Source organism: Pseudoalteromonas phenolica (assembly GCF_005886345.1).
Classification (GTDB): domain Bacteria; phylum Pseudomonadota; class Gammaproteobacteria; order Enterobacterales; family Alteromonadaceae; genus Pseudoalteromonas; species Pseudoalteromonas phenolica_A.
On the sequence record NZ_PNEC01000010.1, the window covers coordinates 1 to 57,671 of the forward strand.

A 57,671-nucleotide genomic window follows, 5' to 3' on the forward strand; every position below is an offset into this window, starting at 1 on the left:
GTCTAGTGGTTCTAAATCGAATATTGATAACGCAGTATGAAAGCCAATCAAACTCGCCCAAGGGAGCGTGCTTTCAGTCCTATTTCATCGTCAAAGAACTTGGAAAGGACTCGTCATTACGCTGCGTCCTTTTCCTCGAACTAGAACAGAAGGCAGCGCTCTGAATCATGCATCTTGAGGAAGTTTGGGTATATACTTTTATACATAAAGTAAAAATTACTGAAAACTGTTTGTTTTTCATCATTTCTTGCTATTTATTCATCATTTTGAAGTAAAAATAGGCAGTTGAAATATTTTCTAAAAAAAATGTTTGACCTCAATCAGTCAAATCACTATTATGCACCCCGTTGTCAACGAGGACTCTCGGAGATAACAAAATGGTATCGGCGATTAGCGCAGTTTGGTAGCGCACTTGGTTTGGGTCCAAGGGGTCGCAGGTTCAAATCCTGCATCGCCGACCACTTTTAAAATAAGAAAAGTAGCATTGTTGATGTTTACTTCGAGTTTGCGCCCTTAGCTCAGCTGGATAGAGCAACGCCCTTCTAAGGCGTCGGTCGAAGGTTCGAATCCTTCAGGGTGCGCCATTCTTATTTACTCCCCATGTAGTGGCGGCTGTAGCTCAGTTGGTAGAGCCCTGGATTGTGATTCCGGTTGTCGTGGGTTCGAGCCCCATCAGTCGCCCCATCTACATACTTTTTTATCGGCGATTAGCGCAGTTTGGTAGCGCACTTGGTTTGGGTCCAAGGGGTCGCAGGTTCAAATCCTGCATCGCCGACCACTCCTAAAAAATATACTGTCGGCGATTAGCGCAGTTTGGTAGCGCACTTGGTTTGGGTCCAAGGGGTCGCAGGTTCAAATCCTGCATCGCCGACCATCTTATTTTCTCTCTTTTTAGTCATCTTTTAATCAGTCAGCCTGTTATTCACCATTTATTTACCTTCATAGCTCGACTACAGCAATGAATCGGTTATAATGCCGCGTCTATTGTTTAACATAGCGCCCAGTAGGGCAGGCAACAAGATTGTCTAATAGAGTTAAATACACGTATTGCGTTTTTAACTAAGCTAATTAGTGCAACTTGTTTCTAAGGAAGGCGCATTGGCGCCAAAAATGAAGATTGAGGTAAATCATGCAAGTTTCTGTTGAGACGACTCAAGGCCTTGAGCGCCGTCTGACTATCACCGTTCCTGCAGAGAACGTTGAGACTGAAGTTAAAAAACGCTTACAACAACTGTCTAGAACTCAGCGTATCGATGGTTTCCGTCCAGGTAAGGTACCAGTAAAAGTAATCGCTAAGCGTTACGGTGCAGCTGTACGTCAAGAAGTTGCTGGCGATATCATGCAACGCAACTACATCGAAGCAATTGTTTCTGAAAAGCTAAACCCAGCTGGCGCACCTGCGTTCGCACCTAAGTCTTTAGAAGAAGGCAAAGAGCTAGTATTCGAAGCAACTTTTGAAGTTTACCCAGAAGTTGAACTAAAAGACCTTGAGAAAATCGCTGTTGAAAAGCCAGTTGTAGATGTAACTGACGAAGACTTAGCTAACATGCTAGAAACACTTCGTAAGCAACACGCTACTTGGACTGAAAGCGATGCAGCTGCTGGCGAAAACGACCGTGTAACTGTTGATTTCCTAGGTACTGTTGACGGTGAAGAGTTCGAAGGCGGTAAAGCTGAAGACTTCCCTCTAGAGCTAGGTCAAGGTCGCATGATCCCAGGTTTCGAAGACGGTATCGTTGGTAAAAAAGCAGGCGAAGAAGTTGTTGCTGATGTGACTTTCCCTGAAGAATACCACGCTGAAAACCTAAAAGGTAAGCCAGCTCAATTCACTATCACTGTGAAGAAAGTAGAAGTTCAAGAACTTCCTGAGCTAAACGACGAATTCGCAACTAAGTTTGGTGTTGCTGAAGGTGGCGTTGACGCACTGAAAGAAGAAGTTAAAAAGAACATGTCTCGTGAGCTAACTCAAGCAGTTAAAGCGAACGTAAAAGACCAAGCTATCAAAGGTCTTTTAGAGACTAACGAAGTTGAAGTGCCTAAGTCACTTATCGACCAAGAAATCGATGCGCTTCGTCAACAAGCGGCACAACGTTTTGGCGGCAACGCACAAAACATGCCTGAGCTACCAGCTGAGCTTTTCCACGAGCAAGCAGTAACTCGCGTTAAGACTGGTCTACTTCTTGGTGAAGTGATCAAGTCAAACGACATCAAAGTTGATGACGCTAAAGTTGAAGAGCTAATTGCATCAGTTGCTTCTGCATACGAAGATCCAAGTGAAGTAGTTGCATACTACAAATCAAACGATCAAATGATGCAGCAAATGCGTAACGTAGCTATGGAAGAGCAAGCTGTTGAAGCGATTCTTGCAAAAGCTGCAGTGACTGACGTTGAAAAAGCATTCGACGACATCATGAATCCACAGCAAGGTGCTTAATAAGTCATTGACTTAAAGCTTTGCTAACGATTTAATGGCTCGTGATACTCTTATTGAGGATCCGAGCCATTTTACTTTCTGTAGGTAAAATATCCGCAAAACGCAGCGCCAGAGATTTTGGCGGCTCCTAAGGAATGAATAACAATGAATGATGGTATGTTTGATCCACTTAATGCATTAGTCCCTATGGTTGTTGAGCAAACAGCGAAAGGTGAACGCTCTTTTGACATTTATTCACGTCTTTTAAAAGAACGTATTATTTTCTTAACTGGACAAGTTGAAGACCACATGGCAAACCTTATTGTGGCGCAACTATTATTCTTAGAATCTGAAAGTCCTGATAAAGATATTTATTTATACATCAACTCGCCAGGCGGTTCGGTAACGGCGGGTATGTCTATTTATGACACTATGAATTTCATCAAACCTGATGTAAGTACTGTATGTGTTGGCCAAGCTGCGAGCATGGGCGCATTCTTACTGTCAGGTGGTGCAAAAGGTAAACGTTATTGCTTACCTAACTCTCGCGTGATGATCCACCAACCTTTAGGTGGCTTCCAAGGTCAGGCATCTGATTTTGAAATTCATGCAAAAGAGATTTTATCGATCAAAGAAAAACTAAATCGTTTAATGGCTGATCACACGGGCCAAGAATACGAAAAAGTAGCACACGACACAGACCGTGATAACTTTATGACTGCAGAGCAGGCACTAGAGTATGGTCTAATCGATGCAGTTCACACTCGCAGAGATTTAAAATAAGTTATAATTCCAATCATCAATAATATTCAAAATTGATCACTTTTTTAAGATTATTGGTATAAATCAGGGCAAAGTTAATTTGCCCTATGTTAACTATGCTAATTTTTAGATTCTTTGATATAGTTAACAACATGATTATTGTTATCTAGAGCAGATAACGCAAAACGATGAGGTAGCTGAATGTCAGATACACCAACAGACGGCGACAAAAATACAAAGCTTTTATATTGCTCATTTTGTGGCAAAAGCCAACATGAAGTAAGAAAGCTGATTGCTGGACCTTCTGTTTATATTTGTGACGAATGCGTCGACCTGTGCAACGACATTATTAGGGAAGAAATCAAAGATATTGCACCAAAGCATGACTCTGGTGACAAACTACCTGTTCCTAAAGAGATCCGTAACCACCTAGACGACTATGTTATTGGTCAAGAGCACGCTAAAAAAGTGTTAGCTGTTGCTGTATATAACCATTACAAGCGTTTAAAGAATCAATCTGTAAAGTCTGAAGTTGAACTTGGCAAGAGTAATATTCTACTTATCGGTCCAACGGGTAGTGGTAAAACGCTATTAGCAGAAACGCTGGCGCGATTACTTGACGTTCCATTTACGATGGCTGACGCAACAACTTTAACTGAAGCGGGTTATGTTGGTGAGGATGTTGAAAATATCATCCAAAAGCTGCTGCAGAAATGTGATTACGATGTCGAAAAAGCACAGCGTGGCATTGTTTATATTGACGAAATAGACAAGATTTCTCGTAAATCTGATAATCCATCAATTACGCGTGATGTGTCAGGTGAAGGCGTTCAGCAAGCTTTACTTAAGCTGATTGAAGGTACCATTGCGTCAGTGCCACCACAAGGCGGCCGTAAGCACCCTCAACAAGAGTTCTTGCAGGTTGATACCTCTAAAATCTTGTTCATCTGTGGTGGTGCATTTGCTGGTCTTGATAAAGTCATTGAACAGCGTAGTCATAAAAATACAGGTATTGGCTTTGGTGCAGACGTTAAAACGTCAGATTCAGAACGTTCTTTAAGTGAAACATTTAAACATGTTGAGCCTGAAGATTTGGTGAAATACGGTTTAATCCCTGAATTTATTGGTCGTCTTCCAGTTGTAGCGACGCTGACAGAGCTTGATGAAGCAGCTCTTATTCAAATTTTAAGTGAGCCTAAAAACGCGCTGACTAAACAATTTGGCGCACTTTTCAAAATGGAAGGTGTTGAATTAGAGTTTAGAGAAGACGCGCTGAAAGCGATTGCACATAAAGCGATGGAACGTAAAACAGGTGCTCGAGGCCTGCGTTCTATTGTTGAAGGTGTACTACTAAACACTATGTATGATTTACCTTCAATAGAAGATGTCAGTAAAGTCGTCATTGATGAGACTGTCATTAAAGGCGAATCAGACCCAATTCTTCTTTATGAAAACGGCAGCCAAGACAAAGCTGTTTCAGAATAATTAAGATTCGGTATAAAAAAGGAGCCAATGGCTCCTTTTTTTATCAATCGGTTGAACTTTATGGGTTTAATCCCCATATTGCCATTATTAACGAATAACCAAAATGCGAAGAGAAAATAATGACACTTGAGAGAACTGATCGAGTCGAAATTCCTGTGTTGGCCCTACGCGACGTTGTTGTGTATCCGCATATGGTGATCCCGCTATTTGTTGGTCGTGAGAAATCGATCAGATGTCTTGAAGCGGCGATGGAAAAAGACAAGCAAATTTTTCTAGCCGCGCAGATGGATGCTGCGGTTGATGACCCTTCAACAGATGAAATTTATACAACAGGCACAATTGCGACTGTATTACAGTTACTAAAATTGCCTGATGGCACAGTAAAGGTGCTAGTAGAAGGTACGCAAAGAGCGCGTATCGAATCATTCATTGAAACCGATGAGTACTTTTCTGCGACTGCGCAATTTGTAGCTTCACAAGACATTGATGAGCAAGAGCAAGATATTTTCGTGCGCAGTGCAATTAGCCAATTTGAAGGCTATGTAAAGCTTAATAAGAAGATCCCACCAGAAGTTTTATCATCTGTGTCTGGAATCGATGAAGCAGCACGCCTAGCTGATACTATGGCTGCACATATGCCTATTAAGGTACCTGAAAAGCAGAAAGTATTAGAGCTTGAAAGCGTAACAGAGCGTTTAGAGTACTTAATGGCGCTTATGGAAGGTGAAATTGATCTACTACAAGTAGAGAAGAAGATCCGCTCTCGCGTTAAAAAGCAGATGGAAAAATCACAACGTGAGTACTACCTGAACGAACAAATGAAAGCGATTCAAAAAGAGTTAGGTGAGCTGGATGATGTACCTGATGAATTTGAAGCGTTGAAAAAGCGTATCAGCGAAGCGCAAATGCCAAAAGAGGCAGAAGAAAAAGCCACTGCTGAACTGAACAAGTTAAAAATGATGTCGCCAATGTCTGCAGAAGCAACGGTGGTGCGTTCGTACATTGATACCATGATCAATGTACCTTGGAAAAAACGTTCTAAGGTGAAAAAAGATTTAGCTGGCGCTGAAAAAATCTTAAATGCCGATCACTACGGCCTTGAAAAAGTAAAAGAACGTATTATTGAATACCTAGCGGTACAACAGCGTACCAATAAACTAAAAGGTCCAATTTTATGTTTAGTGGGGCCTCCTGGCGTAGGTAAAACCAGTTTAGGCCAATCAATTGCTCGTTCAACAGGTCGTAAGTATATTCGAATGGCACTGGGTGGCGTTCGTGATGAAGCTGAGATCCGCGGTCACCGTAGAACTTACATTGGTTCAATGCCAGGCAAGCTCATTCAAAGCATGAGTAAAGTTGGGGTGAAAAACCCATTATTCTTGCTTGATGAAATTGATAAGATGTCATCGGACATGCGTGGTGATCCAGCTTCTGCATTATTAGAAGTATTGGATCCAGAGCAAAATAGCACCTTTGCCGATCACTACTTAGAAGTGGATTACGACTTGTCAGATGTAATGTTCGTTGCGACGTCTAACAGCTTCAATATTCCAGGTCCTTTACTTGATCGTATGGAAGTGATCCGTCTATCTGGTTATACCGAAGATGAAAAGCTGAATATTTCTAAGCAGCACCTGATTCCAAAGCAGATCAAGCGTAATGGTTTGAAAGCTGGCGAGGTTGAAATCGAAGATAGCGCTATCATTGGCATCATCCGTTATTACACGCGTGAAGCGGGTGTTCGTAGCCTAGAGCGTGAGATCTCAAAGCTTTGCCGCAAAGCGGTTAAAGACATCTTATTAAACAAAGACAACAAGCAAATAGTTATCAATGGTGACAACTTAGAGTCTTATTTAGGTGTACATCGCCACGACTTTGGTAAAGCAGAAGACGGTGACAGAATTGGCCAAGTGACTGGCTTGGCATGGACTGAAGTCGGTGGTGACTTACTGACCATCGAATGTGCCTCAATGCCGGGTAAAGGCAAGTTGTCATTTACTGGCTCCCTAGGTGATGTGATGCAAGAGTCGATTCAGGCAGCTATGACGGTTGTTCGTAGTCGTACTGATAAACTGCGCATTAATGAAGACTTCTATGAGAAGCGTGATATTCACGTACACGTACCAGAAGGCGCGACGCCTAAAGATGGGCCAAGTGCAGGTATTGCGATGGTCACAGCTTTAGTTTCGAGCTTGACGGGTAATCCTGTACGTTCTGATGTGGCTATGACAGGTGAGATCACTTTACGTGGTGAAGTACTACCTATCGGTGGTTTAAAAGAAAAACTACTGGCTGCGCACCGTGGCGGTATTAAAACCGTTGTGATTCCAAAAGTGAATGAAAGAGACTTGAAGGAAATTCCTCAGAATGTGCTAGAAGGCTTAGAAATTCACCCTGTTTCTTGGATTGATGAGGTGTTATCACTGGCTTTAGCTGAACCAATCGAGTCATTTTCTGTTGAAACTCAGAAAAAAGTCGAAAATAGCTAAAAAAGTGCTGTAAAGGGCTTTTCAAATCACATCGGTGTGATAAGTTAGGCTCTGATTCAAGCCTAGGCCTTATATAGCTTAGGCTTACAAAGATTTTAAGAATTAGAAAGTACGTCACTTTCTAATAGTAATAACAAAAAGTGGTAGTTATCAAAAAAATGCTCTCGCTTTTGATAATAACAATGTAAGAGGATGATATTGTGAATAAATCTCAATTAATCGATCAAATTGCAGCTGATGCTGACATCTCTAAAGCAGCGGCAGGTCGTGCGCTAGATTCATTCATCGAGTCAGTAACTGGTGCGTTAAAAGATGGCGATTCTGTAGCATTAGTTGGTTTCGGTACTTTTTCTGTACGTGAGCGTGCTGCACGTTCTGGCCGTAACCCACAGACTGGTGAAACTATCCAAATCGCAGCTGCGAACATTCCTTCTTTCAAAGCGGGTAAAGCACTGAAAGACGCAGTAAACTAATTGAATTAGTTACGAGGCTTTACACTGATTCACGTTTAAATCGTTAAGTCAGTCTCGTGTAGCTTCAAGTAAAAAAGCGTATCTGATAAGATACGCTTTTTTTACAATAGCTAAAAATCAAAGCGCGTGCGTGCTTTGGCTTAGATAAGAGAAACAACAATGCTAGAAAAGATCAGAGAAGGCTCACAGGGCCTTGCAGCCAAAATTATCCTTGGCTTAGTTATCCTGTCTTTTGCGTTAGCAGGGATAGGTGGTTACCTAGGTCAAACCACAGAGCAACCTGTCGCAGAAGTTAATGGAGTTCAAATTAGTCAAACTGAGTTCTCACGTGCTTTTGAAAATGAGCGTGCACGTCTTGAACAACAGTTTGGTGAATACTTTGCGCAAATCGCAGCTGACCCAAATTATATGGCTCAGATCCGTAATGGCGTGATTGACCGTTTGGTACAACAAGAATTACAAAACCAACTTGCACTTCAGTTAGGTCTTCGTGTCAGTGACGATCAAGTGAAAAAAGCGATTGTTGAAATGCCTTATTTCCAAATCGCGGGTCAGTTTAACAACGACACTTACCTTCGTGCGATCCGTCAAATGAACTTCCAACCAGATACATTCAGAGAGTTCTTACGTGAAGAAATGACTCGTACACAACTAGTTTCAGCAGTTGCTGGTTCTGACTTCGTGCTACCGAGTGAGTTACAACATACTGCAGCATTGCAACAACAAACACGTAATATTGATTATGTGGTACTGACAAAAGAGAAGATGAAGTCTCAAGTATCAGTGTCAGATGAAGAAGTAAGTGATTATTATCAGCTTAATCAACAACAGTTTATGGCCCCAGAGCAAGTCGCTGTTCAGTATTTAGAATTAAAAGCAGACGATATTACTTTAGATACGCCAGTTACAGACGAAGACGTACGTGCTTTCTATGAAGAAAGTAAATCTCAGTATCTAGAAGAAGAAAAGCGTCGTGTTGCACACATCCTTATCGATAACAGCGAAGATGATGCTTCTGCAGAAGAAAAAGCTAACGCTATCTTAGCTGAGCTAAAAGCGGGCGCAGACTTTGCTACTTTAGCGGAAGAAAAATCTGACGATATCGTTAGTGCTGAGCTCGGTGGTGACCTTGATTGGATTGAGCGTGATGTGATGGAACCTGCGTTTGAAGAAGCAGCATTTGCACTTGCTAATATTGGTGATTTCACAGAAGTTGTAATGACAGAGTTTGGTTACCACATTATTAAATTGACAGATTTACAAGCTCAAGTTGAGAAACCATTTGAAGAAGTTGCTGATGAGTTAAGAAGCGAGCTTGTTAAAAATGCAAAATTAGATGCTTTTTACCAAAAACAAGCGGAAGTTGCTGAATTAGCATTTGAAGTCTCTGACTCTTTAGAGGATGCTTCTCTAGTTGCTGGTACTGAGTTAAAGTCTACATCACTTTCTAGTCGTATGACTCTACCTGCACCTTTAAATTCACCGTCTGTAACGGCTGCGATTTTCACACCAGAATTACTTGAAGACAAAGTGAACTCTGAAGTGCTAGAAGTGGCACCTGAGCATATTGTAGTTGTGCGTGTTACAGAGCATGTTGCCGCTGCAACTAAGCCGCTTGAAGAAGTTAAAGAGCAAATCGTGGCAACTTTAACTAACGAAAAAGCATCATCGTTGCTTGCTGATTATTCAGAAAACTTATTTACAGAGTTTAAAGCAGGTAAAGCGCTACAAGAGATCGCTACAACTGAAGCAACTGAAGTTAGCTCTGATACAGCACTTCAACGTCAATCTTTCTCTGTTGCGCCTGCGATTGTAAAAGACGTATTTGCATTACCTCATCCATCGGAAGGTGGCAAAGTTGAAAGCTTAGTTACGTTAAATAATGGTGATGTAGCGCTTGTTCAACTGAACTCAGTAACAACTCCTGAAATTACAGCTGAGTTAGATGCACAGCAAAAGCAGGGTATTACAATGTCGGCGATTAACAAAAATTACTTAGCGTTTGTTTCAGCTCTTGAATCAAAAGCAGAAGTGGTTCGTCCAACAGTTCAAGTTGCTGAAGAAAATTAAGTAAATATTTTATGAATAGAAAAGCGCCTTTATGGCGCTTTTTTTATTCTAATTTACAAAACAATAGCAAGTTTGCTGGGTTTTTGTACGCTCCATTATTGACATAAATCCCCATTGCTCTATGGTTAGAGTAATATCTACAAACAATAAATACTCAGGGAGCTGGGAACATGGCAATCGAAATAAACTTTGAACTATCAGATGCAGATTTAGCGCATTTTAAGAGCATGATGGACAAAGTTATCAGCAAAACTTCACACTATTCAGAAAGAGAAATCTTAACCAAAGCGCAACAGCTAGTCGATGAGATGGAAAAGAGTGAACTGCCAGAATTTGTTCGCACAAGAATGGCGTCTTTGGCGACGTTAATTGATGCAGTTCAAGATACAGAATGGCAGATCCCAGAAGAAGAAAGAAAAGATATTATCGCTTCGTTAGCATACTTCAGCGAGCCTGAAGATGTAGTGCCAGATCATATTCCTGGTCTTGGTTATATCGATGATGCGATTATGATTGAACTGGTGTTACAAGATATGTCCTTAGATCTTAAAGCATACTCAGAGTTCTGTAGCTTCAGAGCGACGGAAGAATCTCGCCGAGGTGAAGACGCAAAAGTTGACCGTGAAAGCTGGTTAGCAGGTACGCGTGCTCAGATCCGCTCTAACATGCGCCGACAACGTCAAGGCCGTAAATCTCGCCTATTTTCTCGTATCATGTAATTCTGTTTATCTAATAACAGACATAAACTTCGAAAAGGCTGCTTACACGTTAAGCAGCCTTTTCATTACCTTAGATTTAGGTTGAGCAAATACCTGAGCGGTTTTTCCGTATTCAACCACCTTTCCTCTGCTTAGTACCAGTAAGCTATCACTCATGTGTTTGACTAAACTCAAATGATGTGTAATCAAAACATAGCTCAAGCCAGTATCTCTCTGTAATGCTAACAAAAGATTGACTGTTTGCGCCCTAACTGATGGATCTAGCGATGATAAGGCTTCATCGAGTACTAGGACTTTAGGATCTAAAATAAGTGCTCTAGCGAGCGCGACACGTTGTAGTTGACCCCCACTAAACATGTGCGGATAGTAATGGTAGTGCTCTTCAAGCAAACCAACCCGAATTAAAACATGGGCGATTTTTTTATTTCGTTGTTTGTAAGTTAATTCTGTATTGTAACTTAAGCAATCATCGAGTATCTCACCTATTGTGAGACCGGGGTTGAGAGAGCGAGTAGGGTCTTGAAAAATCATACGAATATGGCGACAGTGATCTTGCCTAACGCCATCGTCTTCTATCGTTGTCCCATCAAGTAAAATTTGCCCTGTTTCGGCTTGCTCTGCACCGGCTAATAGTTTTGCCAAAGTGCTTTTACCTGCGCCAGTTTCACCTATAATTGCTATAGTCTCACCTTTGCCTAAGCAAAAAGATATATCAGTTAATACTGGTACATTTTTTCTTTTTAATAAACCGACTCTAACGCGATAGGTCTTGTGCAGAGACTGAACTTTTAAGATGGGTTGCATTTCTTATCTTCCTTTAACAAAGGGAAGTGGCAAGCAAAAGTATGACCATGAGATTTTTTTTGCTTAGGGGTAACCACACACTGCTTTTGCGCTTGTGGGCACCTAGGCCCTAAGCGGCAGCCTATGGGTAAATGCTGCAATGGTGGGATCGTGCCCTTAAGTGCATAAAAGCTCTCTTTATGGGCAAGGCCCTGAGCGTAATCTGGCAAACTTTTTACTAGGGCTTGTGTATAAGGGTGTAGCGGTGCATTAAATACTTTTTCTGTCGGCCCAGCTTCAACCATCTGACCACAGTACAATACATGCATAGCGTGTGACCAAGTGGTGATTTCTTCGAGTTCATGAGAGATCATCAATACAGACATGTTCTTGAGCTGATTGAGACTTTTTAATAGTCTAAAAACCTGTGCTCTTGTGGTGCTTTCAAGTGCCGTAGTCGGCTCATCAGCAATTAACAGTTTGGGGTTTCTAGCAATGGCCATGGCTATCATGACTTTTTGGCAGATCCCTTCAGAAAGCTCGTGAGGATAGCTATCAGCCACACGCTTATCGTCTCTGATCCCCACTTTATGAAGTAACGCTTTAACACGTTTTTTTCTTAGTTGCCTGCGAACTAAAAAATTACCACTAAGAGATTCTTCGGGGATTGATTCTGAGACTTGTTCAAATACTTTTGCAGTAGGATCTAGGCTTCTACTTGGCTCTTGATAGATCATCGCAATATCTTGACTGACTAGTTTTCGGCGCTTTTCAGGTGGCAAGCGCATTAAGTCGACCCCTTGCCAATGCATCCTATCGGCTGTAACACGCCAGCGCTTATTTAATACCCCGACAATGGCTTTTGCGATTAAGCTTTTGCCAGAGCCTGACTCGCCAACCAGCGCATGAACTTCGCCTTCTTTTAGGCTCAAATTCACTTTATCAACCGCGCGAATAACGCCGTTTTCGGTAGGTAGCTCTATGGTTAAGTTTTTGATGTCGAGTAAATGCATCAGTCAGCCTTACGATCTTTCAATACTTGTCTCAAACCATCACCTACAAGGTTCGTCGATAAGACAGCGATAAATAATAGCACACCAGGCAAACCAACAGTCCATGGGGCCAGATAGATTAGGCCGAGGTTTTCAGCCAAAATCGCTCCCCATTCTGTCGTAGGTGGCTGAGCCCCTAGTTTGAGGAACCCCAGTGCTGCAATGTCCAAGATAGCCGTCGAAAGTGCCATTGTGAAAATAACCACAATATGCTCGTAAATATTAGGAAATACGCCTCGAACGAGTATCTTCCACTTGCTGGCACCATCTAAGCGGAAGGCACTGATGTAATCTTTACTCAGTTCTTCTACCACTAAGTTTCTGATTGAATGCACGTATTGAGGAAGCAGGGCTAAAATGATCGCCCATACAGTATTAAGCAAGCCAGGGCCTAAGATAGCGATGATGATAATAGCTAATAATAACGAGGGAATAGACAAGGTGATGTCGAGCAAATGATTAAAAAAGCTCGAGCGAATGCCTTTACTCATACCTGCTAGCGAGCCAATAATGACACCTAAAGCAGTGGTAATTAAAGCTGCAATGATTGATAAACCAAAGGTAAACGTTGCTCCATTCATCAGTCTAGACAGAATATCTCGGCCAAGGTCATCCGTGCCAAGTATAAATCTAACATCACCGGCATCATGCCATGAAGGCGGAAGTAAGAGTGCATCAGCATGTTGCTGATTTATGCTGTAAGGTGAAATTAGCGGGGCGAACAGCGCTAATAAAGTAAGTGCAATAAAAATCCACAAGCCAACAAGCGCAGGGTGGTTAGCCTTGAACTTCTTCCATAAACGAGAAAGAGGCGAGCGGTTTGATTCTTCACTAAATAATTTAAATTTTGCCATGTGCTTGATTCCGAGAAATAGGGTTTAACACGGTATGGCTAAATTCAGCAAACATATTGGCGAAAATAACAAACACTGACACAGCTAATAAACCACCTTGGATCGCTGGATAATCTCGCTGATAAATACTTTCAATCAGCCAGCGACCAACACCAGGCCAAGAGAATATCACTTCGGTGATCATAGCAAGTGTCAATAAAGTACTAAACTGTAAACCGATTTGCTTAATCACAGGCAAAAGTGCATTTCTAAGCGCATGATGCAAAATCAACTGACGACGGTTTAAACCTTTTGCGCGAGCTGTTTTAATGTAGTTTTGTTCAAGTACATTGAGCATTGAGTCGCGAGTAAATCGAATTAACACTGTAGTCGGATACATAGCGAGAACAATAGTTGGCAACGCTAAGTGCTTTAATGCATCAATGAATGCAAGACCACCGTATGGAAAGCCCTGCGAGATAATATCGACTAAAATAAAGTGGCTATAAGGCTCAATTTCATAGAGTAGGCCAATTCGTCCAGACATGGGGAATAAACCCAATCCCAAGCAAAACACCATAATCAACAATAGAGCCAACCAAAAGATGGGAATAGAAAAGCCCATTAAAGTGAGGGAGTTAATGACTTTATCTGGCCAGCGTTTATGGAATACTGCGGCAATGACACCTGATGGAATACCAAACACAATTGCAACAACAAGTGCATAAATACACAGTTCTATCGTGGCGGGGAAGAGCAATAAAATATGTTCAAAAACGGGCTGTCCAGATGAAAGGGAGTAGCCCCAATCGCCCTCAACGATACGGCCAAGAAACGCACCATACTGCACTATGATGTTTTCTTCTAACAAGTATTTATCGGCCAAAGCTTGTGACTGCGCATAACTACTATTCACTTGGCCACTGAGGTTAGTAAGCACATCACCCGGAAACAAATAATTCAAAGAAAAAGTAAATGCAGTCAGAGTGAGCAACATGAATAGCAAAAGGCTAAGCCGTCTGAATAAATACTCGCGCATTACTGTTTCCTTGCATTTGCCAAAGAGATCCCACCAAATGGTTTCAGGTCGATGCCTTTAACCTCTTTACTTGATGCTTGAAAGCGCATGCCATGAGCAATAGGCACAAGCGGGAGCTGGTCGATGATCATGGCCTGTGCTTGGGCATAAAACGCTTTTCTTTCTTCGATATCAGTTGTGTCGAGCGCTTTAGTTAGCAGTAAGTCAAATTCAGGGTTGCACCAATTCGCTGGGTTTTTATCGCTGAAAGTCGCTGTACAACTCAATAGTGGACTAAAGAAGTTATCGGGATCTGGTGTATCAGCAACCCAGCCAAGCAGTACACTGTCATGCTCATGTTTACCAATACGTTCAATAAATGTATTCCACTCGTACTCAACTATTTTCGCTGTCACGCCAATTTGTTTTAAATCGCTTTGGATAAGCTCTGCCATTTTGCGCGCATTGGGGTTATAAATTCTCGATACCGGCATGGCCCAAATCGTCATTTCAAAGCCTTCTTGGTAGCCAGCCATATCGAGATATTTTCTTGCTAGGGTCGGGTTATAGGTCGGCATATTTTTTTGTTCAGTAAACGCCCAAGAAGCAGGTGGCAAATAAGATTTTGCAATTTGGCCATTGCCATAAAAAACAGCTTGTAGAATTTTATTGAAATCAACAGAGTGGGCTAGTGCTTTACGTACGAGCGAATTATCAAAAGGCTCTTTCTCCGTATTGAATGCCCAATAGCCAATATTTAGGTTTTCAGCTTTATCTACGGCTATATCAGTGCGTTTGCTTAACACCGCTAATTGTGAAGCACTTGGATGCGCGGTGACATCACACTCTTTAGTTAACATCTTGGCAATTCGGCTGGTATTGTTGGTTGTGATATCGAACACCAATTGCGACATAGCTACAGGGTGTTTCCAGTAAGATTCATTCTTATGATAACGGACCAAGTTATCTCGGAGGTATTGTTTATATTTATAAGGGCCGGTGCCTATCGGTTTATTATCAAACTGAGACTTATTCTCTGTCGCTACCAAAATGTCTGCGTACTCTTTAGAAGTAATCACAGCAAAGTCAGTTGCTAAGTTTGATAAAAAGCTGCTTTCAGCATTAAACAGTTTAAACTGCACTGTGTAATCATCGACTTTGATAATCTCTTGTATCAGCTGATCTAAACCAACACTTTGAAAATAGGGGTAAGTCGCATCGCCAACAAAGTGATAGGGGTTATACACATTGAATAAGCGGTCAAAAGAAAACACCACGTCATCGGCGGTCATTTCTCGGCTAGGCGTGAAGTAATCAGTGTGATGAAATTTCACGCCTTTTCGTAAATAAAAGGTGATGGTTGTGCCATCATCTGACACCCCCCAAGATTCAGCAAGTTCAGACTTAAACTCTGCTGTATCTGGATCAATGCTGATTAAGCGGTCATACAGCTGGTTTGCTATCAGATCTATGGTCGAGCCCGTCGTTGTGACTTGTGGGTTAAATGTCATCGGGTTGGCTTCAGCACAATAAACTAACCCTTGGTTTTTTTCATTTAACTTCACATTGGGCTTATCAATGCAGCCCATTAGCAAAGTACACAGCGTGCCCAGCAGCAGTATTCGCACGATTTACGCCTCTTGTTTCTGATCTAACAGATTGTATTTTTTCAGATAACCTCTCAATTGATGATACGTTAAACTGAGCATTTGTGCAGTCTTCTTTTGGTTAAATTGACTATGCTCTAACGCTTTCTTCAGCAGTTCAATTTCATAGTCGTTTGACAGTGTTTTCAAATCGCATGGGAATGAAAAATTATTCTCAGCTTGTTTAGTTTGCTCAATAACTGTAGCAGTGGAGGCTTCAGCCGCTGCTGGGGTTATTACTTCTGGGGCGCGTTCAATATTTGTCGGTGCTTTAATACGCTGAGCAGGACGATATGGGCTTTCAAATGGGTCGAAAATAATTTCATGAACAGGCAACTGCTCGCTACCATGGCGATATAAGCTACGTTCAACTACATTTTTTAATTCACGAATGTTACCCGGCCAATCGTAATCTAATAGCTTGTCCATGGCTTTTTTTGTAAAGCCACTGAACAGTGCCCAATCAAGGTCTCGTGCCATGTTTATGGCAAATTGCTCTGCCAGTAAGACGATATCTTCTCTTCTAGCACGAAGAGGCGGCAGTGTGATTACATCGAATGCGAGGCGGTCGAGTAAATCGTGACGAAATTCACCATTATCAGCTAAAGTGGGTAAATCTTCATTAGTTGCACACACTAATCGTGTATCTACTTTTACGGTGCTTTTACCACCAACACGTTCAAATTCACCGTATTCGATAACACGCAGAAGCTTTTCTTGAACCATGGCAGAGGTATTTGCGAGCTCATCCAAAAATAATGTACCGCTATTTGCACGCTCGAATCGACCTTCATGGCGTTTACTTGCGCCGGTAAAGGCGCCACTTTCATGACCGAACAACTCACTTTCAAGTAAGTTCTCATTAAGGGCTGCACAGTTTAACTTAACGTAGTTTTGGTCCCAACGTTCGGATAGATAATGAAGGCGGGCTGCAATAAGTTCTTTACCTGTTCCTCGTTCACCGATTATTAGTACGGGTTTGTCTAGTGGAGCAAGTTGTGAAACCTTGTCTAGCACAGCTAAAAAGCTGTCTGATTGGCCAAGTAAATTATCCTGTTGGCGAAACTGACTCATATTGCCTAACTCTTAGTTATTTTTGCTAACTATTAGTGTATTTTAAAAAAAGCTTGAAAAAAAGAAGTTTTTGAAATTTAATAAGGTATTGATTTTTATTGTTTTTATTTGCTGTGAAAGTTGGCAAGCAATTTGATACTACTTACTCAGTTAAATTAATTGAGTAACCGAAGAGGTAAAGATTATGGGAATTTTCTCACGTTTTGCAGACATTGTTAATTCAAATATCAATGCCATCCTTGATAAAGCAGAAGATCCAGAAAAAATGGTTCGCCTCATTATTCAAGAAATGGAAGACACATTGGTAGAGGTCCGCTCTACTTCAGCTAAAACACTGGCTGAGAAGAAAGAATTAGCACGTCGTGTTGAGCATCTAAATCAAGAAGCACAACAATGGCAAGAAAAAGCTGAGCTGGCGTTGGTTAAAGATCGTGAAGACCTTGCACGTGCAGCATTACTTGAAAGACAAAAGTCATCAGATGCTGCAGCGAGTGTAGAAAAAGAACTTGAGCATTTAGAGTCTCATATTGAGAAATTACAGCAAGAAGTTGCAACACTTCAAGATAAGCTAGCTGATGCTAAAGCGAGACAAAAAGCCATTGTGTTGCGTCAGCGTTCAGCTGAGTCTCGTTTAGAAGTGAAAAAGGCATTAGACAGCTCAAAAGTTGAAGATGCACTTAATCGTTTCGAGCGCTACGAAAGCAAGATCGATGGACTAGAATCACAAGTAGAGGCTTATGATTTAGGTAAAAAGTCACTATCGGATGAAATTGCTGATTTACAAAAAAATGAGCAAGTTGATGATGAACTAGCGGCTCTAAAGAAAAAGCTAGCAAACAAAGAACAATAGGTACTACGTGCCTGCCAAGGCGGGCACTGACACAACAGGTTGAGTTATAGGAGTATTGATGATGGATTTAGAAATTTTAGTTGCGCCAATTATTATTTTCATGGTGATTGTTGCCCCTCTTTGGCTAATTCTTCACTATCGTAGTAAGAAACAGGTAAGCCAAGGCTTGAGTGAGCATGAGCACCGCCAATTGATTGAGTTAGCTAACAAAGCTGAAAAAATGGCAGAACGCGTCGAAACACTAGAAGCTTTGTTAGACCAAGAATCGCCGCAGTGGAGACGTAAGATATGAATAAATTGAAAAGAGAGTTATATCGCGACCCCAAACGTGGAAAAATAGCAGGCGTATGTGCAGGTTTAAGTGATTACTTCAACATGGAATTGTGGCTGGTTCGCATCCTGTTTATCACAGCAGTATTGTTATCTGGCGGTCCGTTATTTGTCGTTATTTACATTGCTTGTTGGTTTATTCTTGATAAAAAAGAGCCTAGCTTGTCGCAAAGTACAGGTAAGTTTGATGAGATTGATCCAATCTCAGTAAAGTTTAAGGTATGGCAAAAAGGTGAGCCTCCACGTCAGGCGCTGTTTGATTTAAAAGATCGTTTAACCCGTTTAGATAATCGTATACAAAGTATGGAAACTTATGTGACATCAAGTGAGTTTACTGTGTCACGTGAAATCAATAAGCTGTAGTACCAATTGAATTGAAGGTTTGTTCGCTCATTGCGGTAAATATAAGTTAAAGGACTACCTAGTGCGTTAGAATGGACGCTTAATCAGTAAAATTGGAATATCCATCATCTTCAAGCGAGTGCGGCTATACTTTAGTGTAGGCCGCACGCTTTCTTTAACAGGGAGTGACACTGTTATAATGAATCCGAATTTATTCAGCCACGCGAACCTTGATAAACTCAAACAAAAAGCCCAAAAGACCCTCCACCGTAGCTTAGATCAGCATGTAAAGTTGGCTGTTACTGGCTTAAGTGGCAGCGGTAAGACTGCATTTATAACAGCGCTCGTAAAACATTTAACCACACAAACCAACAAACAGAATTTGCCTTTTTTTGATGTCGTGAAGGATGACCGCCTGATTGCAGCCAAACAAGTGCCACAATCTGCATTAGACATTCCCACTTTTGATTACCCTAATGCCATTAATTGCTTACTTAATTCTGAGCCCAGTTGGCCTAAATCGACAAAGCGTATTAATACCTTAACCATTGCTATTCGATACGAAACCAAGCACGGCTTAAAGCAGCATGTGTCGCCGCAAAGTACCCTCTATTTAGAACTGATTGATTATCCTGGTGAGTGGTTAATCGATTTACCTATGCTTGAGCAAGATTATGTAAGCTGGAGTGAGTCAATGCTCAGCTTGCTAGAAAAGCCAGAGTACAGCGAATATGCGCGGCCATTTCTAACTGAGCTCGAACAATTCAATAGTGAAGAAAATATTGATGAGCAAGTGCTTAAGCAACTATCAAATCTCTACACGCAAGCTTTAAAGCAGTTAAAAGCACAGACGCAACTTGCTTATCTGCAACCAGGAAGACAATTGATCCCTGGTGATTTAGAAGATGCCCCCATCTTATTGTTCTTCCCGTGCCGTGAGAGTAACGACAAAGAAAATAGCCAATATAGCCATTTAGCCAGCCGCTTTGAGGCGTATAAAAAGCAAGTTATCACGCCTTTCTATAAAAACTATTTTTGTGAATTTGACCGTCAGTTGGTACTTGTTGATGTGATGAGTGCTCTAAATGATGGCCCGCAATCTTTGCTTGAGCAAAAACATACTCTTCAAGCCGTGTTGCAATCATTTAATTACGGCCGCTCTAATCTAATTAAGCGTTTGTTCTCGCCAAAAATCGATAAAGTGTTATTTGCTGCCAATAAGTGCGACCATGTGAATGGCACTCAGCAAGTTGCCATAGCGCAGTTATTGCATGATTTGGTAGGCGAGCAAGCCAATGATATGCGTTTTAATGGCGTGCTGATTGAAACAATGGCGATGTCATCAGTGCAAAGCACTTTGGCGAAGCGTATAAAAGAAGGCGACAAAGCCTTAGACTGCATCTATGGCAAGCCACTCAATGAAGATGAATGGCTTACTTACTTGCCGCCAGAACCGCCAAACCACTTTATCACGCAAAGTCAGTGGCCAACTCATGGCTTTGAGTTTATTTCATTTGCGCCATTACCTAGTGCCAAAAGTGAGTTAACTCATACCCGTTTAGATCATGCTCTACAGTTTTTAATTGGAGATAAATTGCAATGACAGACAATCAATCAGCTCAATTAAAACCGGGTAGACGTATTAATGTCGGTGATGTTGGCGAAACCCAAAAAGAATTAGAAACAGGTAAGCGCTTTGAAATAGTCGAAGAGCTAGATGTCATTGATGGAAGCAGTGAGTTTGAACAAGAGTTAGAGCCTGTACTTAAACCTAAAAGCAGTCGCTTCAATTTCAAAGGCATTTTCGTTATTAGCTTATTGTTATTAATCGCTGTTGAAACGGGTTACACCATCATTGAGGCAATGCAAGAGTCTATACTATTAGCAGGCTTGTATGGCTTTGTGCTGACCACCGCCTTGTTAGTATTAAGCAAATTCTTATTCAAGGAAGCGGTTTCTTTAAAAGCGTTGAAACAGCAAAACCTGCGCCAAAATGATGCGCTCCGGTTAATGAGTAGCACACAAATTGGTGAAGCTGAAACTTGGTTGCAGCCCTTACTAAAACAACATACCGATGCAGAAGTAAAGGAATTTAAAGCCTGCTTAAAGCCGCATCATACAGACAAAGAGGTTTTACATTTATATCAAACAACCTTACTGGTCAGTAAAGATGAGCAGGCGAAAGCAATCATTAACCAACATGCAAAAACGTCAGCGCTTTTGGTGTCTCTCAGTCCGATGGCATTACTTGATATGCTTTCGGTGCTGTGGCGTGGTATTAGCTTGATTGAAAAGATAAGTCAACACTACGGTATCAAACTGGCGTATCGCAGTCGCATCATGTTGTACAAACAGTTGGTTAAACAGATGTTGTTTGCTGGTGCATCCGAATTGGTATCTGACTTAGCGGCGACTAGCCTAGGCGCTGAGTTGTTAGGCAAGTTGTCAGCGCGAGCTGCACAAGGCCTCAGTGCAGGCGTGTTTACAGCGCGCTTAGGCTACAAAACCATGGAGTTATGTCGACCGTTACCTAAGCTAGAGCAAAAGCAATCCTTATTAGGGCAATCAGCACAAGGTATTTTATCTGCTTTATTAGAGCGTACAAAAACGTCTAAAAATGATTAAAATGACAACTTAACTGTACGATTTTTAGAGGGTTTTGCTCGTCTAGCCGTCTTAACATCTGGCTTGCTTGTGGAATTTTACTTGCTGGATTATTTATTAGTTCATCAACAGACTAATAATAAATTCATAGGCAATAAAATGACGAAGTATCATGACAACACCAATTGCATCCATAGCCCTGTCCATTTTGACGACCCACATGGCGCGTTAACCGCGCCACTATACCAAACATCTACCTTTCAATTTAAGGACGCGGCTCAAGGTGCGGCGCGCTTTGCAGGTGAAGAAGCGGGTTACATTTATACGCGCCTTGGCAACCCAACTACCCGTGAGCTTGAACAAAAACTCGCGCAGCTTGAAGAGATGGAAGATGCTGCAGCAACTGCAACAGGCATGGGGGCGGTATCTGCTTCTGTATTGAGCTTTTTAGGGCAAGGCGATCATTTAATTGCATCTAGCGCATTATATGGTTGTAGTTTTGCGCTGTTTTCTCACATGCTGCCTAAGTGGGGCATTGAAGTGTCATTTGTAGATATGACCAACGAAGCAGAGCTTTATGCAGCTGTTAAACCAAATACTAAAATGGTGTTTGCTGAAACACCGATCAACCCAAATATGACGGTGATTGATTTAGCGATGCTGGGTCAGTTTGCTAAAAAGCATGATTTGATCAGCGTGGTGGATAACACCTTTATGACACCGCTACTGCAAAAGCCAAAACATTTTGGCATAGATATCGTGATCCACAGTGCAACTAAATACCTTAATGGCCATGGTGATGTCGTCGCAGGTGCAGTATGTGGTTCGCAAGAACACATTGAACTGATCAAGCTTACGGTATTAAAAGACATTGGTGCGACTATCAGTCCGCATGATGCTTGGTTGATTAACCGAGGCTTAAAAACACTGGCTGTGCGTGTTGAAAGGCACTGCCAAAGTGCACAAAAAGTCGCAGAGTTTTTAGATGCGCACCCTAAAGTCAGTGAAGTGTATTATCCTGGTTTACCTTCACACCCTGGTTATAAATTCTTGGGTGAGCAGATGAAAGGGGCTGGTGGTGTTATTGCTTTTGAGATCGATGGTACCCTAGAGCAAGGTGAGCGTTTTATTAATGCGACTGAACTTTGTACGTTAGCGGTCAGTTTGGGCGACCCAGAAACACTCATTCAACACCCTGCATCGATGACACACTCGCCGTATACCAAAGAAGAGCGAGAAGCTGCAGGCATTTCTGATGGTTTGATCCGAATTTCTGTTGGTTTAGAAGATGTTAACGACATCATTGCTGACTTGGAACTGGCATTTAAGCAAATTTAACGTAACCTAAAGTTTACTAAAGGGGCTTTTAAGTCCCTTTTTAAATAACTGTGTTTTAATTTGTTTACGATAGTGTAAACAAATGACTCCGAAAAATCGAGTTTTCAGGATTGCTTGAAACATCTCATCTATTAATCTTTTGCTTACTTTTCCCTAGTATCAAGTCAACAAGTTGAAGCGCTCAAGCTGGGGCAAGAGCGAACTAACAGCGAAGGTTATTATGGCTAAAGCAAGTAAATATGTATCAAAGCAACCTGATGCAAATGGCATCATCGCTTGGACCGAAGAAGAAAATAAAATATGGTCTGAGTTGGTTGCACGTCAATTAAAGTGCATTGAAGGCAAAGCATGTAACGAGTACATGGAAGGCCTTGAGAAAATAAATTTACCGCACGACCGTATTCCTCAGCTTCATGAGTTAAACGAAGCATTAGGTCGTGAAACAGGTTGGCAAGTTGAGCCTGTACCTGCACTGATTGATTTTGATGAATTCTTCAGATTATTGGCGAACAAAAAGTTCCCGGTAGCAACCTTTATTCGCTCTCGTGAAGAGTTTGATTATCTGCAAGAGCCAGATATTTTCCATGAGATTTTTGGTCACTGTGCCATGCTGACGAACCCTGCATTTGCAGAGTTTACGCATAAATATGGTCAGCTAGGCTATGCCGCTGAGAAAAAAGATCGTGTATATCTAGCACGCCTGTATTGGTTCACGGTTGAGTTTGGTTTAATGCAAACCGAAGACGGTTTACGTGTTTATGGCGGTGGTGTGCTTTCAAGCCCAGGTGAAACACAATATGTATACTCAGGCACGCCAGAAATCAACAAATTAGAAGTGCTAGACGTATTACGTACGCCATATCGCATTGATATTATGCAGCCTTTGTACTACACAATTAACTCAATTAATGATTTATTTGATATCTCACAAATGGATATCATGGCGTTGGTACAAGAAGCAAAAGAATTAGGCTTATTTGAGCCAAAGTTTCCCCCTAAAGAAAAATTAGCAAGTTAAGGATTTTGTAATGTCTGATTTAAGTGCACAAAAATGTGAAGCGTGTCGTGCGGATGCGCCTAAAGTGTCAGATGAAGAGTTAGCAGTATTAATTAAGCAGATCCCTGATTGGGTTCCTGAAGTGCGTGATGGCATCATGCAACTTGAGCGTGTATTCAAGTTCAAAAACTTCAAGCAGGCATTAGAGTTCACTAACAAAGTGGGCGACATGGCTGAAGAAGAAGGTCATCACCCTGGTCTTCTAACAGAGTGGGGCAAAGTGACAATCACTTGGTGGAGCCACTCTATCAAAGGCCTGCATAAGAACGATTTTGTATGTGCAGCGAAAACAGACGACGTTTTCAATGCTCTATAAGACTTCAACATATCATTTAACCAAAGCGCCTTTTATGGGCGCTTTTTTTTATGGCTGAAACTTAAACTCTGGCACTTAGCACGCCATTGCTCTATCATAACTGTTAATTTATACAGTATATAAATCTAACAATGAAACTCTATATCGCTGAAAAACCGTCATTAGGCAGAGCCATTGCCAATGCGCTACCTAAACCTCATAAGAATAACGATGGCTTTATTGAAGCGGCGAACGGCGATATTGTTACTTGGTGTATTGGACATTTATTAGAGCAAGCTGAGCCTGAGGCGTACGACCCTAAATTTAAAAAATGGGCGATTGCCGATTTACCAATCGTGCCTGAACAATGGCAGCTAGTAGCGAAGAGCAAAACTAAAAAGCAATTTAATACCGTTAAAAAGTTAATTAAGTCGGCTAAAACCATTGTCAACGCGGGCGATCCAGATAGAGAGGGGCAGCTTTTAATAGATGAAATGATTAACTTTTGCGGCGCCACTAAATCACAAAAAGAGCAAACACTCCGCTGTCTGATAAGCGATTTAAACCCATCAGCAGTTAAGCAGGCTATAAATAATCTAAAACCTAACCTCGACTTTTTATCGCTGTCGGTTTCAGCGCTGTCTCGCGCTCGTGCCGATTGGCTTTATGGTATTAATATGACACGCATGAGTACCATCAAAGGGCAGCAAGCGGGTTATCAAGGCGTGTTATCTATTGGTCGAGTGCAGACGCCGGTATTGGGCTTGGTTGTATACCGTGATTGGGAAATTGCTAATTTTGTTTCAAAGCCGTTTTATGAAGTCGAAGCGCAGTTAAACACCCAAGCAGGTGCGAGCTACATAGGTAAATGGCAACCAAGCGAAGCCTGTCAGCCTTATATGGATGAAGAAGGTCGCGTGCTGGTCAAAGGCTTAGCTGAAAATGTGGCGATCAGAGTTAAAAACCAACCGGGTGAAGTGAGCAAGGATAAAAGCACCCAAAGTAAAAAGTCGCGCCCCTTGCCACATAGTTTATCGACACTACAAATAGAAGCAGCAAAAGTATTTGGCATGAACGCCCAGTTGGTACTTGATACCTGTCAGAGTTTGTATGAAAGGCATAAGCTGATCACTTATCCCAGATCAGATTGCCGTTACTTACCAAAAGAGCATTACAAAGAGCGCAGCTCAGTAGTGGGCGCCATTGATGCCATTAGCGATAAACTAAGTGCTTTTACAGACAAAGCGAATTTAGAGATAAAATCATCAGCTTGGAACGATAGTAAAGTCGGAGCGCACCATGCGATTATTCCGACCTCAAAAAAGTCGAGCGGCGCGCTGAATCAAAATGAGCAAAATGTTTATTACTTGATTGCAAGACACTACTTAGCGCAATTTTTTGAGCCAAGCGTTTACGCTGAGCGAGAGATTCATACACTCATTCAAGGTGGGCTATTTACCTCTAAATTTAAAAGCCTGATTGATAAGGGCTGGGAAGTCTTGTTCAACAAGCAAGAAAAAGGAGAGGTTGAGCTTGCTCAATTGCCAATACTGAAAAAAGGTGAGCAAGTGCAGTGTGTTGATGCACAGGTTATCGAAAAGCATACGTCGCCGCCAAAGCACTTCACCGATGCAACATTACTCGCTGCCATGACGGGAATAGCCCGATATGTGACCGACCCAGAAATTAAAAAAATATTGAAAGAGACTGACGGCATCGGCACAGAAGCGACGCGTGCAGGGATCATTGAGCTACTCTTTAAAAGACAATATTTACAACGTAAAGGCAAAGCCATTCACTCTACCGAAATTGGGCAAAGTGTGATCAAAGCATTGCCAGAAAGTGTCGGACGCCCTGATATGACCGCAGTTTGGGAGCAATCTCTTGAGCAGATTTATCAAAAGTCTCAATCGTATAATCAGTTTATGGGCTCAGTTGAAGTGCATTTAAATCGCTTATTGCAAGACACACAAACTGCGAGTTTTCAAGGATTAGCAGGCAAGGGTAAAGCCAGTTTTAAGCGTTTTAAAAAGGGTAAGCGCAGTGCGAGTAAAGGTAAAAGCGGTGCTAAATCTCCTCGGGCGAAAAGCAAGACTTGAAAAAGCGATAAGAGTCGCAATATAGTTAATAATACATAGATTTAAGAAGTGAATTATGGACAACCAAATTCAATTAACACCTGAAAATATCCAGCAGGTTCTGGCTGAGCAAAGTGCCGATAAACTGGTTCTAATGACGTTCTTCAGTGCGCAGCAACCTGAGTGTATTGAACAAGCGAATATTTTGTCTGCGCTTGCACAAAGCTACAAAGAGCATTTACTAGTTGCAACAGTCGATTGTGATACACAACAAGCGTTGGCATCTCAATTAGCACAGCAAGTAGGCCTACAAGCGTTACCAACGATTGTGTTATTGAAAAATGGCGCGCCAGTTGGCGTATTACCAGGTCCTAAAAGCGATGCTGAAATTAAAGAGGCATTGGCTGAGCATTTACCAAGCCCGGAAGTATTATTACTTGAGCAAGCAAAACAAGCGCTAGCAAATGACGATCAAAATGCAGCGTTTAACTATGCCAAGCAAGCCTATGCAATTGACCCAGAAAATACCCGTGTGAAACTGGTTTTGGCTGATATCTGTATTCAAATTCAAAAGTTTGAAGATAGTCAGGCGTTACTTGATAGTGTTGTCGAAACTGAGCGCGATCCGTATTATCAAAATCTGCAAGCTAAGTTGAATGCGGCACAAAGTGCACAGGAATCTCCAGAGATCATTGCACTGACCGAGCAATTAGATGCGGACCCTGAAAACAAAGATTTAAAAACACAACTTGCAGCGCTACTGGCCGAAGCTGGTAAAAAAGAGCAAGCGTTAGAGCTATTACTATCTGTGCTAAGAAACGACTTAAATTTTGGTACTGCGAAAAAAGATTACTTAGATCTGATTGCGAGCCTACCAGATGGAGATGCTTTGGCAGGTGCATATCGTAGAAAGTTATACAGCTTATTATATTGATAGTAAGTAAGCTTTTAGTACAAAAATTGCAGCTGATTTAGCTGCCATTTTTTGTTGTAAGAGCCCGATATAAATTAGGTTCTACCGAATAGAGGTAGCGGTAGCAGTGATTTTATATCGCGTTTTTTATTTTAATTTTTAGACTTTAAACGTCAGTAATAATCCAGATATTTTGTTTGCACTTTCTACCAACTTAGCTGCATCTTCCGCAACTTTATAACTTAGGGTTAAGTTCTCGCTGCCGTGATGGGTGATGGTGGTGATGTTGTAGCTAATCTTAACACTCACCATTTGTTGTTCTGCTGCAGTTGAAATACCCTGTGCAGCATTGGCAATCTCGCTTATCTGATCAAAAATCACTTCTAAGGCTTGTTGACTGGTTTGGCTTAATTCTCACCGATTGATAGCCAACGAGCTGTCCATGCTCAAAAATAGGTGTGACAAATGCATCTACCCAGTAGTAGCGGCCGTCTTTACAGCGGTTTTTTACTACCCCACGCCAAGAGTGACCTTGTTCTAATTTATCCCATAGCTCTTTAAACGCCGCTTTCGGCATATCAGGATGGCGAACAATGTTGTGGTTTTTCCCTACAAGCTCTTCGGCACTAAACCCGGAAACGGCACAAAATGCTGCATTTGCATATGTAGTGACACCGCGTCAATCGGTAGTCGAGACAAGTTGTTGCGAGTCATCAAAGGAAACTTCTTCATCGATGATTGACTGGCCACGACGCATGATTTTCTCCATAGGGTTCAGCATAAAACTGTGTTAAATTATAAGGCTATAATGCTTTGTGTAATAGTAGGAATATAGTATGCCTGTGCAAGCAATAAAATATGGAGTAGATGAGTTCGGCGCTGCGGATAAAATTCAGGCAAAAACATGTGTTCTACCTGAGCTAAATGACACTCAAGTGCTTATTAAAGTACATAGCAGTGCAATTAACCCTATCGATTTGAAAACGCGTGCAGGCCTAGGTTTTGTTGCTCAAGCAAAAGAAGCAGATGAATTTCTACCTTTGGGCTATGACTTAAACGGTGTTGTAGAGCAGTGTGGCGCTCAAGTCTCTGACCTCCAAGTGGGGCAATTTGTCGCAGGTATGGTGGGGTTTGCCAAACAGCCGGGTTGTTACGCTGATTATGTTATTGCTGATGCAGGCGAATTAATCGCATTTGATGTGCAACAAAAATCAGAAGTCGCAGGTCTATGTTTAGCAGGTTTAACCGCAATACAGGCTCTGAAAAAGTTTTCAAGCTCACAGTCAACCCTTTACATTAATGCACCTACGGGTGGTGTGGGTCATTTAGCAATCCAACTGGCTCAAATACAAGGTAAAGACGTGATTGCAGTAAGTAATCGCCCTACACATGAACTGTTACAAAAGTTAGCTGTAAAGGTTGTTGATTATGAGACATTCTTTTCACAAAAGCGGCAAGCACAACTACTCGATTTAGTCGGTGGTGAAATCGGCGAAAGAATGGTCGCGAATTTAGACTCGGGCAGTGAAGTGGTGACTGTACCAACCATCAGTGCCCAGCAGATCGTTGCAGCTGCACAGCAAAATGACATAACGGTCTCTGGTATTGTGGTTGAAAAGAATAAAGCTGATCTAAATGAATTGATGACTGCGTATCGTGGTGGCGATTTATTTATCCATGTCGATTCGACTTTTGCGTTGCAAGACATCCAGCAAGCGCATCAATACATGGAAGCGGGGCAGCATGCCGGCAAGATAATTATGAGTCATCGTTAATAAATATTGCTTGAGTATTGGGGATGTGCCCCCATTGATTGAACATTGCCTATTGGCTTGAGGATAATTTTTTGAATACACCAGAATTAAAGACTCGCTTAGAAGCACTCTCTGCAGCAGAACACCAGCAAGCCATTAAGGGCATCAAGCGTGGTATTGAGCGAGAAGCATTAAGGATCAACCCGAATGGCTCTATTGCCAAAACGCCTCATCCACAAGACGCTGGGCATCCATTAACGAACTCGCATATCACCACTGACTTTTCAGAATCATTACTCGAGTTTATTACCCCAGTCAGTGAAGATCCAAAAGAGACGCTAGCGCAACTGCAAGACTTACAGAAATACACCCTGAGTAAAATGGGCGACGAGCTGTTGTGGCCTATGAGTATGCCTTGCTTCATCGAAAATCAAGATGACATTGCCTTGGCATATTTTGGTGAATCGAACATAGGTAAAATGAAAACCCTGTATCGTGAAGGGCTAAAAAACCGTTACGGTAGCATGATGCAGGCTATTGCCGGTGTTCATTTTAATATTTCCTTCCCAGATACCTTGTGGGACAGCTTACAAAAAATCGAGCAAAGCACAGCTGAGAAACAAGCTTTTATTTCAGAGAAATATTTAGGCCTTATTCGAAACTTTAAGCGTGAGCTTTGGTTAATCAGCTATTTATTTGGCGCTTCTCCAGCGCTGTGTAAATCATTCTTGCAAGGCAATAAAAGTGACCTTCCGTTTGAGTCTTTGGGTAAAGGCACGCTTTACTTAGAGCACGGTACGGCATTACGACTAGGTGATTTAGGGTATACCAACAGTGCTCAGTCGTCTTTAAAAGTGACCTATAACAATTTAGATGAGTATATTGCGGGCTTACGCGAAGCAATTGGCTGTCACTCTGACCTATATGGTAATTTAGCTGACTATAAATCAGAAACGCCGCAGCAGCTAAATAAAAACATTCTGCAAATCGAAAATGAGTTTTACTCGCCGATCAGACCAAAGCGTAATGCACAGAGCGGTGAAACTCCGACTCAAGCTTTAGCAAGGGCTGGTATTGAATATGTCGAGATCCGCGCTTTAGATGTTAATCCCTTTTCTCAGACAGGGATTAGTTTAGAGCAAATTCATTTCTTGGATGTGTTTTTAACCTATTGCTTACTTAAAGACGCGCCAGCATTAAGCTGTGAAGATCAAAGATTAACAGAGGCTAACTTACAAGCCGTGGTGAACTTCGGTCGTAAGCCAGACCTTGAGTTACAACGTGATAGTTCACCTGTTTCTTTGCAAATATGGGCAGAAGAGATTTTTACAGAGTTAGTGCATGTTGCTCAGTATATGGACAAAGCAAATGGCTCAAACGTGTACCAGAGTGCAATCAAATTATGGCGAGAATGCATTTCTGATCAGAATAAGACACTATCAGGTCAGTTCTTATCTCAGCTTAAACAAAACCAACAAGATGGCGGAAGCTATGCAATTGAGTTGGCGAATGAGTATAAGTTAGCGCATCAGTCTCAGTCACTTGTAACCTACTCAAACTCAAGTCTAGATGCAGATGCGGTGAATTCTCATCAAGCACAACTACAAAAAGTGTCAGAAGATAATTTGACTTTTGTGGCATTCTTAGATGATTATTTTGCCAACGCTTAGGCAAAAAAAAGCGCAGCTAAATTAGCTGCGCAAATATTAAATCAGGGATGAAACAATGCTAAACCACTGTATTCATATGCTCTGACTTATAGAATTTAAATAAGTTCACCAAAAAATGAAAAAAATTAAAAAAAGTTTTCTTACCCTATCTTTCGCCGCAGTTTTGAGCGGTTGTGCAACGGCGCCTCCGAAACAACCTGACAATATTTGTAAAATCTTCGAAGAAAAAGAAGACTGGTATTATGATGCCCGCGACGCCCAAAATAAATGGGGCTCACCTAAACATGTGTTAATGGCTATGATGTATCAAGAGAGCTCATTTAGACATGATGCAGCGCCGCCGATGGAGTATTTTTTAGGATTTATTCCAATTGGACGAGCAAGCTCTGCCTATGGTTACTCGCAAGCTAAAACACCCACATGGCAAGATTATATTCGAGAAACAGGTAATTCAGGCGCAGATAGAGACGATTTCGAGGATGCCATTGATTTCATGGCTTGGTTTGTTAATAAAACCCACAAAGTAAATGGTATTTCTAAATGGGATGCCTACGCCCAATACTTAAATTATCACGAAGGGTGGGGTGGGTATAAGCGTGGCACTTACCGTAAGAAAAAATGGCTTATGGCCGTAGCAAATAAAGTGAAGCATCGTGCAGGGCGCTATGGCGCGCAATTAAAAAGATGTGAAGCTGAATTAGATAAGTCTTGGTTTGAAAGGCTATTTAGTTAGCTCTTGATAGTCAATGCAAAGCATAAAAAAAGCCGCAATTGCGGCTTTTTTTATGCTGTTAATCTTTTATCAGGAAATATTTTAACTTGTTTGATCATGTTTTCTTTAATTTCAATTATCTCTATTGGGTACCCAGCTATACGCATACCCAAAGAGGTTTGTGGGATATCTTCTAAGTACTCAACGATCAAACCACTCAGTGTTTTAGGACCCTCTGTTGGTAACTCCCAATTCATTTCTTTATTGATATCTCGAATGTTTGCAGTTCCATCAACCAATACTGAGCCGTCAGACTGTACGTCAACTTCTTCACTCGGTGCGCGAGTTTGTGTGGTAGTGAAGTCACCAACCACTTCCTCTAAGATATCTTCAAGTGTAACCAAGCCTTGAATGTCACCGTATTCATCTACAACCAAACCAATACGCTCTTTACTTTGTTGGAACTTTAATAGCTGGGTATTTAATGAAGTACCTTCAGGGATGTAGTAAATTTCACGCACTGCACGTAATAAAGAAGGTTTGTCGAATTGTTCTTTAGTGAGAAGACGCAGCGCATCTCGAGAGTGTATAAAGCCAACAGCATCGTCAATCTGGTCACGATACAGCAATACGCGAGTATGTTGTGCGTTGGTTAAATGTTTAGCAATGTCTTTCCAGTCGTCATTAATGTCAATGGCATTAATTTCGTTGCGTGGGATCATGATGTCTTCAACCGTGACATGATCTAAATCAAGAATAGAAGTCAGCATGTTTTGGTGGTTGCTAGGCAGTAATGCACTTGACTCATTTACTACAGTTTTAAGCTCTTCTTTACTTAAACTGTGCTCTTCAATGTCTTGGTTTGAAATACCAAACAGCTTAAGAATGCCATTAGTGATCCAGTTAATTGCTATAACAAGTGGGAATAGTACTTTTAGCAGTCCTTTTAAGATCAGAGAGCTCGGGAAAGCGATTTTCTCTGGGTGAAGTGCTGCTAGTGTTTTAGGTGTTACTTCAGCAAATATAAGGATAATAAAAGTAAGGCCAAATGTCGCAACGGCTAGGCCAACTACATCACCAAATAAACGAATACCAATTATGGTTGCCACAGAAGATGCAGCGATATTGACAAGGTTATTACCTATTAAGATAAGGCCAATTAATCTATCAGGACGTTGGAGCAAGCTACTTACACGCTTCGCACCTTTATGATTTTCTTTTTCTAAGTGTCTTAGTCGATATTTGTTTATCGACATCATGCCAGTCTCTGAGCTTGAGAAATAAGCCGAGAGCAAAATAAGTAAGCCCAAAATCGCAAAGAGCGTACCGGTTGATATGTCGTCCAAAAGAGGATCCCTTTTCTAATATTGAATAGGTATTAAGCGTTACTGAAAGTACTGAGTCAAGTTAAAATTTTACGAGAATTACTTCTTGTATGAATCTGCTACCAAAGTAGGCCAATGTGACTAGTCCTGAGGCACCCAAAATAGCAAAAACTACGGGTTTACCACGCCAGCCAAAGCGGTGATGACCAATCGTTACAGTTGCAAAAACTAACCAAGCGATAATAGACAGCACGGTTTTGTGGATGACTTCTTTAGCAAACATACCTTCCAGAAAGATAAATCCAGACATGAGTGCCAATGTAAAAATACCAGTACCAACAGTAAGCAGTTGGTAAAGTTGTCTTTCAACCAACATAAGTGGCGGTAGATGACTGTTCATAATAGCAAGGTCTTTTTCTTTAAGACGTTTGTCTATATAGAAGAATTGCACAGCATAGAGTGTAGCAATAATCAAAATACAGTAAGCAAGTAGTGAAAGAGAAATATGTATAACAAGTCCTAAGTCCACGTTAATGCTTTGTATAATAATATGGTGTGGGATAAATAAACTGGCGATTAATAAAATAGCAGCAAAGCCGTAGACTACCGGGAGCAACAGAGTAGCGGGGAATTTTAATGATACAGTCGTGACGCTCACGACAATCACCCAGCAAGTTAACATCGCGACATTAACCGTACTTAAATCTTGCCCATCATGGGTAAAAACTGAATTTACTAACACTAACATATGCGCCAATATAGCGCCTGTACTGAGTAGAACCGTTAGCTTTTGGCTCGGCCCTTCTTTATGAAATAGGCGTGACAGTACATGCCCTGTTGCTAGAACATATAAAAGGCTGGCAAGTAAAGACAGGCTAATGATCAACATGTTAAATGTAGTCCAGATGTTAGTATCCTTGTTACAGGCTATTGTATTTTATGCCACCGTTCTTGCAAAGAGGTTATAAAAAGAAACTTTGTCTTTACTTGAATACTGTATTACTCGCCTGCATATCAGTATAATGCGCACAATTACGATTTATTGGAACCTAATACATGTTTGAAAATCTCCAAGAACGCTTAGGTAAAACGTTAAAAAACATCAGTGGCCGCGGCCGACTTACCGAAGACAATATTAAAGAAACCCTCCGTGAAGTGCGTATGGCACTGCTTGAGGCTGATGTTGCATTACCGGTTGTTCGTGAGTTTGTTAAACAAGTAAAGGAACGTGCGGTTGGTGTTGAAGTAACGAAGAGCTTAAGCCCAGGTCAAGTATTCATCAAAATAGTGCGTGAAGAACTTGAAAAAGCCATGGGTGAAGCCAATGAAGAGCTTAACCTAGCTGCACAGCCGCCAGCGGTATTAATGATGGCGGGTTTACAAGGTGCGGGTAAAACCACCAGTGTTGGTAAACTGTCAAAGTTCTTAAAAGAGCGTAAAAAGAAATCGGTACTTGTGGTGAGTGCTGACGTTTATCGTCCAGCGGCGATTAAACAGCTTGAAACGCTAGCTAACGAAGTGGATGTTGAATTCTTCCCTAGTGATATTTCACAGAAGCCAGTTGATATCGCTACCAATGCGATCAGCCATGCGAAGAAGAAATTCATTGATGTTGTAATTGTCGATACGGCAGGTCGTTTGCACGTAGATAGCGACATGATGGACGAGATCAAAGATCTTCATGCAGCAATTAACCCAGTTGAAACCTTATTCGTTGTTGACTCTATGACGGGTCAAGATGCGGCGAATACTGCAAAAGCGTTTGACGAAGCGTTACCACTAACCGGTGTTATTCTGACTAAGACCGATGGTGATGCGCGTGGTGGTGCGGCATTATCAATTCGTCATATCACGGGTAAGCCTATTAAATTTATCGGTGTGGGTGAGCGCACTGATGCACTAGAACCTTTCCACCCAGATCGTGTTGCTTCGCGTATTTTAGGCATGGGTGACGTACTTTCATTAATCGAAGAAGTCGAAATGAAAGTCGATAAAGACAAAGCAGCAAAAGTTGCTGAAAAGGTCTTTAAAGGTGACGGTTTCACGCTAGAAGATTTTGCAGAGCAACTTCGTCAAATGAAGAACATGGGTGGCATGATGGGGATGCTTGATAAGCTTCCTGGTATGTCTAACTTACCTGATGCAGTTAAAGACCAGGTGGGTGACAAAACTTTCAATCAAATGGAAGCGATCATCAACTCAATGACACCGAAAGAGCGGGCTCGTCCTGATTTAATTAAAGGATCTCGAAAAAAGCGTATCGCAGCCGGTTCTGGTACTCAGGTACAAGATGTCAATAAACTGCTTAAGCAATTTACCCAGATGCAAAAGATGATGAAGAAGATGAAGGGCAAAGGCGGCATGATGAAAATGATGCGCAACATGAAAAACATGATGCCACCAGGCATGATGGGTGGTGGCCCTAAGTTTTAATTAAAACTTTATAATTGTATTACAAAGGGAAGCAACCGCGAGGCGCTTCCTTTTTTGTTTTAAATTTACAAGACGCTAACTAAGCGCTTATAGCCTCTGCTTGTGATCTTGCTGCTTTTGTTAATCTCACCAGCTCTTTACGCACTGACATACCATCATGGCATGGCGTTTCAAATTGAATGAAATAGTTTTTCTCATTAGCTCTTAGATAACAGCCATCCGATACGAGCGTTGTCATCGCAACATCATCGGCTTCAATATTATGAATGAGCTTAAGAATGAGTTGGTTGGCATCGCGGTGATCTTCATTCATGTGCTCTACCATGCGAGCTTCATCTTCAAGTGAAAATTGCGGCGCTTCTAGTTGCCATTCATTTTGTTCAATCCAGAAGATGTGGCCAAAGCCCCCGATGTAGCGAACACGCTTAACTTCCATTCTCCAAAGCTGAAAATCATGGGCTTGTCGGTACGATATGGCTTCTGGATATTGTCGCTCGTATCTCGCCAGTAGCAATTCAGATTCTTCTATTGGTACTGGGGCTGCATCACCGACCACCGTAACGCGGGCATGAGCATTCTGATCACCTTGTTCTGCAGCATCAAATACAGTGGCACACATTCTACTGTCTTCACTTAAGTTTCGTGAGTGTTGCGCAATCCCTGCAATATAAAAAATAAGTCTACCTTGATTGTCTGTCATAAATGGCGACACAGACCCAAAAGGATAACCTTGCAGGTTTTTTGAAATTGTTGAGATCACACAAACATGTGACTGTCTGACTAAAGTGCGTGCTTCAAAAGCTGCCTGTTCACGCATTTTGGGCTCCTGTAAGAGGTTCTGAAAAAATCATAGGAATTGAAAAGCTGGGATGTTGGTTAATTTGCATGCCAGCTCTATATATAGGTTGTAGTATGTCTGTTTTAAGGACATGTTGCGGACTACCATCTTGATGGATATATCCATCGTGCAGTAATAAAACCCTATCCGCATATAATGACGCAAGGTTTAAGTCATGCAATACAGCAATGACGGTATTACCTTGCTGTGCAAATGCTTTCGCTTTACCTAACGTACAATGTTGATGATGTAAATCTAATGCAGAGGTCGGTTCGTCAAGCAACATGAGTTTGCCTTTGGTATCCGTTTTATGTGCATTGAGTTGCGCCAAGCATCGAGCAAATTGTACCCGTTGAAACTCTCCACCCGATAACACAGTGACATCTCTATTTGCTAAATGAGCCAAAGAGAGCATCTCAATGATTTGACTTACGGTGTCGGCCTGCTCTTTGGTGCTTTCTTGATAAGGGTAGCGGCCCATGGCAATCAATTCGGCTGCACTAAACGCAAAATTGACGCGATTATTTTGCAATAGCATAGCTCTTTGTTTTGCCAACGTATTTGGGTCAAAGTCAGATAACAGCTGATTGTATAAGGTCACCTGACCAGTAAAAGATAAATCATCACAAATTGCACTTAACAGTGTTGATTTTCCGGCGCCATTTTCACCCAGTAATACAATAAATTCGCCTTGCTTTGCGTTAAACGACAAGTTCTTAATAATATGCTTATTGCCGCGTTTAATATTAAGGTTATGACATTCAAGCATGCATACCTCGTTTTTGTTTAATTAATTGATAAATGAAAAAAGGTGCGCCAAATAATGCGGTCACAATGCCGATTGGTAATTCAGACGGGGCAACAATTAAGCGTGCTATCCAATCAGCCAGTAGCATTAACAAACAACCCAGCAGCATACTCAGTGGCAGCATTTTTCTTAGATCTGGACCAACTAGTAGTCTTGCGATATGCGGCACTACAAGCCCAACAAAACCAATCATGCCACCCATAGCAACAGCACCGCCAACGCCGAGTGCTACGAAAAAGACGACTTCTGTTTTCAGACGTTTTACATTGACGCCCAAATGTCTTGCGTCACGTTCGCCCAGCATAAGGGCATTAATTTGTCTTTTTTTCATAAGTAAACAGAGTGTGCTCACTATTATAAGTGGTGCACCATAGGTAATGGCTGACCAGCTCGCACCACCCAGAGAACCCATTTGCCAATACGTCATCAAACGCAGTGCACTGTCATCGGCAAAGAAGCTAAAGAGTCCAATTATCGCCATGGCTATCGCATTGATGGCAACGCCGGCGAGTAGTAGGGTTGTTATTTGTACTTGCCCTTGGTGGTTGGCTAGACGGTAAATAATACTGGTAATCGTTAACGCTCCGACAAATGCAGCTGGCGCAATCATGGCTTCATTAATGAAGCTTACTTTTGGCGCGAGTGCAATGACGGCAATCGCTGCGACAGCCGCACCGCCAGTCACCCCCATTAAACTCGGATCTGCGAGTGGGTTTCTACATAAGGCTTGTGTAGCGGCCCCACTGCAAGCTAAAACCGAGCCGATCAGAATGGCCAGAACAAGTCTTGGTAAGCGAATTTGCGATACTACGCTAAGTTGCAATGTGTTGATGTCGGTTACAAAACTATCGGGCATTAACCATGCAATTGGAATTTTCCAATCCCAACCCACTGGTCCCGTGCTTAATGAAAGCCAAGCCAAGAAAAAGAGTGAGATGGCACTGAGCCAATACCATTTTAAGTGCTGGTTAGAGTGAAGTGTAGGAAGCGCAAGAGTGGTCATAGTACATTTTTAAGGTGAAATTCATTTAATGTCGCGATAGCTTCTGGTAAGCGTGTTGTCATACCCAGTGCCATTAAGGAGTCCATAATAAGTAGCCGACATGCTTTTGCAGCTGGAATTAACGCAAGTGCAGCCTGTTGGCAAAACTTTTCAGCGCCGCCAGCGCCATTTACAACATGGCTAGGTGCCACCAAGAAATCAGGGTTACTCACTACTAAAGATTCGCGGTTAAAAGGTTTAAAGCCCTTATGTTGAGCGAGGTTACGCACGCCTGTATAACTAAAAAGTAAATCAGGCACCGTTTCTTTGCCTGCGACCATTAACCCTCGCTCACCAGCTGAAAGAATAAATAATGCTTTAGATTCAGAAAGGGGGGCTTTGGCTGGCAATGCTTTTTTTAGTTGTGCGATAAGCTTTTGCGCGCTTTCTTGTTGGTTTAAATCAGTGGCGACTTGATTGATTAATTGAAAAAGCCCATCTACATGCTTAGGTTTGTTATAAAGCTTGAGTGCAACACCTGTACTCTTTAATTGCGTAAGTACTTCGGGGCGACCTGTACCTTCTAAGGCAAGTATAATTGTTGGTTGTTTTGATAAAACGCCTTCGGCAGCCAGATCTCGATAATAACCTACTTTAGGTAAAGCAACTGCTTTAGGTGGCCAAGTACTTGATGTATCTACAGCGACTACTTTCTCTCCAGCGCCAAGTGCATAGACAATATCTGTGATGGTGCCACCTGCAGTTACAATTCTTTGTGCTGAGCTATTAAAGCTAATGGTTAAAAGCAGTAAACCAATAGAAATAATGTGTTTCATTGTTTTCTCTTGTTTATAAATTTTTATAGCACTCATAGCCATAGCTTTGGCTATATGAGCAAATTGCTAAATCCCTCTACGTTACTTCATCCTCGTTTGCTGATAATACCTATCAGAACGCTCAAAATCTACATAATAATGAAAACAATTATCATTTGTTATTAATTTGAAATGTGATTATAGTGCTCTCGAAATTGATTCGTTCTTCCTGTTTGAGGTAAAAAAATGTTTAAGAAGACACCCATTTCGATCAGTATTACTGCAGCTGTACTAACTGCATCATGTTCGTTTATTACTGCGGCTGAAGAAGCTCAGTTTGAAAAGCAAAGTGAAGTTATCGTTGTATCAGGCTCTCGAATTGAGCAAAAACTGGTTGATGTTGCGGGCTCAGTGAATGTCGTTACTGAACAAGAAATTGAACGTGAGTTGGCAGTGGACTTAAATACCGCATTTAAGTATCAAACAGGGATTACAACATCGGGCTCTACAGGTGAAGCTCAAGCGCTTAATATTCGAGGTATCGGTGGAAACCGTGTGGTTTATATCAAAGATGGCCGACGTATAAACGATGCCTATGCAGGCGGCGGTGGCCTGCTCATTGGTCGTGGATACTTTGATATCGATAATGTTCAACAAATTGAAGTTGCCAAAGGTGCCGCGTCCTCTTTATATGGTTCTGATGCGCTTGGCGGTATTGTTGTTATCTCAACCAAGGACCCATCAGATTATTTGGCGAATGACACCGCATATGCGCAATTAGGGTTGGGTTATTATGGCGTTAATTCTGAAAAGAGTTTTTCAGCTACGTATGCTCAGAAAGTAGGTGAGATGAATGCGACATCAATTCAATTAACTAGAAGAGATGGTAGAGAAGCGCAAAACTACCAAGAAAATCTGCCAGGCTTTGATTACACCTCGAATGCTGTATTGATCAAATCAGAATTTGATATTTCAGACAAAGAGCGTTTATTGGCAACGGTTGACTTTTTTGACCAAGAAACAAAGCAAGTTATAGCAGCCACAATTAATGAGACAACGGATCAGAATGAAAGCCTATCTGTGTCTTTAGCATTTGATAGCGCGAGTGCGACTGCTTTTTACGATAATTTAAAGGCACAAGTCTATTACACCAACTTTGAGCAGAAGAGCGACCAACTACGCGCAAATGACGGCAGTCGCAGTAGAACTGGTCCTTATACTGATTACAATGACTATCGATTCGATCAGTCTATTTTGGGAGCTCGGGTTGTACTGGATAAAAACTTAGAAGTAGCAGGGTTAAACCACCAATTCGTTTATGGTTTAGATTACGATAGTTATGAGACAGCTAGGCCACGATATAAAACACGACTTGATGCGCAAGGTAACAAACTACTTGATAAAGAAGGGCAGAAAACCTTCCCTGGTGCAGATACAAGTATGCTCGGGATATTTGTTCAGGACAATATAGCGCTTATACCTGATTCTTTAGACCTTAATGCTGGTATTCGTGTAGATAGTTATGACATGACGCCGAAAAAAGATGCCTTGTATGAGGGGGCTGAGTTTTCTGATATTACTGAAACGGCGTTATCACCGAAACTTGGTTTAGTTTATTCTTTTTCTGATAACCTTAATCTTGTTGCACAATACGCTCGAGGCTTTAAAATTCCACCACATGACCTTGCATATCAAAGCCATGGTGTTGAACCGTTTTACCAGATTTTACCAAATTCAGAACTAAATCCTGAAACCAGTGACAGTGTTGAGTTTGGCGTTAAAGGTGATTTTGAATCACATGGTTTTACTATTACCTTGTTCAATACAAAATTCGAGGACTTCATAGGCAATAAAGTTGTGCGTGTGGAGCCAAGTACCATTCCAAACATGCCACCAAAAACGTATTACCAATATCAAAATATCAGTGAGGTCGAAATAAAAGGGCTTGAGACAACTTATACAGTGTGGGTTAACGATAATGTCTCATTTGATACAGGCCTTACTTTTATAAATGGTAAAGATAAAGAAACCAATGAGTACTTAAATTCAATTAGTCCGCTAAATGGCTTTGTGAAAGCCCGCTATGAACAAGGCGATTGGTCAGTCACAGGAGCGTTTAAGTTTGCCAAGCGTATGACAAAGGTACCAAACAACGACATGGTTCAAACGTCAGGGTGGGGGACTGTTGATTTATTTACTGATTATGACTTTGGTGTAGTGAAGTTGAATGCCGGCATATTCAATTTATTTGATAAAGCATACACCCCTTATGAAATTGTTGCAGGTCAAGCTGCTGACGCTGATTTAACACAATTTACGCAGCCGGGAAGAAACTTTGCTCTCAATGCAAAAATGACATTTTAAGGCTGCTCTTCGTCACTAGATTTAAAAAACGGATGTGAGTTTTTACATCCGTTTTTTGTTCGTATGACAAATTTATTAAGCTTTTCAACTACCAAGCAATTACAGGGAAGGTGCCTAAGAGAATAAAATCCAAAACAAACTTGCATTGTTGAAAAAAACTCGTACAATTCCCCAGCTTCCCAAATTGGGAAGCAAATCTTATTAATGAAAACAGTCAACTAATTGAGGACGGTATGGTAACTATTCGTTTGCAACGTGGCGGCGCTAAAAAGCGTCCATTCTATCAAATCGTGGTTGCGGATAGCCGTTTCTCACGTGACGGTCGTTTCATCGAGAAAGTAGGTTTCTTTAACCCAATCGCTGCGGGTCAAGAAGAGAAATTACGTTTAGATTTATCACGTGTTGATCACTGGGTAGGTCAAGGCGCATCTCTTTCAGATCGCGTAGCTAAGTTAGTTAAAGACGCTCGTAAAGCGGCTTAATAGGCGTAAGTGTAACCATGAGTCAAGAAAACACCTCGATTATTGTAGTAGGTAAGCTTGGTGCCCCTTATGGTATTAAGGGCTGGCTTAAGGTGCATTCATTTACTGATGATCCCCAAGGGATCTTCGAATTCAGCCCATGGTTGATAGGGCAACAAGGTAAATGGCAATCTCTTGAAGTGAGTGACTGGCGTCGCCACAACAAGGGCTTTATCGCCAAGTTTGCGCAAGTAAACGACCGAGACGAAGCAATGGCTTTGACCAATGTGGAAATCTCAGTTGATTCAGAGCAACTTCCTGAACTCCCTGAAGGTGAGTTCTATTGGCGAGATCTTATCGGCATGTCTGTTGTAACTGATAAAGGTTATAACTTAGGCACAGTCGATGACTTGATGGAGACTGGTTCAAACGACGTTTTAGTTGTGAAAGCAAATAAAAAAGATGCGTTTGGCCAATCAGAACGATTAATTCCGTTTTTAACTGATTCAGTTATCAAAGGTGTTAATCATGAAGAAAAAGTAATTACTGTAGACTGGGATCCAGGCTTTTAAATGAGCCAGCAAAAACCATTATGGGTCGGTGTTATTTCACTGTTTCCCGAAATGTTTGATGCGATTACCCAGCAAGGCGTAACGGGACGCGCTGTTAAAAACGGTTTAATCGAGTTTAACAGTTGGAATCCACGAGACTATGCAACTGATAAGCATAGAACCGTAGATGACAGACCTTATGGTGGTGGTCCAGGCATGTTGATGATGGTTAACCCATTAAAACAAGCCATTCTTGATGCCAAAGCGGCAGCAGGAGAAAACGCCAAAGTAATTTATATGTCCCCTCAAGGGCGAAAACTAGATCAGCAAGGTGCAGCTGAATTGGCAGCATCAGAAAAACTGATATTAGTTGCGGGTCGTTATGAAGGTATTGATGAGCGGATCATCGAGTCTTATGTAGACGAAGAATGGTCCATCGGTGATTTTATTCTCAGTGGTGGTGAACTACCAGCCATGACACTAATCGACGCAGTCGCGCGTTTGGTGCCAGGTGTTTTAGGTCACAACCAATCAGCTGAGCAAGACTCCTTTTCGGATGGCTTGTTAGATTGTCCTCATTATACACGGCCAGAAACATTGGATGGCAAGCAGGTGCCTGCTGTATTACTCAGCGGAAACCATAAAGAGATAGCTAAATGGCGGCTTAAGCAATCATTAGGCAGAACTTGGCTTAGACGTCCTGACTTGTTGCGTAACCTAGCTCTGACTGAGGAGCAAGCCATGTTACTTGCTGAATTTCAGCGAGAACATGAACAAGCTTGTGGCTAGAAGACAGTTACACCTAGGAATGTGAGAAATAAAATGGCAAAAGTAAACCAAAATATTATTAAAGAGCTTGAAGCTGAACAGCTTAAGCAAGACGTACCTGCGTTCGGCGCTGGTGATACAGTTGTTGTACAGGTACGCGTTAAAGAAGGTAACAAAGAGCGTCTACAGGCCTTTGAAGGTGTTGTTATCGCTAAGCGTAACCGTGGTCTACACTCAGCATTCACAGTTCGTAAAATCTCGAGCGGTGAAGGTGTTGAGCGTGTATTCCAAACGCACAGCCCACTAGTAGATAGCATCACAGTTAAGCGTCGCGGTGCAGTTCGTCGCGCTAAGCTTTACTACCTACGTGAGCGTTCAGGTAAATCAGCACGTATTAAAGAAAAACTTAACTAATACGCGCGTTTTACTACGCTTTAAAAACAGGCCACTCTTTGAGTGGCCTGTTTTGGTTTATATGCCCAAAAAACCATATCGCACTTTGTGATGTCATAGTCTAAATTTAATTCATCCCTTCACTTTTATCTGTCATACCATCCTGTTAGACTAGTTGTAATTATTTATTTACTGGTGTTTATAAAAGTTTACATTTATGACGGGTGAGCAAACATTAGCACAACTTCGAGCCGGCATTGATGAATGCGACAGTCAGCTCGTACAACTTCTTGCTAAACGCAACGCATTAACATCTCAAATCGGTGCTATCAAACAAGAGATAGGTGCACCTTTACATGCCCCTGACAGAGAAAGCCTTTTGATCGAAGCGAGAAGGCAGCAGGCTGAAGAACACAACGTAAACCCAGATCTCGTTGAAGATATGCTTAGGCGCATGATGCGTGAAGCATACGAAAATCAGCAAAGTAAGTTAGCCTGTAAAGCGCCAGAGTTATCTCCTGTCGTGATTGTCGGTGGTGAAGGGGCGATGGGTCAGTTATTCGCTAAGCAGCTTACTCGCTCAGGGTATGAGATTCGTATTTTGGACCGAGCGCAACAAGCCGATGCAGAGACAATATTAACTGGGGCTAAACTGGTACTTGTGAGTGTGCCAATTAACGCCTTAGAAGAAGTGGTCTCGTCACTGCCTGCTCTACCTGATGAGTGTGTTTTAGTTGATATTACCTCAGTTAAGCAAGCACCTTTAAAAGTGCTTATGGATAAGCATATTGGTCCTGTTGTTGGTCTTCACCCAATGTTTGGCCCTGATATTTCTCACTGGGTAAAACAAACCATTGTGGTCTGTGAAGGGCGAATTCCTGAAGCATGTTCAGGGCTACTTGAGCAGTTAAAAGTGTGGGGTTGTCAGCTGGTCAAAATGGATGCGAAAAAGCACGACCAAGCCATGCAGATCATTCAGGTGATGCGTCACTTAACTACGTTCGTCTATGGCCAGTTTTTGGCGAAGCAATGCCATACATTAGAAGAGCTTCGAAGCTGCTCTTCACCTATCTATCAGCTTGAATTAATGATGGTCGGGAGGTTATTCGCTCAGTCTCCAGAGCTATATTCAGATATTATGTTGGCACAATTTAATGACGTTGAAGGTTTATTAGCGAGTTACCAGGAAACTTTTGAATTGACACTTGATAAACTTAAAGCTGGCGACAAGGCTGCATTGATTGATTCGTTCTCAGAGGCAAAACATTATTTCTCTGGTTCTGCAGAGCAGTTTTTAAAGCAAAGTCGTGGTTTGCTTAATAAAGCCAATGACGCAAAGGTATTAGATATATAAAGCTTAAACGACCACTTCTTAATGAAAGTAAAGATATTAAAAAGGCACTTTAGAAAAGTGCCTTTTTCAGTTAGCTTAATAGTTTCACTTTAAACTTCAACGGCTTGCATAGATTCACTTTGATAGCACCCTAAAATACGTACAAATTGAGTGTGATCTTTAAGCTCTTCTAAGGCATTTTGCACATGCTTTTCTGCCGTATTGGCAAGTAAATCAACATAGAATACTTCTTCCCATGGGTTACCTGGTACAGGGCGAGATTCTAACTTCACCATATTGATGTTATGTGCTTTGAAGACCATTAGTGCATCAGCCAATGAACCAACTTGTTGTTTGGTTGCCATAATCAGACTTGTTTTGGTTGGTATCTGAGTTGAAACTTGCAAAGCTTTACGCGCGACAACAATGAAGCGACTGTGATTTTCAGCCTGATTCGCAAGCCCAGATTTGATGACTTCAAGGCCGGCATTTTTACCTGCCTGCGCAGAGCCAATAGCAGCGCCATTTGGTGTTTCTGATGCTTGCTTTAAGGCACTTGATGTCGAATCACATGTTTCATGCAATACATCATCTAACCCTTGAATGAAGCGGCTACATTGTGCAAATGGCTGAGGGTGAGCAAATATTTTTTGAATATCAGTGAGCTCAGTACCTGGTGCTGCTAATAAGCAGTGCTCAACAGAATGAGTGACTTCACCGACTATGGTCACTTGGGCATGTTGTAATAAGTCGAATACTTCGTTAATACTGCCTGAGCTGGTATTCTCAATTGGTAAAAGACCATAATCTGCTTGACCTTTTTCAACATGCTGAGTGATTTGTTCAAAGCTTTGACAGCCCATTTCAACTAACTTACCTGGGCGGCGGCTGAAGTATTTATGACAAGCAAGTTGGCTATAAGAGCCTTGCCCGCCCAGATAAGCAACACGATGTGTGTCACTCAATGAATCAGGGTTTAGGCTTTTTTGTAGTAATGCCTGCTGATTTAAAACCGAATCTTCCAAAATAGTTTGAAAAACACTGTTTACATAAAACGCATCAAGACCGAGTGACTTACCATAGTTAATTAGCTTTTCTAGTAAAGCTTGTTCACGCTCTTCGTCGCGAACAGGTTTATTATTCGCAATTTTATATTCCAAAACGCTATGGCTAATGCGACGGCGTTTTGCTAATAACACCATTAAGTCTGAATCGATTTCATTTATATCTTTGCGTAAAGCATTTAAAGTATTTTCTGTCATAGGTCCTCACTCCCAGCGGCAAAAAAAAACCTCCCAGTTGGGAGGCTTATCTATTCGTAATCACGCGCAAACAGGTAAGCCTCTTCATCTAAAAAAGAAGCTAAAAAAGAAGTAAGTTTTGCGAGTAATTGAAATTGTCATTGTTAAGATAAATATTAATCTATTTACATACATTAGTAACATAGAGGCTATACACAAACAAGCGTAACCTAAATTAAAAGTTAGATTTTTTATCAATTTGTCAGTAGATAACCTCGCCTAACTTGGCGAATAGGGAAACATTCTGATATATTGGCGAAACGATATCGATATAAAAATAACAATTTTAATAAGGGTTTAGCAGTGGTCAATCGTCGACCCCCTTCAAGGTTTGGTTTTAATTCTTTAAGCGTCAAACTATCGATTTTAATTTCGGCGGTGTGTTTGGTCGCGGGAGTTTTTGCTGCTGCCTTTATGCTTAAATCGGAAGAGAAGCAGCTAGTCTATGAGGAATACGCGGACCTCAAACGGTTTAGCGTGCAAGTTATAAATCAATTCTCAAACTATCTAGATTTAAAAAAGAGCCTGTCAGAACAAGCTGGAGCGGTTGTTACTAAGCATCTATTCTATGATAGTAAAACCATTCAAAATCAATTACCTTCACCTGTTTTATATCGCAATGGTGCTTATCGAAGTACTGCTTCAAATGGTTTGTCAGCTGCTTACTTTGCAGGGAAAGCTTTATCACCAGAACTAAAAAGCTTGTTTGCTCGGTCGGAATCTCTATGGGATATAGTTGCTCCGCCTTTACTTCAAGATTTCTTTAATTTTTACATGGTTACAAACGATCAGTTTGTGAGAATCTCTCCCCCAAATACCTTATTAAACACTACGCCAAAGCAAGGTTTATTTGATGGCCAAACGATAGCTCAGCTAAAGCAAGAGCTAAATCCAACCCGAGAAGCTGTATGGTCAAAAGTACATTATGACAACATATGGAGTAAGTGGGTTATTAGTATTCTAGTACCAATTTATTTCGAAGAAGAGTATCAAGGTTTCATTGGTACGGATATCAGCATGGTGGATTTATTTAAGCATTTACCCGTCCCTACAAATAACCAGGGGTACCTCATATTCGATGGTCAAGGTAATATTTTAGCTGCGCCAAATTTGCAAAAGATTTTTAATACTGGTAACGCAATTAAGCGTGATGAATTAACCCCAGAGTTGGCAAAGGTGGTTGATGATTCACTGAAATTGAGATTACCAGAAAGAGAGTCGAGTTTTGATTTAAAAGGTGAAACACATCTAATTAATGTCACTCAGTTAACAGAGTTAGGTTGGTATGTTGGCATTTATAAAAAGAGAGACTCAGCACTGGCTGCCCTAGAAGAGTTGAAAGTTAAATTTTTTGGCTTATTCGTTTTATACGCAATGTTTGTAGCCCTATTACTCCATCAAGTGCTCTATAAACTTGTCTTACAAAGAATTAATAACACAGTAAGTGCAGTGAAAGACTTTGGGCGAGGGCAGTGGGATATGCCTGCGATGCCAAATAATGAGGATGAAATCGGCCTATTAAATGCCACATTTAATGACATGGGCAAAGAGATTAAAACCTTGGTAACAGGGTTAAACAATAAAATAACTGAAAAGGAGATAGCGCAAAAAGCAGCGGATAGATTGTCAAAAGCAGTGGAGTACTCGGGTACGGCTGTGGTGGTCACCAATGAGCATTTTCAAATTGAATATGTAAACCCAAAAATGCAAGAAATGACCGGTTACAATGACGCGCACTTTGCTCGACAACCTTTACTTAGCATTATTTCCAAAGAAATGGCTATTTTAATAGAAGATATAGATCTTGATTTAAGAAGTCGTAATTACTGGCGCGGTGATACAATTTTACAGGGCATTACCAATGAGCCTATTTGGGTTAGTTTGAGTATTTCACCAATTCGAGATGACAGTGGACACATATCAAGTTATGTCGCTTCAGCACAAGATATTTCTTTTGTAAAAGAAAGTCAGAGAAAGATGGAAGAGCTGGCTTACTTTGATACTTTAACAGGTTTAGCAAACCGTACTTTCTTTAGGATGCAGCTCAAAAAGTCAATGGCTCTAGCTGAGCGAGGACATTATGCTTTTGCCCTGTTTTATTTTGATTTAGATGAATTCAAACGTATTAATGATACGCTCGGTCATGATGCAGGTGACCGCTTATTAGTAGAAGTTGCAGATAGATTAAAAACACGACTTAGAGCTGAAGATACGATAGCACGATTAGGCGGTGATGAATTTGCTGTATTGCTCAGTGGCATAGAAAGTCGTGAAAATGCGATGGATGTAGCGCAAATTATTCAACGTACACTGAATGTTCCAATTAAATTAGGAAATAATGAAGTCATTGTCAGTGCCAGTATAGGTATTACGCTTGCCCCATTTGATAGCAAAGAAGAAGAGCAATTGCTTAAACATGCTGATTTAGCTATGTATGAGGCAAAGGCGAAAGGTCGAAATACTTTCCACTTCTATTCTCAAGAGTTGGATGAAGCTGCAAATGAGCGTTTATATGTAGAAAATGAGTTACGTTCAGCTATTCGTGAAAATCAATTTACATTGCACTATCAACCACAAGTCGATTATCGAACAACAGAAGTCGTTGGATACGAAGCATTAATCCGTTGGGAGCACCCAGAGCAAGGGCCTATTCCGCCTAGTAAATTTATTCCAATTGCTGAAGCAACAGGGTTAATTGTTGAGTTAGGGGAGTGGGTGCTTGAAGCAGCTTGCCGTTTCTCTGTTAAGCTTCAAAAACAAGGCAAAGTTGGGAATATGTCTATTAACCTTTCCGCGCGTCAATTTAAAGATAGCAATATGAAGAGGGTGTTATCAGATGTACTTGAGCGTACCAGCATGCCTGCAAAATTACTTCATTTAGAATTAACAGAAAGTATGTTAATGGGTGATGTAGAAGCAGCTATTTCTCAGTTACATCAAATTAAAGCGTTGGGGGTGTCTTTATCTATTGATGATTTTGGTACTGGTTATTCATCTTTAAGTTATTTAAAACGCTTCCCAGTCGATATATTAAAGGTTGATCGCTCTTTTGTTAAAGATATTCCAGAAGACTCAAATGATATGGAAATTACTGCAGCTATCATTGCAATGGCTCAAAAATTGAATTTAGAAGTAGTAGCTGAAGGTGTTGAGACCAAAGAACAAGTGGAGTTTTTAGCGAGAAATAACTGTTATATTGTTCAGGGGTACTTCTATAGCCCACCACTTCCAGAGCAAGCAGTTGAATTATTTAAGGTGTAGCAACTCAAATAAATGTAGGGGGATTTAACCCCCTGCAATTTTGACCTTAAATTTTAATGACTCAAGAATTTGTTTTAGCTTTTCTCTATCATCACCTTGGATTTCAATGACGCCTTCTTTTAAAGCGCCACCTTGACCCATTTTACTTTTTAAAGTTTTAGCTAGTTTCTTTAAATCATGCTCAGCAGGGTCAATACCCACCACTAACATAACGCCTTTGCCCTTTCTGCCTTTAGTCTGCCTTTCGATACGTACAGCGCCATCTTTGAAAAGCCTAACTTCAGGTTCACTTTTCTCACTTTCTGGCTTAATACGACCAAGCTCAGTAGAGTAAACTAAATTATTATCAGACATTGTTAAGTGCTCTTGTTGTGTAATATTTGTATCATACCAGTTTGTTTATAGGCATTGAATAAGTACAGAATAACAGTCTGAATTTTAAGCATTTAAATAATTTGTATTGATAAGTTCGATATTTTTTGGCGATTATTTCTAAACAAGTTATATTTAAGAACAACGGATGAATAACAAATTCGAACCATATTAGGAGGTTATAATGAGTTTGAGCAAAAGTGCTTCTGCCGATGGCAAAACGTTGACTATACAAATAAAAGGAAAGTTTGATTTCAATTTGGTTCAGTCTTTCCGTCAAGCGTATGCAGAAGTAGATGGTCAAACTGATAAAGTGATTATCGACCTGCGAGAAACTGATTATATGGATAGCTCTGCATTAGGCATGCTGTTAAATATGAAGAAGACCTTAGGTGAGTCCGTTTCAAGTATCACTATCAGTAATTGCCGCCCTCAGCTAAAGAAGATTTTACAAATCTCACGATTTGACAAAAAGTTTGATATCGACTGATAACATTAAGATATTATTTTGCGAATCTTAGTCGTTGACGACCAGCCTCTAAACTGTACCTTATTGAAGGCAATGCTTGAGCAGCAAAACTATTTAGTTGAGCTTGCAAATAACGGGCAACAGGCACTTGAAAAGTTAAGTGAGCATTCAATAGATATTGTTTTGCTTGATGTCATGATGCCTGTCATGGATGGCTTTGAAACTGCGCCGCTGATCAAACAGCAGGCTGGGGATGTTTATTTACCCATAATTTTTATAACTGCGTTAGAAGATCATCAAAGTTTTGAAAAGTGTTTAGAGGTAGGCGGTGATGATTTTATTCACAAACCATTTGATAAAATAATTCTTTCGGCAAAAATTAAAGCCCACGCTCGTACTCGTCGACTAAGCCAGGAGGCAAATAGGCAAAAGAAAGAACTTGAATATCATTACAATCAAACTGAACGAGAGCATGAGATTGTAGAGCATATCTTTAGTAACGCCTTGTCTCAGCAACAAACCTTCCCCAAATTATGCGATTTTCATTTGTCACCAGCTTCAATGTTCAATGGTGATATGTTTTTGATGGCGCAAAGTCCGTTAGGTGGTTTTTATTGCTTGTTAGGTGATTTCACAGGGCACGGACTAGCAGCTGCTGTAGGCGCATTACCTGCATCCAGAATATTTTACGCTATGGTTGCCAAAGGGATGTCTGTAAGTGACATCGCATATGAACTAAACAATGCACTGGCTGAATTACTGCCTGGTCATATGTTTTGTGCAGCTGCGATTATGGAGTTAAGTGAGTCAGGGAGAAGTGTTTCAGCTTGGTTAGGAGGTTTACCTGATTTATATGTAATAGATAAGCAAGGGCAATTAATTAAAACATTAGAGTCACAACATATGGCTTTGGGGATTCTGGAGCCGGACGAATTTGAGCGAAACATAGTTCATTTTGAAGTGAACGAGAATCTCAGAATTGTTATGGCAACAGATGGCATTGTCGAAACTGAAAGTAAGCAATTTTCAATGTTTGGGGAAGAGCGATTAAAGCTAGTATTAGCGAGTAAGCCTAACATTGGCACTGAAGATATCATCTCACAAGTTCATCAATTTTCTGGACACAGCGAGCAACAAGATGATTTAAGCATTGCCATTATTAACTGTATTGCCAACCCTTTAATTATTAATCCCGAAGTATCATATTCTAAATTGCCTTTCGACTTTCACGTTGCACTAAATGCTGACCAAATGAAAAGCAATGATCCGATCCTTGAATTGGTAAATATGTTGAGTACTGTTGAAGGCGTGGATAATCACAGATCTAATATATTCTTGTTATTATCTGAAGCGTATAACAACGCTCTTGATCATGGGGTACTTGGATTAGATTCGGAAATCAAAAATCAAGAAGATGGATTTTTCACTTTTTATCAAATGAGGGAGGCAGCATTAACTCAATTACAAGATGCACAAATTGAAATTCTGGCCAATTATGAACCTGAAAATAGACAAATTCGCTTTACGATTACAGATTCAGGAACTGGTTTTCTTAAAAGTGAACAAGGTACAACATCTCTTTCACAAGAGCATGGGCGTGGTTTGGGGTTATTAAGTGAAATCGCACACTCAGTTTCATACAACGAGACAGGTAATTGTGTTGAGCTTATTTATTCATTAAATAATAATCCATATATCTCTTAGCATTAATCAATACTTCAACACTTCAATACTTCAATACTTCAACACTTCAATACTTCAACACTTCAACACTTCAATACTTCAATACTTCAATACTTCAATACTTCAATACTTCAATACCTCAATACCCTATATCTCAATACCCCATATCTCAATACCCAATATCTCAATACGTTACTGAGTTCGAAATAAAATTACGCTTAGTCAGGTCTTAACTGTTTCTCAATGAATTGGCTTTGTACCTTTGCAAAGCTAATTTTGTATGTTAAGTTTCAGGTATCTGGATGTTTGGATGGCTAAAATGATTTCTTCTTATCTTTCACTTTCGGGCGTAACTACATCGCCTTCACTTGTTGAGCAAGCACTAGCAGAATTAGATGCATTTCTAAATTCTGAACAAAGCACTGTGGATGCGGTTTGGTCTTATTTGATCCCTGAATTAGGGGAAGGCGGAAGCTGCAGTTTATTTGGCCAACTACAAGATGCGCCTTTTGAGCTAGAAAGCTACATCAACAATAACCAAGAAAATAAAGTGTTATTGAAAAAGCTTAATGCGATTGTGCAATTCGTTGTTGATAAAACACAGGTCGACTGGTTTGGTATTTATGCAAATACGTTAACCCCTGAAGGTGAGCAGTTACTTAAACTGGCTTATTATGGTGCGCCCAGCCGCCCTTTGTTCCCGCTCACAGAAGACTTTGCAAAGATAAGTAATAACGTACAAGTTGCCTTATCTTCTAAAGGGCGAGTTGTGAATGATGTCGCTGAATACGTAGCGCAAGGTGGTGAGTATTATACCTGTGATCCTAAAGTACAATCTGAAGCATGTTTACCTATGTTTGATAACATTTCAGGTTGCACAGGGATCATCGATGCCGAGGCGTTCTCAACTGGCATTTTTGATGAACAGGTGTTGGCAGTTTTAGTTGCCGCCTGTATTAGAATTCCTCAGTATTTACCGCGTTCGTAGCCCTCGAGTTCTTAAAATTTTATGTTACTATTAACGCAGTTTTAACCCCGGGTTATGCCTTGTAAATACTCTGCGCGTTTATAAGGCACACTGACAAATAACTAAATTAAGAGATGACCTATGTTCTCAGAATTAAAACCGTTACCAACTGATCCTATTTTGGGTCTTATGGCTGCTTACAAACAAGATACTAACCCTAATAAAATCGATCTTGGCGTTGGTGTATACAAAGATGAGCAAGGTAATACCCCTGTACTAAGAGCTGTAAAGAAAGCTGAAGCTTTTCGTTTAGAAAACGAAACCACTAAGTCTTACATTGGTCTTGCTGGTAATTTAGATTTTTGTCAGAAAATGGAAACCCTACTATTAGGTGAGCACAGCACGTTACTTGCAAACCGTGTTCGTACAGCACAAGCGCCAGGTGGTACAGGTGCATTACGTGTTGCTGCTGAGTTCATCATGCGCTGTAATACTGATGCAACAGTATGGGTAACAACACCAACTTGGGCTAACCACATCAGCTTATTTGAAGCAGCGGGCCTAACAGTTAAAGAATACCCATATTACGACTACGAAAATAAAGGCTTGTTGTTCGATGAAATGATCGACACGCTTAAACAAGTACCTAAAGGCGATGTAGTTCTTTTACATGCTTGTTGTCACAACCCAAGTGGTATGGACTTAAACGAAGAGCAGTGGAAAATCGTTGCAGAACTTGCTAAAGAAGTGGGCTTCACACCGTTAATCGATATTGCTTACCAAGGTTTTGGTGCAAGCCTTGACGAAGATGCGAAAGGCTTACGTTTATTAGCAGACACTGTTGATGAACTTATCATTTGTTCATCATGCTCTAAGAATTTTGGTCTTTATCGTGAGCGTATCGGTGCATGTTCAATCATTGCTAAAGACAGCGCAAATGCTGATATTTCTAACTCGGTATTATTAAGTGTAGTTCGTAGTATTTACTCAATGCCGCCAGCACATGGTGCAGACATCGTAAATACGATTTTAGGTAGCACAGAATTAACACAAGAGTGGCATGATGAACTTGATGAAATGCGTAACCGTATCAATGGTCTACGTACATTAATCAAAGATAGTTTAGCTGCTCAAGGTGTAGCGCAAGACTTCTCTTTCATTGATAAGCAAAACGGTATGTTCTCTTTCTTAGGTATTAATAAAGAGCAAATCGAGCGCCTACAAAAAGAATACGCAATCTACATTGTGGGTTCTAGCCGAGTAAATGTTGCAGGTGTAAGCCAAGCAAACATTGAGTACTTCTCGAAAGCAGTTGCTGAAGTACTAAAATAATTAGGCTTTAAGCTTAATGAATGCCACTTAGTGATAAGTGGCATTTTTGTTTCTGGATTGTGTTTTCTCTTGTTTCGAAGTAGATAGCGAATATTTCGCAAATTGCCTGTTTTAGTGCAGTTTGTTATAAGTAAGTAGAAGATGTTCCCAGCATTTTCTGGTCGTACGGTTTATGTAACCGTTACAATCCGCCCAATGTCAGTCTGTAAGGTATGTTTATGCGTCATGAAATTTGGCAGCAGCTTCGCCAAGAAGCAACCGAGTTAGTAAGTAGAGAGCCACTTTTGGCAAGTCATGTTTACTCGAGTGTTTTAAACCACGAGTGTTTAGGCTCTGCGTTAAGCTTTATTGTGGCAAACAAGCTTGCGGATGCGGTGGTCTCGGCTTTTACAATTCGTGAATTGTTTGACCAAGCCTTCGTTGACTGCGACAGAATGTTGACTCATGTTGCCCATGACATAAAAGCAGTTAAAGATCGTGACCCAGCTGCCGATAGCTATTTAACTGTTATTTTGAACTTGAAGGGTTTTCATGCAATCCAAGCACACAGACTTGCACATTGCCTCTGGCGTCAGAACCGCAAAGAGCTCGCTCGTTTCATCCAAAGCCGTACCTCTGAAGTTTTTGGCGTTGACATCCATCCTGCTTGTAAAGTCGGTCATGGCATTATGTTTGACCACGCAACTGGTATCGTAATTGGCGAAACAGCTGTAATTGAGGACAATGTATCAATTTTACAATCTGTGACACTCGGTGGTACGGGTAATGAACAAGGTGATCGACACCCGAAGATCAGAGCCGGTGTATTGATCGGTGCAGGTGCAAAAGTACTGGGTAACATCGAAGTTGGAGAAGGCGCACGTATTGGTGCTGGTTCAGTGGTGTTAAACCCAGTGGCGCCACATACAACAGTTGTGGGTATCCCAGCTAAAGTGGTTGGTAAGCCGAATTGTCCTTGTCCTGCAGAATCGATGGATCAAAACTTCTTAGAAGATGACGTGTCTTTAGAAAATAAATCCTATACCAGTGCTATGCTATAGAAAGCATATAAATGGTAAAAAAGGCTGCTATTGTGCAGCCTTTGTTGTATCTAGGGTGTGATTCACCGTGGTGTGAATTTCACCATCATGGACTTGAGTAATAAGTGTTTCACCCGTTTTTACTTGTTCAATCGATTTCACCACACTCTCGCCTTTTTTCGTGATTGAATAGCCTCTCGCTAATACGCTTAGTGGGCTGATGCTTTCAAGTCGTGCTGCTAGCATAGCTAATTGTTGCTGTGCGGACTGCTGGTTTTTATTTTGTGCACTCAATAGCCTCTGTTCTAATTGCTGTAGCGCACCTTTTGATTGAGAAAGTTGACGTTCAGGGTGTTGATGTTGGAACCTTTGTTGCAGCAAACTCAGTTGGTTATTTTTTTGATTGAGCTGAGCATGCACGCCACGCTGCAATCGCATTGAAAGCTCGTCTAAACGCTGTGCTTGTTGTTGGAGTTGACTATTGGGATGTTGTAGCTTGAGTCGCTGTAATAGCGCATTGTTAGTTTGCTTCGCTTCTTTGATTTTACTCAGCATTAAATGAGTTAAGCGTGCGTACTTTTCAATAATGTGCTTTTTAATCGCATGCTGATCAGGACTGACTAGTTCAGCGGCTGCTGATGGGGTAGGGGCCCTTAAATCAGCAATATAATCCGAAATGGTGGTATCTATTTCATGGCCCACCGCACTGATAATAGGTAAACGACTGGCAAATATTTCGCGAGCAAGGTGTTCTTCGTTAAAGCACCATAAATCTTCTAATGAGCCGCCGCCACGTCCCACAATCAACACATCGACTTCCTTTCGGATATTTGCTAAACGAATTTTCTCTGCAATTTGCAGGTGTGCATCACTGCCTTGAACTTGAGTCGGGTAAACGATGATTTCAAGTTGTGGTGCACGTCGTTTCATTACCGTCAAGATGTCTTTAATTGCAGCGCCTGTGGCAGAGGTAACGACACCTACTTTTCTTATTTGTGTTGGCAGAGGTTGTTTGTGTGTACTGCTAAATAATCCCTCAGCAGCAAGTTGTAACTTGAGCGCTTCAAACTGTTGTTTCAGCTGACCTTCACCAGCAGGTTCCATATGTTCGACAATTAGTTGATATTCTCCGCGGGGTTCATACACAGAGACGCGTGCTGTGACAATCACTTGGGCACCATTATTGGGTCTGTACTTGCTGTAGCGGTTATTACCTCGCCACATTGCTGCCTTAATTTGTGCTTTGTCATCTTTTAAAGAAAAGTACCAATGGCCAGATGCTGGTGCAACAAAGTTAGAAATTTCTCCGGTTAGCCTTAAAGAAGCAAAACCTTGTTCTAAAATGCCGCGAATTTCTTTATTTAGCTTTGAAACTGAATAAACTTGGTGTTGTGGAGCTGAAGAAACTGAGAATGTCATCATTGGCCTCTGAAAAAATTACCGCGAAACTTTAGCATATTTTTTGAAAAAAAGATTTACTCACTACAGCAACGCTGATAAAATTCGCACGCAATTCCTATTACTCAATTCCACGTGAGAGATACCGCAAACATGCTAAGAATTGCAAAAGAAGCCCTAACTTTCGATGATGTGCTACTCGTCCCAGCACACTCTACCGTATTACCTCATACCGCTGATTTAAAAACGCGTTTGACGCGTGGTATTGATTTAAACCTACCTCTTGTTTCTGCTTCAATGGATACTGTAACTGAAGCGCGTCTTGCTATTGCACTAGCGCAAGAAGGCGGCATTGGTTTTGTTCATAAAAACATGACCATTGAAGAGCAAGCGAGAAATGTTCGTAAGGTTAAAGCTTACGAAGCGGGTATCGTATCTTTCCCTGTAACTGTGACAGCTGACCTAACAATTGAAGGTGCGCTAGAGCTTGCTCATGAGAAAGGTTTCTCAGGTTTCCCTGTGGTTGGTGAGAATAACCAGCTAGAAGGTATTGTAACTAGCCGTGATATGCGTTTTGAAACGCAACTAGATAAGCCGGTTTCTTCAGTAATGACGAAAAAAGCGGATCTTGTGACGGTAAAAGAAGGTGCTGCACGTGAAGAGATCTTAGGTCTGATGCACGAGCACCGTATTGAAAAAATCTTAGTTGTCGATGATGCGTTTGCATTAAAAGGTATGATCACAGTTAAGGATTACCAAAAAGCACAAGAAAAGCCGAATGCATGTAAAGACGAGCAAGGTCGTTTACGTGTAGGTGCAGCTGTTGGTGTGGGTGCAGGTACTGATGAGCGTATCGAAGCCCTTGTTGAAGCTGGTGTTGATGTATTACTTATCGATACTTCACACGGCCACTCTCAAGGCGTAATTGACCGTGTTAAAGCAACACGTGAAGCATACCCAGATTTACAAATCGTTGCCGGTAACGTTGCAACAGCTGAAGGCGCGATTGCGCTAGCTGATGCGGGTGCTGATGCAGTTAAAGTTGGTATTGGCCCAGGTTCAATTTGTACTACTCGTATCGTAACAGGCTGTGGTGTACCGCAAATTACTGCTATCTCTGATGCTGTTGAAGGCTTAAAAGGCCGTGACATCCCTGTGATTGCTGATGGTGGTATCCGTTTCTCTGGTGACATCGTAAAAGCTCTTGTGGCTGGTGCATCATGTGTAATGGTTGGCTCTATGCTTGCTGGTACTGAAGAGTCTCCAGGTGAAGTTGAGCTTTATCAAGGTCGTTACTACAAGTCTTACCGCGGTATGGGTAGCTTGGGTGCGATGAACCAAAAAGAAGGTTCGTCAGACCGTTACTTCCAAAAATCAAATGAAGCAGACAAGCTTGTACCTGAAGGTATCGAAGGCCGTGTTGCATATAAAGGTCCTATCGCAACGATTATTCACCAGCAAGTGGGTGGTATCCGAAGTGCAATGGGCTTAACTGGATGTGCAACGATTGCTGAGCTAAATACAAAACCTCAGTTTGTTAAAGTAACGTCTGCAGGTATGGGTGAGTCACACGTTCACGACGTACAGATCACCAAAGAAGCGCCTAACTACCGTATGGGTTAATGCGCAACGCATATTAAAAATTGGGCTAGCTCAGGCTAGCCCTTCTTAATTTTAGGTAAAGTTCGTTTTTGTGCTTTACTAAACTTATCGTTTTCTAACCAACGAGATTATCAATGAGCAAAGACATCCACGATTCCCGCATTTTGATCTTAGATTTCGGTTCTCAGTACACGCAGCTTATCGCGCGCCGTGTTCGTGAAATCGGTGTTTACTGTGAGCTTTGGGCTTGGGACGTAACGGAAGAGCAGATCCGTGAATTCAACCCACAAGGTATTATTTTATCTGGTGGCCCAGAGTCAACGACAGAAGAAAACAGCCCACGAGCACCTGAGTATGTATTTAATGCTGGCGTGCCGGTATTAGGCGTATGTTACGGTATGCAAACTATGGCAATGCAGTTAGGCGGCCTAGTTGA

51 protein-coding genes, 5 tRNA genes and 1 pseudogene (1 of these 57 running past the window's edge) are annotated in these 57,671 nt (G+C 41.3%); 40 read left to right on the top strand and 17 right to left on the bottom strand.

Annotated elements, in window-relative coordinates:
• The first annotated feature begins 384 nt into the window (after positions 1-384).
• From CWB72_RS05600 to CWB72_RS05655, 12 genes are all read left to right on the top strand, one after another.
• Positions 385-461, top strand: a tRNA-Pro gene (locus CWB72_RS05600).
• Between the two features lie 46 nt (positions 462-507).
• Positions 508-584: transfer RNA gene (locus CWB72_RS05605), tRNA-Arg, on the top strand.
• A gap of 24 nt (positions 585-608) precedes the next feature.
• A tRNA-His gene (locus CWB72_RS05610) sits at positions 609-684 on the top strand.
• A gap of 17 nt (positions 685-701) precedes the next feature.
• A tRNA-Pro gene (locus CWB72_RS05615) sits at positions 702-778 on the top strand.
• A gap of 19 nt (positions 779-797) precedes the next feature.
• Positions 798-874, top strand: a tRNA-Pro gene (locus CWB72_RS05620).
• Positions 875-1,129: 255 nt separating this feature from the next.
• Complete coding sequence (gene tig / locus CWB72_RS05625) at positions 1,130-2,434, top strand: trigger factor (protein WP_138629838.1); 1,305 nt, start codon at positions 1,130-1,132, stop codon at positions 2,432-2,434.
• A 144-nt stretch (positions 2,435-2,578) separates the two neighbouring features.
• Positions 2,579-3,196 carry an ATP-dependent Clp endopeptidase proteolytic subunit ClpP gene (gene clpP / locus CWB72_RS05630; RefSeq protein ID WP_058030725.1) on the top strand — a complete coding sequence of 206 codons (618 nt, stop codon included), beginning with the start codon at positions 2,579-2,581 and terminating at the stop codon, positions 3,194-3,196.
• Between the two features lie 180 nt (positions 3,197-3,376).
• Positions 3,377-4,660, top strand: coding sequence for an ATP-dependent protease ATP-binding subunit ClpX (clpX, locus tag CWB72_RS05635; RefSeq protein ID WP_138629840.1), 1,284 nt, complete (start codon positions 3,377-3,379; stop codon positions 4,658-4,660).
• Positions 4,661-4,779: 119 nt separating this feature from the next.
• A complete protein-coding gene (gene lon, locus CWB72_RS05640) occupies positions 4,780-7,149 on the top strand; it encodes an endopeptidase La (RefSeq protein WP_138629842.1) in 2,370 nt (789 codons plus the stop codon).
• A 200-nt stretch (positions 7,150-7,349) separates the two neighbouring features.
• Positions 7,350-7,622 (top strand): nucleoid-associated protein HU-beta, encoded by a 273-nt coding sequence (gene hupB / locus CWB72_RS05645; RefSeq protein ID WP_010371157.1) that lies wholly within the window; start codon positions 7,350-7,352, stop codon positions 7,620-7,622.
• A 159-nt stretch (positions 7,623-7,781) separates the two neighbouring features.
• Positions 7,782-9,692, top strand: a complete 1,911-nt coding sequence (locus CWB72_RS05650) for a SurA N-terminal domain-containing protein (RefSeq protein WP_138629844.1) — start codon at positions 7,782-7,784, stop codon at positions 9,690-9,692.
• A gap of 170 nt (positions 9,693-9,862) precedes the next feature.
• Positions 9,863-10,411: a YkvA family protein gene (locus CWB72_RS05655; protein WP_138629846.1), complete on the top strand. Its 549-nt coding sequence runs from the start codon at positions 9,863-9,865 to the stop codon at positions 10,409-10,411.
• 42 nt (positions 10,412-10,453) lie between these two features.
• Here the strand turns inward: CWB72_RS05655 and CWB72_RS05660 are convergent, their stop codons facing one another.
• The 6 genes from CWB72_RS05660 to pspF are packed head-to-tail and all read right to left on the bottom strand — an operon-like array spanning position 10,454 to position 16,817.
• Positions 10,454-11,215, bottom strand: coding sequence for an ATP-binding cassette domain-containing protein (locus CWB72_RS05660; RefSeq protein WP_138629848.1), 762 nt, complete (start codon positions 11,213-11,215; stop codon positions 10,454-10,456).
• Entirely contained in the window at positions 11,200-12,207 is a 1,008-nt protein-coding gene (locus tag CWB72_RS05665; RefSeq protein WP_138629850.1) for a peptide ABC transporter ATP-binding protein, read from the bottom strand. The genes CWB72_RS05660 and CWB72_RS05665 overlap by 16 nt, the downstream gene beginning before the upstream one ends.
• On the bottom strand, positions 12,207-13,100 hold the full coding sequence (locus tag CWB72_RS05670; protein WP_130255298.1) for an ABC transporter permease subunit: 894 nt from the start codon (positions 13,098-13,100) through the stop codon (positions 12,207-12,209). The genes CWB72_RS05665 and CWB72_RS05670 overlap by 1 nt, the downstream gene beginning before the upstream one ends.
• Complete coding sequence (locus CWB72_RS05675) at positions 13,087-14,118, bottom strand: ABC transporter permease (protein ID WP_138629852.1); 1,032 nt, start codon at positions 14,116-14,118, stop codon at positions 13,087-13,089. Before CWB72_RS05675 ends, CWB72_RS05670 begins: the two co-directional genes overlap by 14 nt.
• Positions 14,118-15,725, bottom strand: a complete 1,608-nt coding sequence (locus tag CWB72_RS05680) for an ABC transporter substrate-binding protein (RefSeq protein ID WP_138629854.1) — start codon at positions 15,723-15,725, stop codon at positions 14,118-14,120. The genes CWB72_RS05675 and CWB72_RS05680 overlap by 1 nt, the downstream gene beginning before the upstream one ends.
• A gap of 3 nt (positions 15,726-15,728) precedes the next feature.
• Positions 15,729-16,817 carry a phage shock protein operon transcriptional activator gene (gene pspF / locus CWB72_RS05685; RefSeq protein WP_138629856.1) on the bottom strand — a complete coding sequence of 363 codons (1,089 nt, stop codon included), beginning with the start codon at positions 16,815-16,817 and terminating at the stop codon, positions 15,729-15,731.
• A gap of 184 nt (positions 16,818-17,001) precedes the next feature.
• Between pspF and pspA the strand changes: the two genes are divergently transcribed.
• The 10 genes from pspA (at position 17,002) to CWB72_RS05735 (ending at position 26,645) form a co-directional block, all read left to right on the top strand.
• The gene (gene pspA / locus CWB72_RS05690) at positions 17,002-17,667 is read left to right on the top strand and encodes a phage shock protein PspA (RefSeq protein ID WP_138629859.1); all 666 of its coding nucleotides are present in this window, start codon (positions 17,002-17,004) and stop codon (positions 17,665-17,667) included.
• A gap of 58 nt (positions 17,668-17,725) precedes the next feature.
• Positions 17,726-17,959, top strand: coding sequence for an envelope stress response membrane protein PspB (pspB, locus tag CWB72_RS05695; RefSeq protein ID WP_130255293.1), 234 nt, complete (start codon positions 17,726-17,728; stop codon positions 17,957-17,959).
• Positions 17,956-18,360, top strand: coding sequence for an envelope stress response membrane protein PspC (pspC, locus tag CWB72_RS05700; RefSeq protein ID WP_138567109.1), 405 nt, complete (start codon positions 17,956-17,958; stop codon positions 18,358-18,360). Before pspB ends, pspC begins: the two co-directional genes overlap by 4 nt.
• 178 nt (positions 18,361-18,538) lie before the next feature.
• Positions 18,539-19,942: a YcjX family protein gene (locus CWB72_RS05705; RefSeq protein WP_138567108.1), complete on the top strand. Its 1,404-nt coding sequence runs from the start codon at positions 18,539-18,541 to the stop codon at positions 19,940-19,942.
• On the top strand, positions 19,939-20,964 hold the full coding sequence (locus CWB72_RS05710) for a TIGR01620 family protein (protein WP_138629861.1): 1,026 nt from the start codon (positions 19,939-19,941) through the stop codon (positions 20,962-20,964). The genes CWB72_RS05705 and CWB72_RS05710 overlap by 4 nt, the downstream gene beginning before the upstream one ends.
• 138 nt (positions 20,965-21,102) lie before the next feature.
• Positions 21,103-22,281: a trans-sulfuration enzyme family protein gene (locus CWB72_RS05715; RefSeq protein ID WP_138629863.1), complete on the top strand. Its 1,179-nt coding sequence runs from the start codon at positions 21,103-21,105 to the stop codon at positions 22,279-22,281.
• A gap of 220 nt (positions 22,282-22,501) precedes the next feature.
• A complete protein-coding gene (gene phhA / locus CWB72_RS05720; RefSeq protein ID WP_130255288.1) occupies positions 22,502-23,299 on the top strand; it encodes a phenylalanine 4-monooxygenase in 798 nt (265 codons plus the stop codon).
• Between the two features lie 10 nt (positions 23,300-23,309).
• Complete coding sequence (locus tag CWB72_RS05725) at positions 23,310-23,654, top strand: 4a-hydroxytetrahydrobiopterin dehydratase (protein ID WP_130255287.1); 345 nt, start codon at positions 23,310-23,312, stop codon at positions 23,652-23,654.
• 131 nt (positions 23,655-23,785) lie between these two features.
• Positions 23,786-25,732, top strand: coding sequence for a DNA topoisomerase III (locus CWB72_RS05730; protein WP_138629865.1), 1,947 nt, complete (start codon positions 23,786-23,788; stop codon positions 25,730-25,732).
• Between the two features lie 55 nt (positions 25,733-25,787).
• Positions 25,788-26,645 (top strand): tetratricopeptide repeat protein, encoded by an 858-nt coding sequence (locus CWB72_RS05735; RefSeq protein WP_138629867.1) that lies wholly within the window; start codon positions 25,788-25,790, stop codon positions 26,643-26,645.
• A gap of 138 nt (positions 26,646-26,783) precedes the next feature.
• Here CWB72_RS05735 and CWB72_RS05740 read toward each other — a convergent pair whose 3' ends face one another.
• Positions 26,784-27,005: a hypothetical protein gene (locus CWB72_RS05740; protein ID WP_138629868.1), complete on the bottom strand. Its 222-nt coding sequence runs from the start codon at positions 27,003-27,005 to the stop codon at positions 26,784-26,786.
• Positions 27,004-27,381, bottom strand: a pseudogene (locus tag CWB72_RS05745) (PAS domain-containing protein); the annotation flags it as partial. The gene CWB72_RS05740 and the pseudogene CWB72_RS05745, both read right to left, overlap by 2 nt.
• 79 nt (positions 27,382-27,460) lie before the next feature.
• On the opposite strand from CWB72_RS05745, the gene CWB72_RS05750 reads away from it, so the two are divergent.
• The 3 genes from CWB72_RS05750 to CWB72_RS05760 all read left to right on the top strand — a co-directional run bounded on the left by CWB72_RS05750 (position 27,461) and on the right by CWB72_RS05760 (position 30,781).
• Positions 27,461-28,399: an NADP-dependent oxidoreductase gene (locus CWB72_RS05750; protein ID WP_138629870.1), complete on the top strand. Its 939-nt coding sequence runs from the start codon at positions 27,461-27,463 to the stop codon at positions 28,397-28,399.
• Positions 28,400-28,470: 71 nt separating this feature from the next.
• The gene (gene gshA / locus CWB72_RS05755) at positions 28,471-30,048 is read left to right on the top strand and encodes a glutamate--cysteine ligase (RefSeq protein WP_138629872.1); all 1,578 of its coding nucleotides are present in this window, start codon (positions 28,471-28,473) and stop codon (positions 30,046-30,048) included.
• Positions 30,049-30,163: 115 nt separating this feature from the next.
• Complete coding sequence (locus tag CWB72_RS05760; protein WP_436409846.1) at positions 30,164-30,781, top strand: transglycosylase SLT domain-containing protein; 618 nt, start codon at positions 30,164-30,166, stop codon at positions 30,779-30,781.
• A gap of 50 nt (positions 30,782-30,831) precedes the next feature.
• On the opposite strand, the gene CWB72_RS05765 is transcribed toward CWB72_RS05760, so the two are convergent.
• Positions 30,832-32,106, bottom strand: coding sequence for an HlyC/CorC family transporter (locus tag CWB72_RS05765; protein WP_138629874.1), 1,275 nt, complete (start codon positions 32,104-32,106; stop codon positions 30,832-30,834).
• Positions 32,107-32,167: 61 nt separating this feature from the next.
• On the bottom strand, positions 32,168-32,974 hold the full coding sequence (locus tag CWB72_RS05770; protein ID WP_138567100.1) for a cytochrome C assembly family protein: 807 nt from the start codon (positions 32,972-32,974) through the stop codon (positions 32,168-32,170).
• A gap of 167 nt (positions 32,975-33,141) precedes the next feature.
• On the opposite strand from CWB72_RS05770, the gene ffh reads away from it, so the two are divergent.
• Positions 33,142-34,518: a signal recognition particle protein gene (gene ffh / locus CWB72_RS05775; RefSeq protein ID WP_058030699.1), complete on the top strand. Its 1,377-nt coding sequence runs from the start codon at positions 33,142-33,144 to the stop codon at positions 34,516-34,518.
• A 79-nt stretch (positions 34,519-34,597) separates the two neighbouring features.
• Here the strand turns inward: ffh and CWB72_RS05780 are convergent, their stop codons facing one another.
• From CWB72_RS05780 to CWB72_RS05795, 4 genes are read right to left on the bottom strand one after another with little or no spacing between them, the layout of a single operon-like run.
• A complete protein-coding gene (locus tag CWB72_RS05780; protein ID WP_138629876.1) occupies positions 34,598-35,335 on the bottom strand; it encodes a HugZ family protein in 738 nt (245 codons plus the stop codon).
• The gene (locus CWB72_RS05785; RefSeq protein WP_138629878.1) at positions 35,328-36,125 is read right to left on the bottom strand and encodes a heme ABC transporter ATP-binding protein; all 798 of its coding nucleotides are present in this window, start codon (positions 36,123-36,125) and stop codon (positions 35,328-35,330) included. Before CWB72_RS05785 ends, CWB72_RS05780 begins: the two co-directional genes overlap by 8 nt.
• Positions 36,118-37,167: a FecCD family ABC transporter permease gene (locus tag CWB72_RS05790; protein ID WP_138629880.1), complete on the bottom strand. Its 1,050-nt coding sequence runs from the start codon at positions 37,165-37,167 to the stop codon at positions 36,118-36,120. Before CWB72_RS05790 ends, CWB72_RS05785 begins: the two co-directional genes overlap by 8 nt.
• The gene (locus CWB72_RS05795; RefSeq protein ID WP_138629882.1) at positions 37,164-37,982 is read right to left on the bottom strand and encodes a heme/hemin ABC transporter substrate-binding protein; all 819 of its coding nucleotides are present in this window, start codon (positions 37,980-37,982) and stop codon (positions 37,164-37,166) included. The genes CWB72_RS05790 and CWB72_RS05795 overlap by 4 nt, the downstream gene beginning before the upstream one ends.
• 225 nt (positions 37,983-38,207) lie before the next feature.
• Between CWB72_RS05795 and CWB72_RS05800 the strand changes: the two genes are divergently transcribed.
• The 6 genes from CWB72_RS05800 to tyrA all read left to right on the top strand — a co-directional run bounded on the left by CWB72_RS05800 (position 38,208) and on the right by tyrA (position 43,852).
• On the top strand, positions 38,208-40,325 hold the full coding sequence (locus CWB72_RS05800; RefSeq protein WP_138629884.1) for a TonB-dependent hemoglobin/transferrin/lactoferrin family receptor: 2,118 nt from the start codon (positions 38,208-38,210) through the stop codon (positions 40,323-40,325).
• Between the two features lie 233 nt (positions 40,326-40,558).
• The gene (rpsP, locus tag CWB72_RS05805) at positions 40,559-40,807 is read left to right on the top strand and encodes a 30S ribosomal protein S16 (RefSeq protein ID WP_130255275.1); all 249 of its coding nucleotides are present in this window, start codon (positions 40,559-40,561) and stop codon (positions 40,805-40,807) included.
• A gap of 17 nt (positions 40,808-40,824) precedes the next feature.
• A complete protein-coding gene (gene rimM, locus CWB72_RS05810) occupies positions 40,825-41,358 on the top strand; it encodes a ribosome maturation factor RimM (protein WP_138629886.1) in 534 nt (177 codons plus the stop codon).
• Positions 41,359-42,126, top strand: coding sequence for a tRNA (guanosine(37)-N1)-methyltransferase TrmD (gene trmD / locus CWB72_RS05815; protein WP_138482613.1), 768 nt, complete (start codon positions 41,359-41,361; stop codon positions 42,124-42,126).
• A gap of 33 nt (positions 42,127-42,159) precedes the next feature.
• Positions 42,160-42,519 carry a 50S ribosomal protein L19 gene (gene rplS, locus CWB72_RS05820; protein WP_058030692.1) on the top strand — a complete coding sequence of 120 codons (360 nt, stop codon included), beginning with the start codon at positions 42,160-42,162 and terminating at the stop codon, positions 42,517-42,519.
• A 196-nt stretch (positions 42,520-42,715) separates the two neighbouring features.
• Entirely contained in the window at positions 42,716-43,852 is a 1,137-nt protein-coding gene (gene tyrA, locus CWB72_RS05825; RefSeq protein ID WP_138567094.1) for a bifunctional chorismate mutase/prephenate dehydrogenase, read from the top strand.
• An 89-nt stretch (positions 43,853-43,941) separates the two neighbouring features.
• On the opposite strand, the gene CWB72_RS05830 is transcribed toward tyrA, so the two are convergent.
• Complete coding sequence (locus tag CWB72_RS05830; RefSeq protein ID WP_138567093.1) at positions 43,942-45,093, bottom strand: chorismate mutase; 1,152 nt, start codon at positions 45,091-45,093, stop codon at positions 43,942-43,944.
• A 342-nt stretch (positions 45,094-45,435) separates the two neighbouring features.
• Between CWB72_RS05830 and CWB72_RS05835 the strand changes: the two genes are divergently transcribed.
• Complete coding sequence (locus CWB72_RS05835) at positions 45,436-48,393, top strand: bifunctional diguanylate cyclase/phosphodiesterase (protein ID WP_138567092.1); 2,958 nt, start codon at positions 45,436-45,438, stop codon at positions 48,391-48,393.
• Positions 48,394-48,417: 24 nt separating this feature from the next.
• Here CWB72_RS05835 and CWB72_RS05840 read toward each other — a convergent pair whose 3' ends face one another.
• Positions 48,418-48,747 (bottom strand): stress response translation initiation inhibitor YciH, encoded by a 330-nt coding sequence (locus CWB72_RS05840; protein WP_130255269.1) that lies wholly within the window; start codon positions 48,745-48,747, stop codon positions 48,418-48,420.
• Positions 48,748-48,949: 202 nt separating this feature from the next.
• On the opposite strand from CWB72_RS05840, the gene CWB72_RS05845 reads away from it, so the two are divergent.
• The 5 genes from CWB72_RS05845 to cysE all read left to right on the top strand — a co-directional run bounded on the left by CWB72_RS05845 (position 48,950) and on the right by cysE (position 54,256).
• Positions 48,950-49,255 carry an STAS domain-containing protein gene (locus tag CWB72_RS05845; protein WP_058030687.1) on the top strand — a complete coding sequence of 102 codons (306 nt, stop codon included), beginning with the start codon at positions 48,950-48,952 and terminating at the stop codon, positions 49,253-49,255.
• An 18-nt stretch (positions 49,256-49,273) separates the two neighbouring features.
• Positions 49,274-50,938, top strand: a complete 1,665-nt coding sequence (locus CWB72_RS05850; RefSeq protein WP_138629888.1) for an ATP-binding SpoIIE family protein phosphatase — start codon at positions 49,274-49,276, stop codon at positions 50,936-50,938.
• Between the two features lie 298 nt (positions 50,939-51,236).
• Positions 51,237-51,905: a GAF domain-containing protein gene (locus CWB72_RS05855; RefSeq protein WP_171037230.1), complete on the top strand. Its 669-nt coding sequence runs from the start codon at positions 51,237-51,239 to the stop codon at positions 51,903-51,905.
• A 120-nt stretch (positions 51,906-52,025) separates the two neighbouring features.
• The gene (locus CWB72_RS05860; protein ID WP_130257084.1) at positions 52,026-53,216 is read left to right on the top strand and encodes an amino acid aminotransferase; all 1,191 of its coding nucleotides are present in this window, start codon (positions 52,026-52,028) and stop codon (positions 53,214-53,216) included.
• A 218-nt stretch (positions 53,217-53,434) separates the two neighbouring features.
• On the top strand, positions 53,435-54,256 hold the full coding sequence (cysE, locus tag CWB72_RS05865) for a serine O-acetyltransferase (RefSeq protein WP_130257085.1): 822 nt from the start codon (positions 53,435-53,437) through the stop codon (positions 54,254-54,256).
• A gap of 27 nt (positions 54,257-54,283) precedes the next feature.
• Here cysE and xseA read toward each other — a convergent pair whose 3' ends face one another.
• Positions 54,284-55,654: an exodeoxyribonuclease VII large subunit gene (xseA, locus tag CWB72_RS05870; RefSeq protein WP_138629892.1), complete on the bottom strand. Its 1,371-nt coding sequence runs from the start codon at positions 55,652-55,654 to the stop codon at positions 54,284-54,286.
• A 132-nt stretch (positions 55,655-55,786) separates the two neighbouring features.
• Here xseA and guaB point away from each other — a divergent pair, with 132 nt between their 5' ends.
• Complete coding sequence (gene guaB, locus CWB72_RS05875; protein ID WP_130257086.1) at positions 55,787-57,256, top strand: IMP dehydrogenase; 1,470 nt, start codon at positions 55,787-55,789, stop codon at positions 57,254-57,256.
• 113 nt (positions 57,257-57,369) lie between these two features.
• Positions 57,370-57,671 carry the 5' portion of a glutamine-hydrolyzing GMP synthase gene (gene guaA, locus CWB72_RS05880; RefSeq protein WP_138561171.1) on the top strand. The gene runs 1,273 nt beyond the window's last position, so 302 of the gene's 1,575 nt are visible here — the first part of the coding sequence; its start codon is at positions 57,370-57,372; its stop codon lies off the right edge, out of view.

Bases quoted from the DNA above. Each gene is read 5' to 3' on its own strand.
- CWB72_RS05650 (WP_138629844.1), top strand. From the start codon at position 7,782: ATGCTAGAAAAGATCAGAGAAGGCTCACAGGGCCTTGCAGCCAAAATT.
- tyrA (WP_138567094.1), top strand. From the start codon at position 42,716: ATGACGGGTGAGCAAACATTAGCACAACTTCGAGCCGGCATTGATGAA.
- CWB72_RS05830 (WP_138567093.1), bottom strand. From the start codon at position 45,093: ATGACAGAAAATACTTTAAATGCTTTACGCAAAGATATAAATGAAATC.
- CWB72_RS05790 (WP_138629880.1), bottom strand. From the start codon at position 37,167: ATGACCACTCTTGCGCTTCCTACACTTCACTCTAACCAGCACTTAAAA.
- CWB72_RS05655 (WP_138629846.1), top strand. From the start codon at position 9,863: ATGGCAATCGAAATAAACTTTGAACTATCAGATGCAGATTTAGCGCAT.
- clpX (WP_138629840.1), top strand. From the start codon at position 3,377: ATGTCAGATACACCAACAGACGGCGACAAAAATACAAAGCTTTTATAT.
- CWB72_RS05800 (WP_138629884.1), top strand. From the start codon at position 38,208: ATGTTTAAGAAGACACCCATTTCGATCAGTATTACTGCAGCTGTACTA.
- CWB72_RS05725 (WP_130255287.1), top strand. From the start codon at position 23,310: ATGTCTGATTTAAGTGCACAAAAATGTGAAGCGTGTCGTGCGGATGCG.
- ffh (WP_058030699.1), top strand. From the start codon at position 33,142: ATGTTTGAAAATCTCCAAGAACGCTTAGGTAAAACGTTAAAAAACATC.
- CWB72_RS05735 (WP_138629867.1), top strand. From the start codon at position 25,788: ATGGACAACCAAATTCAATTAACACCTGAAAATATCCAGCAGGTTCTG.
- rpsP (WP_130255275.1), top strand. From the start codon at position 40,559: ATGGTAACTATTCGTTTGCAACGTGGCGGCGCTAAAAAGCGTCCATTC.
- tig (WP_138629838.1), top strand. From the start codon at position 1,130: ATGCAAGTTTCTGTTGAGACGACTCAAGGCCTTGAGCGCCGTCTGACT.
- CWB72_RS05705 (WP_138567108.1), top strand. From the start codon at position 18,539: ATGAATCCGAATTTATTCAGCCACGCGAACCTTGATAAACTCAAACAA.
- CWB72_RS05675 (WP_138629852.1), bottom strand. From the start codon at position 14,118: ATGCGCGAGTATTTATTCAGACGGCTTAGCCTTTTGCTATTCATGTTG.
- rimM (WP_138629886.1), top strand. From the start codon at position 40,825: ATGAGTCAAGAAAACACCTCGATTATTGTAGTAGGTAAGCTTGGTGCC.
- CWB72_RS05750 (WP_138629870.1), top strand. From the start codon at position 27,461: ATGCCTGTGCAAGCAATAAAATATGGAGTAGATGAGTTCGGCGCTGCG.
- xseA (WP_138629892.1), bottom strand. From the start codon at position 55,654: ATGACATTCTCAGTTTCTTCAGCTCCACAACACCAAGTTTATTCAGTT.
- phhA (WP_130255288.1), top strand. From the start codon at position 22,502: ATGGCTAAAGCAAGTAAATATGTATCAAAGCAACCTGATGCAAATGGC.
- CWB72_RS05660 (WP_138629848.1), bottom strand. From the start codon at position 11,215: ATGCAACCCATCTTAAAAGTTCAGTCTCTGCACAAGACCTATCGCGTT.
- CWB72_RS05860 (WP_130257084.1), top strand. From the start codon at position 52,026: ATGTTCTCAGAATTAAAACCGTTACCAACTGATCCTATTTTGGGTCTT.
- CWB72_RS05855 (WP_171037230.1), top strand. From the start codon at position 51,237: ATGATTTCTTCTTATCTTTCACTTTCGGGCGTAACTACATCGCCTTCA.
- CWB72_RS05665 (WP_138629850.1), bottom strand. From the start codon at position 12,207: ATGCATTTACTCGACATCAAAAACTTAACCATAGAGCTACCTACCGAA.
- CWB72_RS05760 (WP_436409846.1), top strand. From the start codon at position 30,164: ATGAAAAAAATTAAAAAAAGTTTTCTTACCCTATCTTTCGCCGCAGTT.
- pspF (WP_138629856.1), bottom strand. From the start codon at position 16,817: ATGAGTCAGTTTCGCCAACAGGATAATTTACTTGGCCAATCAGACAGC.
- CWB72_RS05670 (WP_130255298.1), bottom strand. From the start codon at position 13,100: ATGGCAAAATTTAAATTATTTAGTGAAGAATCAAACCGCTCGCCTCTT.
- CWB72_RS05770 (WP_138567100.1), bottom strand. From the start codon at position 32,974: ATGTTGATCATTAGCCTGTCTTTACTTGCCAGCCTTTTATATGTTCTA.
- CWB72_RS05710 (WP_138629861.1), top strand. From the start codon at position 19,939: ATGACAGACAATCAATCAGCTCAATTAAAACCGGGTAGACGTATTAAT.
- CWB72_RS05715 (WP_138629863.1), top strand. From the start codon at position 21,103: ATGACGAAGTATCATGACAACACCAATTGCATCCATAGCCCTGTCCAT.
- trmD (WP_138482613.1), top strand. From the start codon at position 41,359: ATGAGCCAGCAAAAACCATTATGGGTCGGTGTTATTTCACTGTTTCCC.
- CWB72_RS05795 (WP_138629882.1), bottom strand. From the start codon at position 37,982: ATGAAACACATTATTTCTATTGGTTTACTGCTTTTAACCATTAGCTTT.
- CWB72_RS05780 (WP_138629876.1), bottom strand. From the start codon at position 35,335: ATGCGTGAACAGGCAGCTTTTGAAGCACGCACTTTAGTCAGACAGTCA.
- clpP (WP_058030725.1), top strand. From the start codon at position 2,579: ATGAATGATGGTATGTTTGATCCACTTAATGCATTAGTCCCTATGGTT.
- guaB (WP_130257086.1), top strand. From the start codon at position 55,787: ATGCTAAGAATTGCAAAAGAAGCCCTAACTTTCGATGATGTGCTACTC.
- pspA (WP_138629859.1), top strand. From the start codon at position 17,002: ATGGGAATTTTCTCACGTTTTGCAGACATTGTTAATTCAAATATCAAT.
- CWB72_RS05785 (WP_138629878.1), bottom strand. From the start codon at position 36,125: ATGCTTGAATGTCATAACCTTAATATTAAACGCGGCAATAAGCATATT.
- cysE (WP_130257085.1), top strand. From the start codon at position 53,435: ATGCGTCATGAAATTTGGCAGCAGCTTCGCCAAGAAGCAACCGAGTTA.
- pspC (WP_138567109.1), top strand. From the start codon at position 17,956: ATGAATAAATTGAAAAGAGAGTTATATCGCGACCCCAAACGTGGAAAA.
- pspB (WP_130255293.1), top strand. From the start codon at position 17,726: ATGATGGATTTAGAAATTTTAGTTGCGCCAATTATTATTTTCATGGTG.
- lon (WP_138629842.1), top strand. From the start codon at position 4,780: ATGACACTTGAGAGAACTGATCGAGTCGAAATTCCTGTGTTGGCCCTA.
- CWB72_RS05730 (WP_138629865.1), top strand. From the start codon at position 23,786: ATGAAACTCTATATCGCTGAAAAACCGTCATTAGGCAGAGCCATTGCC.
- CWB72_RS05845 (WP_058030687.1), top strand. From the start codon at position 48,950: ATGAGTTTGAGCAAAAGTGCTTCTGCCGATGGCAAAACGTTGACTATA.
- rplS (WP_058030692.1), top strand. From the start codon at position 42,160: ATGGCAAAAGTAAACCAAAATATTATTAAAGAGCTTGAAGCTGAACAG.
- CWB72_RS05840 (WP_130255269.1), bottom strand. From the start codon at position 48,747: ATGTCTGATAATAATTTAGTTTACTCTACTGAGCTTGGTCGTATTAAG.